The sequence below is a fragment of the Neisseria subflava genome, assembly GCF_024205705.1.
GTDB lineage: Bacteria > Pseudomonadota > Gammaproteobacteria > Burkholderiales > Neisseriaceae > Neisseria > Neisseria subflava_D.
Genome location: NZ_CP073115.1, coordinates 1,433,018 through 1,489,918, shown reverse-complemented (window position 1 = coordinate 1,489,918; position 56,901 = coordinate 1,433,018). Strand labels below are relative to the sequence as shown.

Here is a 56,901-nt window from a genome sequence, read left to right as displayed (position 1 = left end):
ATCGGGGATGCTCAGTTCGTCAAAACGGCAAAACAGGTTGAAATCGATGCGGGTGATGAGGCTGTGTTCGAGTTCGGGATCGGAGAGGCTGTGCCATTGTCCGAGCAGGACGGCTTTGAACATGGACAACAGGAGATAGGCGGGACGGCCGCGGTGGTCTCGGAGGTAACGGGTTTTTTGACGATTCAGGTATTGTTCGATCGGCTGCCAATCAATCACCTGATCCAACTTCAATAGCGGGAAATGGTCGATGTGTTTGGCAATCATGGCTTGTGCGGTTTGCTGAAAGAAAGTACTCATGAGAAATCCCCTAAATGTCTTGGAAGGAATTTAGGGGATTTGGGGGAATTTTGCAAAGGTCTCAAATTATTAGATATTTTGCTATTTATGACCACTATTCGGCGACTGACAAAAAAGCCCGCGTAGGGCGCGGGCTTAGGGTAAAAGCGGATTTTATACCTCTTTTACAGGGGTAGCGGCGGTAGTGCTTTTCACCAAATCGACTGCGTGCTGGCAGTTTTGCTTGCTGGTGTAGCCTTGGCCCTGAGCGATGATTTCATGGTTGGCTGCTTTCAAATGCCAACGGTATTCGCCTTTTGCGTCTTTATAGATTTCAAAATACATAAGGTTTCTCCTATGAATGAGTACATGTTTTCTTACCGCTTTGACGGCAAGTCCTGGTCATTGAGCATTTGGGCGGACGGCCCTGAAGAAGCCCGGGCAAAATTTCGGGCTGCACGGGAAAATGCGCAGTATGACGGCGAAGTTGTAACAAAGATTTATACATTTGTAAATATTTCGTGGGTTAAGAAGTTGTACAGACGGATAAAATATTTAATGGGTATCAAAGAATGACCTACCGTGAATTAGTTGAACGTCAGTTGGCTGTGCGCCATGCCGATTTGGAATTGGGCTTAAGCCGCTCCCGCGAACAAGAATAGATGAGAATTGGATGTTAATTACAAAAAAGGTCGTCTGAAAACGGAAATTTCGTTTTCAGACGACCTTTTGCCTTTATCCGTCAAACCGCTGCTGCTTCAGGTTTGGCTTTGTTTTTCTTGAATTTCAACACGGCTTCTTCTTTTGCCGCATCCCAGTCTATCAGCACGAAGCCACCTTCGGCGAGTTTACCGAACAGGAGTTCGTCGGCGAGCGGTTTGCGGATTTTTTCCTGAATCAGGCGGTTCATCGGGCGTGCGCCCATTTGCGGGTCGAAACCTTTTTCCGCCAGATAGTTGCGCAATGCCGGCGTGAATTCGGCTTCGACTTTTTTGTCGAGGAGCTGGTGTTCGAGCTGAAGCAGGAATTTGTTCACAACTTTTACGATGAAGGGTTCGGACAAGGGTGCAAACGGGATAATCGCGTCCAAGCGGTTGCGGAACTCGGGCGTGAAGAGCTTGTTGATTGCTTGCATTTCATCGCCACGTTCGCGTTTGGCGGTAAAGCCGAGGCTGGGTCGGCTGAGACTCTCCGCACCTGCGTTGGTGGTCATAATCAGGATGACGTTGCGGAAGTCGGCACTCTTGCCGTTGTTGTCGGTCAGTTTGCCTGCGTCCATGACTTGCAGGAGGACGTTGAAAATGTCGGGGTGGGCTTTTTCGATTTCGTCCAAGAGCAACACACAATGCGGCTGCTTGTTGACGGCTTCGGTCAAAAGGCCGCCTTGTTCAAAGCCGACGTAGCCCGGCGGCGCACCGATGAGGCGCGATACAGCATGGCGTTCCATGTATTCGGACATATCAAAGCGTTGCAGCGGTACGCCCATCGAGTAGGCAAGCTGTTTGGCGACTTCGGTTTTGCCGACGCCGGTCGGGCCGGAGAAGAGGAAACTGCCTATCGGTTTGTCGGGCAGGGCGAGGCCGGAACGCGACATTTTGACGGCGGCAACCAGCGCATCAATGGCATTTTCCTGACCGTAAACCATGTTTTTCAAATCACGGCCGAGGAATTGCAACACTTGTTTGTCGTCGTGCGACACGGTTTTTTCGGGAATCCGCGCGACTTTGGCGATGACGGTTTCGATTTGCGCTTTGCCGATGACTTTTTTCTGTTTGGATTTGGGCAGAATCCGTTGCGCCGCGCCTGCTTCATCCATCACGTCGATGGCTTTGTCGGGCAGGAAACGTTCGTTGATGTAGCGGGCGGAGAGTTCGGCGGCGGCTTCGAGTGCGCCTTGCGTATAGCGGACTTGGTGGAAATCTTCAAACATCGGTTTCAAGCCGCGCAGGATTTGCACGGTCTCGGCAACGGTGGGTTCGACCACGTCAATTTTTTGGAAACGGCGGCTTAAGGCGTGGTCTTTGTCGAAAATGGTGCGGTATTCGTCGTAAGTGGTTGCGCCGATACAGCGCAATGAACCTTTCGCCAATGCGGGTTTGAGCAGGTTGGATGCGTCCATCGTGCCACCGCTGGTGCTGCCTGCGCCGATGATGGTATGGATTTCGTCGATGAATAAAATGGCGTACGGGATTTTTTCGAGCTGTTTCAAGACGGATTTGACCCGCGCTTCAAAGTCGCCGCGGTATTTCGTGCCCGCCAAAAGCGAACCCATATCCAGCGCGTACACTTCGGCATCTTTCAGCGCGTCGGGAATGTCGCCGTTGACGATTTGGTGTGCTAAACCTTCCGCCAGCGCGGTTTTGCCTACGCCAGCTTCGCCGACCAAAAGCGGATTGTTTTTGCGGCGGCGGCACAGGATTTGCACCAGCCTTTCCATTTCGTGTTTGCGACCAATCAAAGGGTCGATACGGCCGGCTTTGACTTCGGCGTTGAGGTTGACGGTGTAGTCGGAAAGGGAGCCGGTTTTTTGTTCCGCTTCTTCGCCCTCGCGTCCCAGGCCGTCTGAATCATTGCTATCCTCGTCATCGGGCGAACCATGGGCAATGCAACGCAAGACTTCGAAGCGCGTAATGGATTGCAATTTGAGGAAATAAACGGCATGGCTTTCAGATTCGCTCATCATGGCAACCAAAATATCCAAAGGCTCTACTGCGGCTTTGCCGGCAGACTGGGTATGCACCATCGCCCGTTGGATGACGCGTTGGAAGCCCAATGTCGGCTGGGTTTCGACCGTATCCAAAAGATGATCGGGAATTTGCGGCGTGTTTTCAGCAACGCTGGCGGCAAGCTGCTCGGACAGGACTTTCAAATCCGCACCACACAGTTTCAAGACGTTCGGCACAGCCGCATCTTCTTCTATCAACACCAAAAGCAGGTGTTCCAAGCTGATAAACTCATAACGGGCATTGCGTGCTTCACGGTAGAGCAGTTGCAGGATGTGTTCCAATTCGGGTGAAAGCATGATTTAAACCTCTTCGACTATACATTTGAGCGGATGCCCTTCAGCTTTAGCACGTTCCATGACCTGATGTTGCTTGGTCTGGGCAATATCGCGCGTGTAGGTGCCACACAGGCCTTTGCCTTCGTGGTGCACCAGCAACATAACGGCCACTGCCTGTTCCTGTGCAAGCATAAAGACTTCGGTCAGGATTTCGACGACAAATTCCATGGTGGTGTAATCGTCGTTCAATAAAAATACGCCGTAACGTTTCGGCGGCTGTGTGTTGATATCGCTGAGCAGGGTATCGGATTGGTGGTCGGTATTCGGATGGTTCATAATCTTAGGTTTCAGTTTTCAGACGGCCTGTTTTAGAGTGTAAACCGTTTTCTGTTGTATTTCGGCAATTTTTTTCTATTTTCCCACTTTTTTGAAAACATAGCTTGACGTTTTGTCTTAACAAATGTAAAAAGACGGTTAAGCAGAAGTTGGCACTCGACTGCGTATCCAATACGTGGAAGAAACGCTGAACGTTTTAGTTTGCGTTTTAGTTTGCTGTATGCCTTGTTTTGCTGATTTTGTTAATTTTTAAGTATAGGAAGTTTCTAATGGCAACCGGTATCGTAAAATGGTTTAACGACGCTAAAGGTTTTGGTTTTATCACTCCTGATCAAGGTGGCGAAGATTTGTTCGCTCACTTCTCAGCGATCAACATGGATGGTTTCAAAACCCTGAAAGAAGGTCAACGCGTATCTTTCGACGTAACCACCGGCCCTAAAGGCAAACAAGCTGCTAACATTCAAGCTGCTTAATCAAATGCGCGGCATAAGCCGTAAAATCATGGCGGGGTTTCCCGCCATTTTTTATGGGCGTTCGGGTTAAAAATTATGAATCAAAATTCATCTTATCAAAATGCTTTAAACCAGCTAGACGAGCTTATCCATCATTTTCGCAGCGAAGGTGAGGTCAGCTGCGCCGTTGCCGAGCGTGAAGACCAAATCTTGATCCGCCTTGCCGATTTGAAACTGGATTTGCGCCCTGAAGATGAAAAAGCCATTGCCGATATAGACCGCTTTTACCGCCGCCATGTTTTAAGCGAATAAACGTTTCAAAATTGTTTGCCGTTTTATTTTTTAAGCATGCCTGATAAAATAGGCCGTCTGAAAAGTTTGTAAAGAATCAGCACAATGAGTATTGCCAATAATAAAAAAGCCTTTCACGATTTCTTTATCGAAGACCAAATCGAAGCCGGTATAGTATTGGAAGGATGGGAAGTCAAAGCCATCCGCGCTGCACGCGTGCAATTAAAAGAAAGCTATATCTACTGGAAAAAAGACGCATTTTATCTGGTGGGCTGTCACATTACCGCATTGCCCACTGCCTCGACACACGTCAAACCCGATCCTGTCCGTCCGCGTAAGTTGTTGTTGAAACAATCGGAAATCAACAAGTTAATCGGTAAAACCGAACGCGCCGGTTATACGATTGTGCCCTTAAACCTGCATTACACACGTGGTAGAATCAAAGTGGAAATCGGTTTGGCCAAGGGTAAGAAACAGCATGACAAACGCCAAAGCCTGAAAGAAGCGGATTGGAAGCGTGAGAAACAGCGTTTGATGAAAAACGTACGTTGATTTTTTCAGACGGCCTTTTTATAAAGGCCGTCTGAATATTTATTGTTTGAAAATTTTAAAAAGGAAAACAGATGAAAACCATGATTTTAGCGGCGGCTTCAGCCGTATTGTTGTTGGGCGCGTGTTCCACTACGGAACAAAGAGTATTGAAACCTGAAGAGCTGACCAGCATCAAACATGTCTGCATCATTCAAAATGCAAAAGTAAGACCGCATGATTTGGATCGTGCTTTGTCTAAGGCTTTGGCAAAACGCGGCATTGGCAGCACTATTGTCACAGCGGATAACCGCGGCAAACTGTATGATTCTTCTTGCCCGTATAATCTGCGTTACAAGACCAAAGGCAATAATGAAATCTTGCGTAAAGGCGTATTTGTGTTGAGAAGCACCAAGTATGCGGTTTCTACTGTCAGCTACTCTTTGAACGATGAAAACCACTTCCGAACCAATCCTGATTTGGTGAAACAGGCTGAAGGCGTTGTGGCCAAATTGTTGGAAAAAAACAGCAAATAAAAGCCAGAATAAAAAACCGGCTTGCCGTGATATGGAGAATATCGGGCAAGCCGGTTTTATTTTCAGACGGCCTTAAATGGATTTGATTTTTTCCCAAAGGGTTTTGACCGTACCTTGATAGTAGGTTTCGGAAGTGCAATAGACTGTTTCTAAAGCACATTGTCCTTGTGAACCGTATTTTTTGATACACTGGTTCAAGGCAATTTGATGCACGGTTTTGAAACGTGGGGAGGTAATGGCCACTACGTTTTGAGCAGTCAATTTGCCCATGGCTTTAGGGTAGGCAACAGCGATACAGGTGTTGTGCAGAGGGACAACAGTTTTGCAGCCTGTTGCTTGGCCTGCGCTGATACCGGCTAAGGCATCTTGGCCTTTGCAGAATGTTTCGAGTTCGGCTGTCGCATCCAGTTGGGTAGCATTTTCTTTGGTGGTTTTGATTTGCAGCGCTTCATTGCTGTCGGCAGGGTTTTGCCACATGGCCAGGTAGCCGTAAGTATCGGCAGCCAGGGCGGCAGGAGTCAGTGCGCAAAGGATAAGTGTCATTAGTGTTTTTTTCATGTTCGTTCCCTGTTTGTTGGGTATTTGTCGTTATTATAAAGCAAAAGTACTTATTTGATATAAATTTGCTTTTAAAATGAATATTTGAGTGTGGTAGATAGATTATAGGCCGTCTGAAATTTCAGACGGCCTTTTATTATGTTTTAAAGAATAGGGCGTAGCTTAGAGGCTTATACACCGTGGCGGTCGAGCCAACGTTCGGCATCAAGTGCGGCTTGGCAGCCGGAAGCTGCGCTGGTGATGGCTTGACGGTAGGTATGGTCTTTGACGTCGCCTGCTGCCCATACGCCTTCTATATTGGTTGCGCCGACATTGTCACCGGTGCCGCCTTTGGTTTTCAGGTAGCCGGTTTCATCCATATCGAGTTGGCCTTTGAAAATATCGGTGTTGGGTTTGTGGCCGATGGCGATGAAAACGCCTTTGACAGCGATTTCTTCAGTGCTGCCGTCATTGTGTTTCAGGCGTGCACCGGTAACGCCGCTTTCGTCACCCAAGATTTCATCAACCGAGCTGTTGAGCTTGAGGATGATTTTGCCTTCTTCGACGCGTTGCATCAGTTTGTCCACCATGATTTTTTCGGCGCGGAAGCTGTCGCGGCGGTGAATCAGGGTAACGGTGTTGGCGATATTTGCAAGGTAGAGGGCTTCTTCCACAGCGGTATTGCCACCGCCTACTACGGCAACATCTTGTTTTTTATAGAAGAAACCATCACAAGTTGCGCAGGCGGAAACGCCTTTTCCGGCAAAGGTTTCTTCGCTTGGCAAACCTAAATATTTGGCGGATGCACCGGTGGCAACGATGAGCGCATCACAGGTGTATTCGCCCATATCGCCTTTGAGGGTGAAAGGACGGTTTTGCAAATCAACGGTGTGGATTTGGTCGAAAATCATTTCGGTACCGAAGCGTTCGGCATGAGCTTGGAAACGGGCCATTAGTTCTGGTCCTTGTACACCTTCGGCATCGGCAGGCCAGTTGTCCACTTCGGTGGTGGTCATCAGTTGTCCACCTTGCTCAACGCCGGTAATGATCACAGGGTTAAGGTTGGCGCGGGCGGCATAGACGGCGGCAGTATAGCCGGCAGGGCCGGAGCCGAGGATGATGAGTTTGTGATGGTTGCTCATGATGGTTTCCTTGCTGATAAATGATTGAATTTTGTCGTATCTAAGCTTTCAGATGGCCTGAATTTTACTTGAATCTGCCGCCGTCTGAAATATGTTTGTTGCTTGGGTTTAGTGGCTGTCTTTCCATTGATAGTATTTTGAGCCGAGGAAAGAGCCGAGTTTGCGCAGGAAAGGCTGGGTAATGATGTTGCTGTGGCGCAGTTGCTCAAAAGGTTTCAGACGGCCGTCATCGCCCATGATGGCTTCGGCAATCGCCAAACCGGCAATGCCGGTAATCGCCATGCCGTGTCCGGAATAGCCTTGGGCGTAGAAAACGGTAGGGGCGAGGCGGCCGAAATGTGGGGCGAGGTTGCGCGTAATGTCGCATTCGCCGCCCCAAGAATGCTCGATTCTGACATCGGCAAGTTGCGGGAAAACTTTCAACATGTCTTGGCGGACGAGTTTGGTCATGCGGTCAGGATCGTCGATAAACTCGTTGTCTTTGCCACCGAATAGTAGGCGGCCGTCGGCGCTGAGGCGGTAGTAGTCGAGGACGTGGCGGTTGTCGCAGATGGCCATATTGTTGCGGATCAGGTCTTTGGCACGTTCGACCAGGGGCTCGGTGGCGATGATAAAGGTGCTGACTGCAATGGCTTTTTGTTCCAATACTTTGAATTTTGGGTGTAAACCGGCATAAGTATTGACGGCATAAACGAGGTTTTTGCACTCAACGCTGCCATTGGGCGTATGAACCAGCCAGCCGTTATCGCATGGCTCGATACGCGTCATAGGGGATTGCTCAAAAAGTTGTGCGCCTGCATCGGCTGCCGCTTTGGCAATGCCTAGTGTGTAATTGAGCGGGTGTAAGTGGCCGGATAAAGGATCAAATTGCGCGCCTTGATACATATCGCTGGCAAGTTGCTGCTTTAGCGTGGCTTTATCCCAAAGCTGGTAATGGCTTGCGCCATAATGTTTTTGAGCGTGCTCATGCCATTGTTGCAATTCTTCCCAGTGCTGAGGACGGACGGCGACGGTAGCGTAGCCGCGTTGCCAATCGCATTGGATATTGTGTTTTTGAATGCGCGAGTCAACCAGTTCAACGGCTTGCAGAGATTGCTGCCAAAACCATTGAGCCTGTTCCAAGCCGACTTGTTTTTCGATTTCTTCCATACCGCAGGCAAAGTCGCTGATGACTTGTCCGCCGCTTCGGCCTGATGCGCCGAAACCGATACGGGCGGCTTCAAGTACGATGACTTCATGGCCGTTTTCGGCAAGCGGTAGGGCTGTGCATAAGCCGGACAGGCCGCCGCCGATGACGCAGGTTTCAGTTTTCAGACGGCCTTCAAGCGTCGGATAAGACGGATGGGGATTGGCAGTGCTGACATAGTAGGAAGGAAGGTATTCTTTGAAGCTGGGATTGATCATGATTTGAGCTTTAGGTTGTGGTTTTCACTTCATTGAAATTGGTTTTCAGACGGCCTTAAATGTGGGTTTAGATTTAGGCCGTCTGAAAGGATAAGATGCAGTTAATAAAACAGGCTGTTCCGACGCTTTATCGAACAGCCTGTCTGCATATTAGGCGGCTTTCTCGGCTGCCAATTTTTCTTGGCGGTAGGCTTCGGCAGCCTCGCGTTCCCGTTTGGTTGCCTGACGCATCATCCAGTAGTTGACGACAATCACCAGCGTACCGATGATACCGATCAGGATGGTTGCCAAAACGTTCATCTGAGGGTCAAGGCCGAGTTTGATTTTGGAGAAAATCACTTGCGGCAATGTCGATGAGCCCGGGCCTGACAGGAAGGAGGTAATCACCAAGTCGTCCAAAGACAGGGTGATGCCCAAGAGGAAGCCGGAAGCAATCGCAGGGGCAATCAATGGCAGGGTAATCACGAAGAAAATCTTCAGCGGACGGGCACCCAAGTCCATTGCAGCTTCTTCCAGGGATTGATCCAATTCTACCAAGCGCGAGCGGATAACGACGGTAATGTATGCCATGCAAAGCGTAGTGTGACCGAGGAAGATCGTGAAGAAGCCGCGATCGAAGTAGAGCGATTGCAACAATTCACTGCCTTGCAGGAACATTTGCACCTGAATAATCAACAGCAGCATGGACAAACCGGTAATCACGTCAGGCATCACCATAGGCGCGGAAATCATACCGGCAAACAGGGTGCTGCCGCGGAAGCGCTTGATACGCGCCATAGCGTAACCAGCTAATGTGCCGAGTGCTACGGCGGCAAGCGACGAAACGATGGCGATACGTAATGACAGCCAGGCCGCTTCCAAGATGGTGTCGTTTTCCATCAATGCGCTGTACCATTTGGTTGAGAAACCGCCCCAAACGGTAACCAGTTTGGATTCATTGAAAGAATAGATGACCAAAACCACCAGCGGAATATAGAGGAATGCCAGCGAGAGCAGGAGCATCAGTTTCAAGAACCAGGATAATTTGGTTTTCTGCATTATTTGCCTCCTTCTTCCAATTCGCGGTTTTCATAGTGCTGGAACAGGGCAATCGGTACAACCAGCAGGGCAACCATGACGACGGCGACGGCAGAAGCCAGCGGCCAGTTGTTTTGGTCGAAGAATGCCTGCCACAATACTTTACCGATCATCAGGTTTTCAGAACCGCCCACCAATTCAGGAATCACAAATTCACCGACGGCCGGAACGAAGACCAGCATAGAGCCTGCGATGATGCCTGTTTTGGATAAAGGCAGGGTAATGGTAAAGAACGATTTGATCGGACCTGCACCCAAGTCGGAAGCGGCTTCGAGCAGACGGTTGTCCAGTTTTACCAACTGTGTGTACAGCGGCAAAATCATAAACGGCAAATAGGCGTAAACCATCACCAAATTCAGCGAGAAAGCATTGTAGAACAGGTCTAAAGGCTCGCTGATGACTCCGTATTTGATTAAGAAATTATTGATGATGCCGTTGTGACCCAATAAGCCCATCCATGCGTAAACACGCAACAGGAAAGAGGTCCAGAAAGGCAGCATGATTGCCAACAGCAGGCCGTTGCGCGCAGCCGGATTGGCGCGTGAAATGGCATAAGCGGTCGGATAACCAATCAACAGGCAGATGATGGTCGTCGTCAGCGCGGTCTTAATCGAAGACCAGTAGGTCATCAGATAGATATTGCTGTTTTCACTGTCGCCAAACGGATTGAGCGTATTCCAAAAGTTTTGGAAGATGTCGGCGTAGTTCTGATAGCTGATGGCAATGTTCAGACGGCCTAAGTCTTCATCAATCGTCGTCAACGGCGTAAATGGAGGAATGGCGATTTCTTGTTCGGCAAAGCTGATTTTCAATACGATGGCGAACGGAATCAGAAACAGCACCAAGAGCCAGATATACGGCACGGCAATCACTGCACGCTGTCCAGGACGGCGAAACAGTTTCTTTTTCAGTTTTTTAAGGTCCATTGCATTTCCCTCAAATTAACTGTACAGAGGCGTAGGTTGGTTTTCAGGCCAGCTGATATAGACGGTTTCATCCCAAGTCGGCGGCGTAATGTTGCGCACATACCAATAAGGTGCGGGAACTTGGCTTTTGACGACACGGCCGTTGGCAAGTTTGATGTGGTAAATCGCGAAGCTGCCCAAGTAGGCAATTTCTTTGACTGTACCTTGAGCCCAGTTGTGCGCGCCCAAGTGTTCCGGTTTCTCTTTGTGCAAATCAATGTCTTCAGGGCGGATGCTGATCCAGATTTCATGCTCGTTAGGAACGCCCAGGCCGTGGTCGATGCGGACGTGGTTTTCCAAGCCGTCACATTTGACGATAGAGAAATCGGCGCGGTCGTCAATAACGACACCGTCAAAAATATTGGTTTCGCCGATAAATTCAGCGGTAAAGCGGCTATTAGGGTAGTCGTACACATCGCTAGGTGTGCCGACTTGGCGCAATTGGCCGTCGGACATAATGGCGATACGGGTAGCCATGGTCATCGCTTCTTCTTGGTCGTGGGTAACCATAATGCAGGTTACGCCGACTTGTTCCAGCGTGTTGACCAATTCCAGTTGGGTTTGTTGGCGCAGTTTTTTATCGAGTGCGCCCAAAGGTTCGTCAAGCAGCAGGATTTTCGGACGTTTTGCCAGGCTGCGCGCCAAAGCGATACGTTGTTGTTGGCCGCCGGAAAGTTGGTGCGGCTTGCGTTTAGCGTATTTGGTCATTTGCACTAGGCGCAACATTTCTTCGACGCGGGCGTCGATTTCGCCTTTAGGCATTTTGTCTTGTTTCAGGCCGAAAGCGATGTTTTGTTCAACACTCATGTGCGGGAACAGGGCATAGCTTTGGAACATCATGTTGATTGGGCGCTCGTACGGGGCAAGTTTGGTAATGTCCTGGCCGTCGAGAATGATTTTGCCCTGATTTGGGCTTTCCATGCCTGCCAACATGCGCAGCAGCGTGGATTTGCCACTGCCTGAGCTGCCCAAAAGGGCAAAGATTTCATGTTGGTAAATGTCCAAGTCGATGTTATCGACAGCGTAATTGTCACCAAACTTTTTCACCAAGCCTTGGATTTGCAAATAAGGTTTGGCTGAAGACGCAGTGGTTGCGGTCATAATGGCAATACTCCAAAAAGAAAGACGAGTACCGGCAAAACGGATTTTCGAATGGGTGATAAAAAGCTGTTTGATTGCTGGCGGGAGTCGGACGGAGGCCGTCTGAAACTCTTGTAAAGCGCACGGGCAGCGTGGATAGAAAGCAGTTTAAGCCTAAGCTTTTGCTCTCGGCAAACTCAATATTATATTAGCCTAAGCCTGTTAGGGGCAATATGAAATTGCTTGTATCGGCTGATTTGAAACAAATAGGAAAGGAAAGGCAGGCAGGGAAACAAGATAGTAAAAATGGGTAACGTTGTTTTTCTGCACAAAGGGGGTAATTATTATCTATATGTCTTAAATAATTATTCAAAATAGAATAAGATACGCAAATTGCATTTATTTACTAAAATCATAATGGATTACGTTTTATATCGGGTGAGGCGGTTTTACTCGGAATTAAAACTAAATCCGCTATATAAATAAAAGGGAAAACATGAGTATCAAAGAATGGCCCGAAGGGGAGCGGCCGCGCGAGAAGCTCTTGGCGCACGGTGCGGCGGCGTTGAGTGATGCGGAGTTGCTGGCGATTTTGCTGCGTGTCGGAACGCGCGGTATGAGCGCGGTTGATTTGGCGCGTTATTTGTTGAGTGAGTTTGGCAGCTTGGGGAAGCTGATGAGTGCGGATGCCAAAACACTCGCTGCTTATAAGGGCATGGGCTTGGCGAGCTATACTCAATTTGCGGTGGTCAAAGAAATCGGGCGGCGGATTTTGGGTGAAGATTTGCAGGAGCAGATTGTTCTGTCAAACCCGAAATCGGTTGCGGATTATCTACGCCTGCATCTTGGGCATGAAAAAATCGAGGTCAGCGTTGCTTTGCTGCTCAACCGTCAAAATCAATTGATTGCGGTACGGGAGTTGTCGCGCGGTACGGTGGCGGAAAACACGGTTTATATCCGTGAAATCATCAAATTGGCATTGGATGAATATGCCGACAGTTTGATTTTGGCACACAATCATCCGGGCGGTTCGGCAAGGCCGTCTGAATCTGATGTGCAGTTTACAGAGCGTTTGAAACAGGCTTTAAGTTTGGTCGATATTACGCTATTGGACCATTTTATTGTAACGGCAAAAGAAACCTGCTCTTTGCGCGAACAGGGCTATATGTAAGGATGAATGTTCAGACGGCCTCAGTAAGATTGGTTACCTTACTGAGGCCGTCTGAAGTACTTCATCGGATGATTCTTCTTTGTGGATGATTTCTTCCGATTTTGGCTTTTCTGTGCTCTTTTCTTTTTCTTTGTCCTTGTCTTTTTTGCTGTCAGGAATGGCGGCGTCAATCACTGCCCCCGTTCCTTTGACGACCAATTTTCCGGCAGTCAGGACGGTTGTGGCAGCCAAATCGACAGCTGCGCCTACAACGCAGCCGTTAAGCGTCAGGCAAAGGGCAAGTGTCGGAAGCAGGCGTTTTGTACATCTCAATGGCTGCATCCGCAGTGTCCTTCGTGATGATGGCCGCATCCGAGTGCTTCTTGCCAAGCATCATCGTCGCCGTCAAATTCTTCGACTTCGTCAAATTCGCCGTTTTCTACCATGCTTACCAGCTCTTCCAGGCTTTCTGCGCCTTCTACCCAAAAGCAGGGAATATCGGGCGGTGTATCGGGGGCAAGCAGGGCGGCTTGTTGGTCGTGCCAAGCAATCCAATAGCCGTTTTGCGTTTGTACGAATACGGCATCGGGATGGATGGTTTCGTTTTCAGTATTGACCAGCATTCTGGCGGCGATATCGGTTTGAAAAGGTAAGGTTTGCATGATGGTTTGAGAATGTGGGAAAAAAAGTATTGTAACATGGCAAAAACAAACGCACCGTCTGAGTCAGGCGGTGCGTTTGTATCTCGGCAACTTGGGTGCGGACGGTTTAAGGTGTCGGCCGCACTGGAAATATCATTCCGTTTAGTTTATTTGTCGTCGTTGTTTGCCAAAACAAAGCGGTAAATAGCCGCGCCAACTGCTGCGCCGGCAATAGGAGCCAACCAGAACAACCACAGTTGTTCAACAGCCCAGCCGCCTTGGAACAAGGCAACGCCGGTAGAGCGTGCAGGGTTGACGGAAGTATTGGTCACAGGAATGCTGATCAAGTGAATCAGGGTCAGACCCAGGCCGATGGCGATAGGGGCGAAGCCGGCCGGAGCCAGTTTGTCGGTAGAACCCATGATGATAATCAGGAAGAATGCAGTCAGTACGAATTCGATCAGCAACGCGGCCATCATGTCGTAACCGTTAGGAGAGTGTTCGCCGAAACCGTTGCTGGCAAAGCCGGAAGCAACAGCATCAAAACCGGTTTTACCGGAAGCAATCAGATACAGAACGCCTGCAGCGGCAATCGCACCGATGACTTGGGATACGATGTAAGGCAACAAGTCTTTACCGTTGAAACGGCCGCCGATGAAGAGGCCGACGGAAACGGCAGGGTTGAAGTGGCCACCGGAAATATGGCCGACGGCGTAAGCCATGGTCAGTACGGTTAAACCGAACGCCAAGGCGACACCGGCAAAGCCAATGCCGAGTTCAGGGTAAGCTGCTGCCAATACTGCGCTGCCGCAACCGCCGAATACCAGCCAGAAAGTGCCGAAAAATTCTGCAAAATATTTTTTCATTTGTTTTTCCTCGTAAAGGGTGGGGGTGTTGCCGAAGGCTTGAATCATAATAATATTGCTTCTAATCGAAAAATGGATTTACCTGTTTTTTCCGGTCTTGACAAAAGGCCGTCTGAAAATGGTGACAAACGGGTAGAGATATGTATTTTGTAGGTTGAGTTTGGTTGATTGAACCTTATTTTTGTGAAGCAAATGCCGTTAATGCAAAAGCATTTAGATTTGTAAGAAATGTTGTTTATAGATTACTTATTTGCTTGTTTATTTGATTGGAATCTCTGAACCATATCTGATTTAAAAAGGCCGTCTGAAAAGTTTTCAGACGGCCTTGATTTATACAAGGATAAATTAATCCAGATGGTCGCTGCTTTGCGCCAAGATGGTGCGGTTGCCGTTGTTTTCCGCCGGGGAAACAATACCGTCGGCTTCCATTTGGTCAATCAGGCGGGCGGCGCGGTTGTAGCCGATGCGCAGTTGGCGTTGGATATTGGAAATGCTGGCCTTACGCGATTTTAAGACAACGGAAACGGCTTCGTCATACATGGGGTCGAGGTCGCTGTCGTTGCTGCGGCTGGTGCCGGTAAAGTCTTCGGTTGAGCCGCTGCTTAAAATATCGTCGATATAATCGGGTGCGCCGAATTGTTTCAGGTATTCTACTACGCGGTGAACTTCATTGTCGGAAGCGAACGCGCCGTGTACACGTTGCGGATAGCCGGTACCGGGTGGCAGGAACAGCATATCGCCTTGGCCGAGCAGGTTTTCCGCGCCCATTTGGTCAAGAATCGTGCGGCTGTCGATTTTGCTGGATACTTGGAAGGCAATGCGTGTCGGAATATTGGCTTTAATCAGGCCGGTGATGACATCCACGCTGGGGCGTTGGGTGGCAAGAATCAAATGAATACCGGCTGCGCGTGCTTTTTGGGCAAGGCGGGCAATCAGTTCTTCAATTTTCTTACCTGCGGTCATCATCAGGTCGGCAAATTCATCTACGACGACCACAATAAACGGCAGTTTTTCCAATGGCTCAGGATCTTCAGGCGTGAGGCTGAACGGGCTGCCGATTTTTTCACCACGCGCGGCGGCTTCGGCAATTTTTTGGTTGAAACCGGCAAGGTTGCGCACGCCCATAAAGCTCATCAGGCGGTAGCGTTTTTCCATTTCGTTGACGCACCAGTTCAGTGCGTTTGCAGCCAATTTCATATCGGTTACGACAGGGGCGAGCAGGTGAGGAATGCCTTCGTAAATGCTCAGTTCCAGCATTTTCGGGTCAATCATAATCATGCGCACGTCTTCCGGCGTTGCTTTGAAGAGCATAGACAGAATCATGGCATTCACACCCACGGATTTACCCGAACCGGTCGTACCGGCAACCAGCAGATGCGGCGCTTTGGCCAAGTCTGTGACAACAGGCTGGCCGGTGATGTCTTGGCCGAGCGCGAGGGTCAGTTTGGATTTGGACTCGGTAAACGCAGGCGAATTGAAGATTTCGCTCAGGCGGATCATTTGGCGTTTCGGATTAGGCAATTCCAAGCCCATGCAGGTTTTGCCGGGGATGGTTTCCACCACGCGGATGGAAGCCACGCCAAGCGAGCGCGCCAAGTCTTTTTCAAGGTTCAAAACGGCACTGCCGCGTACACCGACATCAGGCTCAATCTCATAACGCGTAATGACCGGGCCGGAATAGGAGTCCATCACTTTGACTTTAACTTTGAACTCGGCCAGTTTTTCTTCGATGGTAATGCTGTTTTCCAACAACTGTTCTTCAGTTTGTGAGGCGCTCGGGTCAAACTGCGGCGGTAGGAGCAGGGCAGTGGTCGGTAGAAGCGCATCGGTCAGTGTTGTTGAAGTCGGATGAACTACGCTTGGCATACTCTTTTGAACGCTGGATTCTACGGTTTGAACAGGCGTTTCAACGACTGTCTGAGTATATTCAGACGGCCTTGCGATTGTTTCAACAGGTTCAAAGGGTTCAATGGTTTCAACCGCTTGAATAGCTTCTGCTTCCGCTTGTACAGGCGCTTCCGGCTCACCATCGAATTCGGTTTCTTCGACGGCAGATTCGCTAATTAAATAATCGCGGATACTGCGTTCAGGTTGGTTGCTGACGTGCGCATTGACTTGCGAATCAAAAATCGGCACTTGGATTTTATGTTCAAAAGCAGGCGGCTCGGGGATATCAATCGGTGCAATCGAGGTTTGGAAAACGGGCGGCTCGGGAATATCGGTTTTAGCCATAGGGACAACCGGTACGGCAGGCGGCTCGACTACGGTTGCGTTTGGCGCGGCAGGTCGGGAGATATAAGGGGATTTTTTAACAGGCGCAGCCGGTTTCGGACGGGACGGCGTTGCCGGTGCGGCAGGTTGCGGTGCAACAGCTTCCGTGGCAGCTTGTTTACGCGCCCATCTTTCGGCGGCCGCTTCTGTATGGCGGACTTGACGGCGCAAGCTGGCAGGACGGCTAATTTGTCCCAAGTTGGCCAGAATTTCGTCATTTTCGATGGTGCGCGGAGAGTAGTCGCGCAAAGGGGCGACGGCCGCGGCCAGTTTGTGGCGCGCGGCGGTACGGCGGGCAAGGTTGTCGTGAATATCTTCCGCTTGGATTTCAGAAGGGAATGCCTGCATGGAAGTATAGGGGAGGACAGCTTCTTTTTCGGCAGTTCTTAAGGCCGTCTGAACGGTTTCGATATGCGGCGCATTGGCTTCTGCCACGCGGACATTATTGGCGCGTGCCAAGGCACGTTCGCGTGTGCGGCGCAAGATGGGGTCGTTGTAGTCGATGATTTCCATGCCGGTCATCGGCAGGGATGAGGCGCGCAACAATGGAGTTTCGACTTCGTCTTTGTAAATTGGCGCATTTTTTTCAGCCAAATGCTCGTTCCATTCTTCAACTGCTGCTTCGTGCAGGGAACGGGTGGCTTCTTCTAATGTGATTTCTTCAAAATTGCTGTTTTGCACCAAAGACGGGCTGTATTCGGGCGTTTCCATTTGTGCAAACGGCGTGATTTTAGGAATACGTTCCGGTTTGGCAGATTTGCGGGTTTTAGGTGCAACTTTGATTTCTTCTTCGGTCGCTGCGATGTGTTCCGGCTCTTCGGTAAACGGTTCGGCTGCGTGCTCTTCGTTTGTTTCGGCGCGTTGCATTTTATTGTGTTCGAGCGCGGAAAGCAGGCGGATGCGGGCGATTTTATGGTTGTCGGCAGTGCGCTTGTTCATGCTGAACAAACGTTTCAGGCTGTCCAGTTGGTCGGAAAAACCGACCGGGTTGTCTTCTTCGTTTATTTCTTGTTCGTCGCCACTGAGTCGGGCCAATTCTTGGCGCCACTTTTGCTCTTGTTTCTGGCGCCACCAGAACAAGCCGGCTATGACAGCCAGCAGAATTAAAGCCAATATTGTCCAAAGCATGCGTCCATCCCCTTAATTAAACGGCAAAGTCCGTTATTCTAACGCTTTTTTCGGGTAAACAAAACCAGCCGAAACAAGCTTTAACGGCAAAGGCAGACAGGATTGTCAAAGCTATGGCTTGAGACGCGTATAATAGGCCGTCTGAACATTTTGCGGATGAGATGATGATTTTTCAAAACGGATGGTTTCCCGTTGGTGTCGTGATGGCGGCATGGCCTGTGTTGCTGGTGATTTTTGCTTTGTGTGCAAAGCAGGCATGGGTGTCGGTATCGCAGCATCGTTCCGCTTTTTTGGTGGCTGCCGTGATGTTGCCGCTGGCTTGGAGTTTGAATGCCTCCCCGGAAAGCGGACAACTGGCCGGCATGAGCTATCATTTGCTCGCCTTGAACCTGACGGCTTTAATGCTGGGCACTTCTGCTGCATTCTGCCTTGGCGTATTGTTTTTTCTTCCATATTTGTGGCTTTGGGGCGATTGGCATATGTTCCCCATCAATGCCTTGTCCGTATTGCTTCCTCCTTTGTTGGTAAACTTGGGTTTCCGCCATTGGGTGTCGCGTTTGCCTGCCAATATCTTTATCTTTATTTTTCTGAATGGTTTTTGGGCTGCGGCGGTCGGTATGGTGTTTATCGGCGTAATTTTGGTCGGTTTGTTAGACTGGGCGGATGTATTTGATACGTCGGTATTATGGAAAACCGCTTTCCCTGTTTTCTTCTTAATTGCTTGGGCGGAGGCATTTTTGAGCGGTATTTCAACAGCCATTTTTATCGCGCTCAAGCCACAATGGATTTGTACTTTCGATGACGGCAGGTATTTGAAATCCGAGCCTAAAATTTGGCAATAAGATATGAAGGCATCCTTGTTTGGTTTCAGACGGCCTAATGACCGGATGGCCTGTTTTTTGAATTGAATGTTTAACTTGTTATGTTTGCTTATATTTTTCCCATTGTTTGCGGTGCCGCTGTCGGGGCTGTATTGCGTTGGCTGTGTGGCTTGGTGCTGGTGTCTTCTGCGCCTTTTTCTATCGGTACATTGGCGGCAAACTGGCTGGGCGCGCTGCTGATTGGTGTATTGGCGGAACTCTTAACCGATCCGCAATGGCGTTTGCTTTGGATTACCGGCTTTCTCGGCAGCTTGACCACATTTTCAGGTTTTTCAGTGGAAATGGTAGGTTTGATGCAGGCGCAACGTTGGGGCATGGCTTTGATGGCAACCTGTCTGCATGTTTTCGGTTCGTTTGGTTTGACGGCGCTGGGGATTAAATTGGCGCAGATTTGGAAGTAAGTTACTATTTTTTATTTGAAATATAAACCGGAGGCCGTCTGAAAATCTGTTTTCAGACGGCCTCCGGTTTAATCAGTTAGGGTTGTACATAGTTTTTTGTACGCGCTAAATCGGTAATCAACAGCGGATTGTCTTTGCGCATCATATCGATCAGCTCTTGGCAACGTTTGGTTGTTGGATCTTGCCAGAGCCAGTCAAGCTCGGGCTGGGTAAGGCCGACTATCTGCAGAAATTGAACTTCGCCGTTTGGTGTTTTGATAGCAGGCAGCTTGGGGTCTGGTGCGAAGGCTACGCCGACGATGGCGGTTTCTGTATCCATTCGGATAGGGCCGTTAGTTGAAGTAAAGTGGTAGGCTTCAAACCAGTTGCCACTTTCAAAAACGTAACGGCCAAGGTTATTCATCATATTGACTGCCCAATAAGGCTCATGTTTGGTGTTGTAGTCGGAATCCGGATCTTGATCGTAAGGGGGAGTACGGAAAGTAAATTCAAATCCCCATTTACTGTAATCTGCACCGGCAAGTTCTGGATTAAAGTAAAGTTCGCTCATGCCGTAAGAAACAATATGGCGATGGAAGGTTTGCTCTTCGCAATCAAAAATATCGCTATTGTCCAGTGGATCGGTGCCTCCCAACCAATATTTGATTATAGGGCCGTAGGAGCGTGGTTTGACATCTCCATAAAGTGCTTTAAGCGCGGCATCTATGGCTTCCCAGCCGACAGCCTGATCTTCTTTAAAAGTTTGGCGGTATTCTTGTTCGTTCATTGTCTGTTTCCGTGTCGTTGATGATTGGCTTGTAAATTAATTGGCGTGTTTCTTTTAGAATGAGCAGTTTCTAAAAATAGAGCGATTTAAATATGACATATTATTTGCTTTTTTAATCAATGCCAATAGGTAAACAGACAGTTTCTTGACAATAGGTTTGGCCGGACTCGCTTAAGTGTGCCGGTTTGTAGGCGGCAAAGGTGTAGGTCAGGTCTGCGCGGAATGTGTCGGGAGCGGCTTCGGCGGTGTCGCAGTTGAGGCCGGTGGGAATATCGAGGGCGACTTTCAGGCCGTCTGAATGATTGAGTTGGCGGCAGAGGACGGCGATTTCGGTTGGAAGCGCGCCGCTGAAGCCTGTACCGAATATGCCTTCGATAATGATGTCGTAACCTTTTTTCAGACGGCCTTCCAGTTCTTGTGCGGATATCAATTCAATGTGGGGCAAACCGTTGAGGCGTTCGCGATTGGTTTGAGCCAAGGGGGAGAGGTTTTCTCCGAGTGAAAACAGAATATCGATGTGCCATCCTTGCGCCTGCATATATCTTGCCATGACTAAACCGTCGCCGCCGTTGTTGCCTTTGCCGCAAACGATCAGGGCGCGTCCGGCTTGAGGATGACGCTGCATGAGGTCTTGGGCGGCTGAGCTGCCGGCATTTTCCATCAGTTGGTCGAAGCTTGTGCCTTTATCGACGGCTGCTTGTTCGCGTTCGCGCATTTGAGCGGCGGTATAGACTTTCATGATTGGCTTTCTTTGCAGGAAGTTATTTGTCGGCGGTATTCATCAGACGCAAGGCTTTCAGACGGCCTATTTCTTTTTGATATTCCACCAGTCCGATAAATGTGCCGTCTCGGCTGTACACACGGATGGGCTGTTCGGCGGAAATGTCTTCGGTAAACTGGGGGCGCTGGCCGTGTTTAAGCATGGTAACGGCGTAGTCGTTTAACTCAAGTTTGGGGAAATGTTGCACCAAGACATCGCAAGGCAGCAACAAGGCATCGCGTTCGGCTTCGTCCAATTCTGCCAAGGCTTCGAGCGTGTGGCTTTGGGCAATGGTAAAACCGGCGGTTTCAGTACGGCGCAGGGCGGTCAGGTGGGCGAATGTGCCGATATGTTTAGCGATGTCTTCGCTGAGGGTGCGGATGTAAGTACCCTTGCTGCAACGTACGTCTATCACGGCTTTTGGTGCATCAAATTCAGTGATATCAATGGAGTAAATGGTGATGTCGCGCGCTTTGCGTTCAATAACGATACCTTTGCGCGCGTATTCGTACAGCGGTTTGCCTTCGTGCTTGAGGGCTGAAAACATCGGCGGCACTTGGCGGATATCGCCCGTTAAGGCTTGGCAGGCCGTCTGAAATTCGGACAATGAAATATCGGCGCGTGCGGTGGCAACGATTTCACCTTCGGCGTCACCCGTACTGCTGGCTTCGCCCAGTTTCAGCGTGGCCGTATAGGCTTTGTCGGCATCAATCAGATATTGGGCGAACTTGGTCGCTTCGCCGAAACAAACAGGCAAAAGCCCTGTGGCCAAAGGATCGAGTACGCCAGTATGCCCGGCTTTTTCGGCACGGAACAAGCGCCGTGCTTTTTGCAGGGCAGTGTTGCTGGAAAGGCCTTCAGGCTTGTCGAGGAGAAGGACGCCGTTGACCGAGCGTTTGGTAGGTTTATTGGTCATATTAATTAGGGAATATTAATGTTCAGGCCGTCTGAAGGCATTCAGACGGCCTGTATGTTTTAATCAATCAGTCTTCAACCGGTTTTTCCGCCGCTACTTGGTCGATCAGGCTGGAAATGCTCATGCCGCGTTCGAGTGATTCGTCGTATTTGAAGTGCAGCTCGGGCGTTTTGAAGAGTTTGATGCGTTTGGCCAATTCGCTGCGCAAATGGCCTTTGGCGTGTTCCAAAGCTTCTTCGGTAATGTCGCGTGTGCTGTCGTCGAGGACGGTGTAGAACACGGTGGCGTGGCTGTAATCGCGGGTGACTTCGACTTCGTTGATGGTGATGAAACCGGCGCGCGGGTCTTTCAGGCCGGTGCGGACGAGTTCGGCAAGCTCGCGCATGATTTGTTCTTTGACACGGTCTTGGCGGGCGTAGCCGCGTTGGGGTTTTCTCATGGTTTTCCTTGATGTATGGCAGGCTGTCATTTTCAGACGGCCTGCGGTTTGGATTTTGAAAAGCTGCCTATTATAACGGAGCGCGGTTTATTGTGCTTGAACCGAGAAAGGCATATCGATTTTTTGCCATTGCGCGCTTTCGTAGTCCAGCGCATCGGCGATGAGGGGGTGTTGCTCCAGCCATTGGGCATTGATGCGCAAGATGAAACTGTGGCTGTTTTCATCGACGCGAAGCTGGGTTTGCGGCGGCAAATCGAGCGGCAGGCGCGAGCGGCAGAAGAGGGCGGCCAGACGCAGGGACAATACGGCACACCACATGATTTCGTTGTCGCCGATAATGTCCGCCATTTTCTTGAGGTCGCCGCGATGGCCGATAACCAGTTGCGCCAAAATGGTTTGCTCTTTGCGTGAGAAGCCCGGCATATCGGCGTTTTCGAGAATGTAGGCGGAGTGTTTGTGATAACCGGTATGGGCGATATCCAAGCCGATTTCATGCAGACGGCCTGCGCGGCTGAGGTATTGGTTCCACAGGGCGAGTTCTTGAACGGTTACGTTTTTGGCGTGGCACAGGCTGTTCATGAAGGCTTGCGCGGTATCGGCAACACGTTTGGCTTGGTTGAGGCTGACGTGGTAGCGTTTTTGGAACTCTGCCGTTGTCTGCTCGCGCATATCGACATTGAGGCTGCGGCCGATTAAGTCGTAGAACACGCCGTCGCGGAGGGCGGCTTCGGTAACGGTCATTTTGGTCAGCGAGAGTTCGTCGAAAGCGGCCATCATCACGGCCAACCCGCCCGCAAAAACTTCGACGCGTTCGGGTTTGAGGTTTTCAAATTTGGCTTTTTTAACCGAACCGGCTTCGATAATCCTATCGGCAAGATAACGCATGCCTTGGGCGGTAATGTCGGCTTCCTGCGGCAATTCGGCCGCCAAAACGTCGCGTATGGATTTGGCCGAACCGGACGTGCCGATGGCGAAATCCCAACCGGTGCGCTTCATCAGTTTGCTGATGCGCTGGATTTCGATACGCGCGGCGGAAACGGCGGCTTGGAAATCTTTGGCGGTCACTTTGTTTTGGAAGAAGCGCATGCTGTATGTTACGCAGCCCAAAGGCAGGCTTTCTGTGGTCAGCGGTTGCAAATCCGAGCCGATGACAAATTCGGTCGAGCCGCCGCCAATGTCGATAACCAGCATTTTGTCGCCTTTGGGCGGCAGGGTATGCACTACGCCGGTGTAAATCAGACGCGCTTCTTCGCGGCCGGCAATGACTTCGATGGGAAAACCCAGCGCCGCTTCGGCACGGGGCAGGAATTGGGCGATGTTTTTGGCGACGCGGAAAGTGTTGGTGGCCACCACGCGCACGTTTTCAGGTTGGAATCCGCGCAGGCGTTCGCCGAATTTTGCCAAACATTCCAAGGCTTGTTCTTGAGAGGCTTCGCTCAGGTTTTTTTGTTCGTCCAAGCCGGCGGCAAAGCGTACCATTTGTTTGAAGGAGTCGATGACTTTCAGCTGGCCGTTGTTGTTTTCACAAATTTGCAGGCGGAAACTATTGGAACCCAAATCGACGGAGGCTAAAACGTTGGCGGGAGTGGTGGTCATAAAAAATACCGCTTGATTAGAAAAACCTAAATGTTACTTGAGGCGGTATCACTTGACAATAAAAGGAATACAGCTCTTTGATTCTGCTCATAGATGTATTTTATAATGCCGATTTTAAGCAAATATATCAAAGGCCGTCTGAACTTTTCTGACGGCCTAAAAAGAGAAAACACATGAAATCGGAAAACCAAGATTCCTTATTTTTATCGCGCCGCCGCCTGTTGCAAGTCGGCGGAGCCATGCTTCTGACGCCTACGGCCGCATGGGCGGGGGCGCAACGTGAAGAAACGCTGGCCGATGATGTGGCGTCCGTGATGCGCAGTTCGATCAATAGCGCCAGTCCTGCGCGGCTGGTGTTTACCGATGCAAGGGAAGGGGAGCGTTGGTTGGCGGCGATGTCTTCCCGATTGGCACGCTTTATTCCCGATGAAGGCGAGCGCCGCCGTCTGCTGATCAATATCCAATACGAAAGCAGCCGGGCCGGACTCAATACTCAAGTGATTTTGGGTTTGATTGAAGTGGAAAGCGCGTTTCGCCAATATGCCATCAGTGGCGTGGGTGCGCGCGGTTTGATGCAGGTGATGCCGTTTTGGAAAAACTATATCGGCAATCCGTCGCACAACCTTTTCGACATCCGCACCAATCTGCGCTACGGCTGCACTATTCTGCGCCATTACAACAATATCGAAAAAGGCAATATTGTCCGCGCGTTGGCAAGGTTTAACGGCAGCTTGGGCAGCAACAAATATCCGAATGCCGTATTGGGCGCGTGGCGGAATAGATGGCAGTGGGGTTGATTCGGGATAAATGGGATAGGGCATGCTGGTTTTCAGTTGAAACCGTTTTATACCGATGAAGCAGGTTTGCGATAAACGGCTTGCGATTTGACCCCATGCAATTCTTTTGAATCCTGTATAATCAGGAAATCTGTTAATTCACACTTTCAGACGGCCTTTCGCAAACTTAAGGCCGTCTGAAACATTATTTATGGCAAGAGATAACCGCATTCAAATGTTTCCGCACGAGTGGCGTGCCAGTACCACACTTTCCGGCGTTTACGCACTGCGTATGTTGGGGATGTTTTTGGTGTTGCCTGTTTTGGCGATGTATGCCGCTTCGTTGCCCGGAGCAGAAAACAATAAAGCGCTGGTCGGTATGGCGATGGGTATTTACGGGCTGACACAGGCTTTGCTACAGCTGCCTTTGGGCATGGCTTCCGACAAGTTCGGCCGCAAAAAAGTGATTTATGCCGGCCTGATTGTATTTGCGGCGGGTAGTTTTTTGGCCGCAGTTGCCGACAGTCTGCAGATGTTGGTTGCCGCGCGTGCCATTCAAGGAGCGGGTGCCGTCAGTGCGGCGGTAACGGCTTTGCTGGCAGATTTGACCCGTAACGAAGTGCGGACGCGTGCGATGGCGATGATCGGCCTAAGTATCGGCTTGACCTTCTCCGTCAGCCTAGTGCTGGCGCCGATGATTGCCAGCTTTATCGGCGTATCCGGCCTGTTTGCGCTGACCGGTATTCTGACGGTAATCAGTATCGGCGTGGTTGCCTGGATGACACCTGATCCGGAAGTGTCAAAAATGCACGAAGACACGCAGGCGCAGCCTTCGCGTATGGGTGAGGTATTGAAAAACCGCCAACTGCTCAATCTCGACTTCGGTATTTTTGCCTTGCATGCGGCGCAAATGGCTTTATTTACCGCATTGCCGTTTGCCATGACGCAGCTGGGTTTGGAAAAAATCCATCACTGGCAAGTCTATCTGCCGTCAACCATTACCGGCTTGATTATTATGGTGCCGCTGATTATCGTCGGCGAAACGCGCAACAAACTCAAACAAGTGTTTATCCTTGGTATCATCTGCATTGCCGCGGCGCAAATCGGTCTGCTGTTCGGAATGCACTCGGTATGGTTGATTACCGCTTATCTGATTGTTTATTTTATTGGTTTCAATGTATTGGAAGCCAGCCTGCCGTCTATGGTATCGAAAATCGCTCCGTCCGATTTGAAAGGCACGGCGATGGGCGTATATAACACCATGCAGTCGGTCGGCTTGTTTGTCGGCGGCGCAACCGGTGGTTTATTGTTCCAAAAATACGGTTTTGTAGGCGTATTTGCCTTTTGTAGCGTATTGATGTTGCTGTGGCTGGTATTGGCAGTCATTTCGCCGGCACCTAAACCTGTCAAAAACCTCAGCTATCCGCTTAACGCCGAATGGCAACAAAATCCGGATTTGCTCTACCAAAAATTGACCGAAATTGAAGGCGTTGAAAGCATCAGCTTTAGCGCAGACAAACAAACCATTTATATCAAGGCCTTGCAAAAAGGATTCGACCAAGAGGCCGCCGAAAAAATTATCACAGGAGTGTAAAATGTCATTGAATAAAGTTATCCTCATCGGCCGTCTCGGCCGCGACCCGGAAGTCCGCTATATGCCCAACGGCGAGGCCGTCTGTAACTTCAGCGTTGCCACCAGCGAAACGTGGAATGACCGTAACGGCCAACGCGTAGAACGTACCGAATGGCACAACATCACCATGTACCGCAAACTCGCCGAAATCGCCGGTCAATACCTGCGTAAAGGCAGCCAAGTGTACCTGGAAGGCCGTATCCAAAGTCGTAAATACCAAGGCAAAGACGGCATCGAGCGCACCGCTTACGACATTATCGCCAACGAAATGAAAATGCTCGGCGGTCGCAACGACAACAGCGGCGGCGCACCATACGATGACGGCTACAACCAAGGAGGTCATTCAAGCCAAAGCAGCTACCAACAAGTGCCACAACAGCAATACCAATCTGCTCCGGCTCAAGAACCCCCAGCCGCCCCAGCCCGTCGTCCTGCTCCGGCACAACCGACCGCTCCGGTTGATGATATCGACGACGATATTCCATTCTAATCATTGAGCAATACAAAAGGCCGTCTGAAAAATATACTTTCAGACGGCCTTTTATTTGAATGTATCTACGCTTTTAAGATTTTCCGGCTTTATCCCCGATTTTGCTTTCTTTGCCTTGAATCAGGTTTTGAATATTGCTTTTATGGCGGTACAACACCAATGCTGCAATGAATACGGTTGCCCATGCCCAAGAGGCGTGTGGCATCATGAAGAAGGCGAAGATTGGGGCACAGACGGTGGCGACCAGTGCAGCGAGAGAGGATACTTTGAAACCGAACGCCATAACCAGCCAGATCAAGGCGCAGAGCAGGGCGGTTGCGGGGGAGAGGGCGAGTAAGACGCCTAATGCGGTGGCTACGCCTTTGCCACCTTTAAAATTGAAAAATATTGGCCACATATGACCGACCAATGCGGCGATGGCAACCAGGGCTATCGTTGCATCAGATAAATTTAAAGCATCTTGCAGACAGCGTGCCAAGATGACGGCAACCAAGCCTTTTACTGCATCGCCGAGCAGGGTCAGTGCGGCTGCTTTTTTCTTACCGCTGCGCAAGACGTTGGTGGCACCAGGGTTGCCGGAGCCGTAAGTGCGCGGATCGTCCATGCCGTAATATTTTGATACGATGACGGCAAAAGACAGGGAGCCGATAAGATAGGCGGCAATAATGGCGAGTACATTGAACATTTTGGGTGCTTTACTTAAAATGGGAACGGTTATTCTATCAAAAAAACGGACAGGCAAATGGATAAAATCTTTTTGTACGGCATGAAGGCCGATACTTTAATCGGCGTATATGATTGGGAACGCGAGCGTAAACAGACTTTGATTTTGGATTTGGAAATCAGTGTTCCCGAGCGTACCGGCACGAGCGACGATATCGGCGACACCATTCATTATGGCGAAGTATGCGAAGTCGTACGCCGCAGCCTTGCCGAACAGGATTTTTTACTGCTGGAAACTTTGGCGGAACATATCGCCCAATTGATTTTAAATGATTTTGGTGCGGCCAAAGTGCGTGTCCGTATTGTGAAACCGGGTATCTTGCCAGATGTGGCCCAGGTCGGTATTGAGATTGAACGCACTCGGGAATAACCATAAATATATAAATTTTTAGTTTTAAATAAAAAAGAAAACGTCATGATTGAACAAATATTGGGAAGTATGTCAGGTATATTTTGGATTTTTCTGATCATTATTCCTTTGCTTTTATTAAAAGCACTGTTGAAAAATCCTAAAATAAAGGGAAGTATGGGAGAAATAGCAGTTCGTTCTGTAATTGGAAAAAATTTAGATGAGAAAACTTATTTTGAGTTTCACGATTTAATTATTCCATCTCGAGATGGTACGACACAAATTGATCATATTTATGTCTCAATTTTTGGGATATTTGTGATAGAAACTAAAAATTACACAGGCTGGATTTTTGGTAGTGAAAAACAATCTAAATGGACGCAAATCATCTATAAACAGAAACATTATTTCCAAAATCCGTTGCGTCAGAATTATGCTCATATCAAAGCATTGTCAGAACTATTGCAATTTCCTGAGGAGAAGTTTCATTCAATGGTAGTTTTCTTAGGTGATTGTGAGTTGAAATCGAAAATGCCACCAAATGTTTGCCGTATTAGGCAGGCGGCGGCTTATATTAAGAATTTTCAGACGGCCTTATTGCTTCCTCATGAGGTAGAGGCAATAGTTGCTGTATTGTCTTCAAGTGACTACCAAGCAAATAGTGAAAAGCTGCGAACACATACGGAGCGTTTGCAACAACGACATCAGCGGTAACTATTAGAAAAGGCATCCTCTGAGTTTATTTCTGTAAAATTTCAGACGGCCTTTAATATTTAATAATTTGGAAATGAGGTAAAAAATGGATTTGAAAGAAACTAAATTAAGCAGTGAGCCAATCTACGAAGGTTCTTTTGTTACCATCAGCCGCGATCGGGTGCGCCTGCCCAACGGCAATGAAAGCCAACGGGTTGTGATCCGTCATCCGGGTGCTGCGTGTGTATTGGCAGAAACGGAAGACGGCAAAGTTGTTTTGGTGCGCCAATGGCGTTATGCCGCCGATCAGGCGACGTTGGAATTGCCTGCGGGTAAATTGGATGTGGCGGACGAAGATCCTGCCGAATGCGCTTTGCGTGAGTTGGCGGAAGAAACGCCATATGTCGCCGATAGCGTCAAACTGCTGTACTCCTTTTATACTGCAGTCGGTTTTTGTGATGAAAAAATGTATCTCTACCAAGCGCAAGGCGTGCGTTTGGGCAGCGAGTTGAGCAATGATGAGGATGAAATTACAGAAACTGTCCTGATGAGCAAGGAAGAGGTACGCACTGCATTGGCAAACGATGAAATCAAAGATGGTAAGACTTTGATTGGTTTGCAGTATTGGTTGACTCAGAATTGAGATGTTAAGTAGAAAATCCTTGATGGATTTCTGAATACTTGAGCCTGATATTTGATAATAAGGTTTTCATATAAACAGGGCCGTCTGAAAAAGCTTTCAGACGGCCTTGTTTTATTTTGTAGCCGGATTTTAACCTAATAAAGCCGGTGCAAACCGTGTGATCGTATCGCGCAAAACGATGAGTTTGCCGTGGAAGAAGTGGGACGAACCGGCAATGGTCACAACAGGCAGGCCTTGCGGTTCTGCCCATGTCAGGGCTTTGTTGATTTCGACGACTTCGTCTTCCGCGCCATGAATCATCAATGTTTTGGCGACATCGGGAACGTTGGATGGTTCCGGGCGGTCGGTGTAGTGATGGACGGCTGCACCCATCAGCAACAGTAAATCAGGCGTGCGCGCTTGTGCGGCAAAGGTGGAAACGTAGCCACCGAATGAGAAACCTGCCAGGGCGAATTGCGGCGCGTCAGGATGTTGCGCACGGGCGTAGTCGATAACGGCAATGCAGTCTTGCGTTTCGCCACGGCCGTAGTCGTGTTCGCCTTGGCTATTGCCTACGCCGCGCAAATTGGGCAGGTAGCAATGGAAGCCGAGCTGGCTGAGGGCTTTGGCGGCGGTTTGGATGACTTTGTTGGTGTTGGTGCCGCCTTGCAGGGATTGGGGTGGTTGATGACGGCAACGCCGCGGGCGGATTCTTGTGTGCTTGGCAGGTAGATGGTTTCCAGCAAACCGGCCGGGCCGGGGATTTGAATGATATCGGGTTTGAGCATGAGTGTGTCCTTGTTTGTTTTTTCAGACGGCCTGAAGCGGTTTACAGATAAAAAGTCTTGCCGTTGTTTTGATTGTTGGCTTTCAAATCAGCAAGCATCCGTTTGAAGTCCAAGCCGTATTTTTCGCTTAATTTTTCGGCGCGTTTTTTCAGGTTGTCAAGATTTTGCTCTTTGGGGCTGCTTTGGAACGCCATGACCGCTACGTTACCGTGGCTTTCTGCAGGCAGCTCGAGTACGCGGCCGTCAAAGACGTTGAGCAGGCGTTCGACAAAGCGTTGATAACGCTGATCACCGCTCCACCAGTTGGTAACAAATACGCCGTCGGGGGAGAGGGCATTGCGGCAGTCTTGGAAGAAGGGTTCTTCCACCAAAGCATCGATAATCTGTTCGCCGTCAAAACCGTCGACCAAAATCACATCGGTATTGTGGCGAAACACTTTAATATATTCCGCACCATCCGCCTCGATAATTTCAAAATTTTCGCCTTCGTGCGGCAATTCAAACAGGCTGCGCGCCACGGCGATGACTTGCGGATTGATGTCAATGGCGGTTTGCTTAGTGTGGGGCAGATAGCTGTCTATCCAACGGGCAAACGAGCCTCCGCCCAAGCCGATTTGGGTGATATGTTTGGGCGGGGTTTCTGCAAACAGCAGCCAACCCATCATGGCGCGGCTGTACGACAACACCAGCTCGGACGGATGATCGACATTCATGGAGCTTTGAATGGTGTCGCTGCCCAAGTGCAGGGAACGGATATTGCCTTCTTCGGAAATGCCGACTTCGGGCAGATGGGATTTGGCTGGGCGCAGGCGGCGGTAAGGATGGCGGGGTGGCATGGGTGCAGACGAAAGATATAAAAGGCGTTATTTTAACAGAAACCATGATGTTTTGCGCTGGGGCGGTTTTCAGACGGCCTTTGAGTGTGTTGGATGGAAAGATAAGGTGTGTATTTAATTTTCTTTAAAATCATTGGTTTTTATAATTTCGTGAGTAACTTTGTTTTAAAATGCTTGCCAAGATGGGAACTTATCGGCATAATGCCGACTTCCTTGCCGGTATAGCTCAGTTGGTAGAGCACCTGACTTGTAATCAGGGGGTCCCGAGTTCGACTCTTGGTGCCGGCACCAGTTAAAGACTGATGGTGCCGTAAGGCATTTCAGTAAGCCGGTATAGCTCAGTTGGTAGAGCACCTGACTTGTAATCAGGGGGTCCCGAGTTCGACTCTTGGTGCCGGCACCAATTAAAAGCCCGATTGTGAAAGCAGTCGGGCTTTTTGCTTATGCTTTGATATTTTAAAAGCAGACCTTATAATACCGCGTTTCCATTACAACAAAGGGCTGCCCGTCGGGCGGAACACACAAAACACCATGATTACCGTAAACACTTTGCAAAAAATGAAAGCAGAGGGCGAAAAAATCGCCATGCTGACCGCTTATGAATCCAGCTTTGCCGCGCTAATGGACAATGCCGGCGTGGATGTATTGCTGGTCGGCGATTCTTTGGGTATGGCGGTGCAAGGTCGTCAGTCCACGTTGCCGGTGAGCTTGCAGGATATGTGCTACCACACCGAATGCGTGGCTCGCGGTACTAAAAATGCCATGATTGTCAGTGACTTGCCGTTTGGTGCGTATCAGCAGAGCAAAGAGCAGGCATTTGCGGCAGCGGCTGAGTTGATGGCGGCCGGCGCGCATATGGTCAAGCTCGAAGGCGGCGTCTGGATGGCGGAGACCACTGAATTTCTGCAAATGCGCGGTATCCCTGTTTGCGCCCACATCGGCCTGACCCCGCAATCCGTGTTTGCATTCGGCGGCTATAAAGTTCAAGGTCGCGGCGACAAGGCGGAAGCGTTGCTCAACGACGCCAAAGCGCATGATGCGGCAGGTGCGGCAATCGTATTGATGGAATGCGTTCCTGCAGAGTTGGCGAAAAAAGTGACCGAAACCGTTTCTTGCCCGACCATCGGTATTGGCGCAGGCGTGTATTGCGACGGTCAGGTTTTGGTGATGCACGATATGCTCGGCATTTTCCCCGGTAAAACCGCCAAATTCGTGAAGAACTTTATGCAGGGCAAAGACAGCGTTCAAGCTGCGGTCAAAGCCTATGTGGACGAAGTCAAAGCAAAAACGTTCCCATCTGTCGAACATACGTTTGTCGGATAAAATAAAAACCAGGCCGTCTGAAACTTATTTCAGACGGCCTTTTTGATGAATAAAAGCGTATAATCGGCGCGTGATTTCCGTTGATGAAACGGCGGAAAAGATAAAGGATTTTTCAAACCATGCAAATCATTCATACGATTAAAGAATTGCGCGAGTGGCGCAAAACTGCCGGAAAGGTGGCATTTGTACCGACTATGGGCAATCTGCACGAGGGCCATCTTGCGCTGGTGCGCGAAGCAAAAAAACGTGCCGATAACGTTGTGGTCAGTATTTTTGTCAACCGCCTGCAATTCGGACAAGGCGAGGATTTCGACAAATATCCGCGCACTTTGCAACAAGATGCCGACAAATTGACAGGCGAGGGCGTTGCCGTCGTGTTCGCGCCTGATGAAAAAGAGCTGTATCCGAATGTAGAACAGCGTTTCAATGTCGAGCCTCCGCACCTGCAAAATGAATTGTGCGGCAAATTCCGTCCGGGCCATTTCCGCGGCGTTGCGACCGTTGTGACTAAGTTGTTCAACATTGTTCAACCCGATACCGCCTGTTTCGGCAAAAAAGACTATCAGCAGCTGGCGATTATCAAAGGCTTTGTCGAAGACTTGAATTTCAATATCGAAATCGTTCCTGTCGATACCGGTCGCGCTTCAGACGGCCTGGCACTTTCCAGTCGCAACCAATATTTGAGCGAAGCAGAACGCGCAGAAGCGCCCCGTCTCTATCAAGAATTACAAAACATTGCCGCCGCCTTGAAAAACGGCAATCTGGATTACGCCCAGCTTGAAGCCGAATGTATCCGCCGTTTGACCGATGCCGGCTGGGTGGTTGATTACGTTGAAATCCGCCATGCACACAGCTTGGCAGTGGCTCATGTTGGCGATAAAGAATTGGTGGTGCTTGCCGCCGCCCGGTTGGGTACCACGCGCCTGATTGATAATTTGGAAGTGGCTTTGGCTTAAAACCAAGCTACTGTTAAAGGCCGTCTGAAACCTGTTTTTCAGACGGCCTGTTTCAAAGAGGTTAAATCATGAAACAAAAAGCTTTAATCTTGCTTCTTCTGCTGGCCGGGGCCGCTCATGCCAACGACAGTATGGGTACAGTCAGCACAAGCGGCATCAAATATCTGAAAAATCCGCATATCGATATGCAGAGCGAAGATTTGTACATCAGCGAAAACCAGATTCGCGTGCATTACCGGTTTAAAAACACCTCCTCGCAAGACCTTACCGAAACCGTCCTTTTCCCTTTGCCGATTGTTCCTGCTTTCATCGATTACGACTTTGCCGACACCAAGGGCTTGGTTGACAGCTTCCGAATTTACGCCGACGGCAAACCTGTCCGCCCGCAAACCCACGTCCGTGCCTATTTTGAACGGCGTAACGGCTCGCTGGTGGACGTGACCGCCGATTTGAAAAAATGCGGTTTGAGCGATCAGGAACTGATGCACCCTTGGACGAAAAAGCAAGACGGTGAAAAAATCGGCAGCAAAATCGGAGCCTGCCGCTCCGCCAAAGTCCAATCCATGCTGCCCAAACAGACGGATGAACTGCCCGATTGGTCGGCGCAGATTGTTTACAGCTGGAAGCAAACCTTCAAAGCCGGCAGCGTCACCGAAATCAAACACCAATACACCCCGCTGGTTGGCGGCAGCTTCCTGCCTTCGCTCAAAGCCAAAGACAGCAAAGCATTCATAGATGAGTACTGTATGGATGAAAACTTCCTTAAAAACTTTAAGACTGTGGAAGAAGGTTCAAAGCTTTATCACTATTTGGGTTATGTCTTGACTACAGGTGCTAACTGGGCAAAACCGATAGGAAAATTCACGTTGACCATAGATCGCGAGCCCAATACTGTTATTTCACTCTGCTGGGACAAATCCTTGCGCAAAGTAGGGCCGAACCGTTTCCAAGCAGTCAAAGAAAATTTCCTGCCGAAGAAAGACTTAGACATTATTTTCGTTTATAACTAATCTTATTTTGGCATACATAAAAGGCCGTCTGAAAGCTTATTTAGGTTTTCAGACGGCCTTTTGTTACAATAACGCTTTTGCGTTTCTAAGGCTTTTCTATGTCCAAACCCACCGTTTCCCCGATGATGCAGCAGTATCTCGCCATCAAATCGCAACACGCCGACAAGCTGGTGTTTTACCGCATGGGCGATTTTTACGAGCTGTTTTTGGATGATGCGGTGGAAGCGGCGAAGCTGTTGGACATCACCCTGACCACGCGCGGACAGATGGATGGCGTACCGATTAAGATGGCGGGCGTGCCGTTTCACGCGGCGGAACAGTATCTGGCGCGGCTGGTAAAGATGGGCAAAAGCGTGGCAGTGTGTGAGCAAGTGGGCGAAGTCGGCGCGGGTAAAGGGCCGGTGGAGCGCAAAGTCGTGCGCATCGTAACGCCCGGCACGCTGACCGACGCGGCGTTTTTGGAAGACAAGGAAACCAACCGCATCGCGGCGGTGAACGCGGATAAAAAACACATCGCCATCGCGTGGGCATCTTTGCAAAGCGGCGAATTCAAAACCAAGCTGACGACGGCGGACAAACTCGCCGACGAGCTGGTGCGTTTGCAGGCGGCGGAAATCCTGTTGCCCGAAGGCAAAAGCCTGCCTGATGGTTTTCAGACGACCTCTGCCAACATCACGCGCCTGAACTCGTGGCAGTTTGCCGCCGATGCGGGCGCGAAATTGTTGACTGAATACTTCGGCTGCCAAGACCTGCACGGCTTCGGTTTGGACGGCAAGGAACACGAAGCCGCTGTCGGCGCGGCGGGCGCGCTGTTGAACTACATCCGCCTGACGCAAAACCTGATGCCGCAACACCTTGACGGCATTTCGCTCGAAACCGACAGCCAATATATCGGCATGGACGCTGCCACGCGCCGCAATCTCGAAATCACGCAAACCCTCTCCGGCAAAAAATCGCCGACCCTGTTTTCCATACTCGACGGCTGCGCCACCCACATGGGCAGCCGCCTCTTGGCACTCTGGCTGCACCACCCCTTACGCAGCCGCGCCCACATCCGCGCCCGACAAGAAGCCATTGCCGCACTGGGTTCGCAATACGAAACCCTGCAAGGCCGTCTGAAAAACATTGCGGACATCGAACGCATCGCCGCCCGCATCGCCGTCGGCAACGCCCGTCCGCGCGACCTAGCCGCCCTGCGAGACAGCCTGTTTGCTCTGTCCGAAATCGAACTGTCCGCCGAGGGCAGCAGCCTGTTGGAAACCCTCAAAGCCGTTTTCCCCGAAACCCTGCCCGTCGCCGAAATCCTCAAAGCCGCCGTGATGCCCGAACCCGCCGTCTGGCTCAAAGACGGCGGCGTCATCAACCAAGGCTATTGCGCAGAACTCGACGAGTTGCGCCACATCCAAAACCACGGCGACGAATTCCTGCTCGACCTCGAAGCGCGCGAACGCGAACGCACCGGCCTCTCCACCCTCAAAGTCGAGTTCAACCGCGTCCACGGCTTCTACATCGAGCTATCCAAAGTCCAAGCTGAACAAGCGCCCACCGACTACCAACGCCGCCAGACCCTGAAAAACGCCGAACGCTTCATCACCCCCGAACTCAAAACCTTCGAAGACAAAGTCCTGACCGCGCAAGAGCAGGCATTGGCATTGGAAAAACGCCTGTTTGAAGCCCTGCTGAAAGAAGTTCAGACGGCCTTGCCACAGCTTCAAAAAGCCGCCAAAGCCGCCGCCGCCCTCGACGTACTCTCCACCTTCGCCGCCACCGCCGCCGAACGCGGCTTCGTCTGCCCCGAGTTCGCCGACTACCCCGTCATCCATATCGAAAACGGCCGTCATCCCGTCGTCGAGCAGCAAGTGCGCCACTTCACCGCCAACCACACCCGCCTCGACCACAAACACCGCCTCATGCTCCTGACCGGCCCCAACATGGGCGGCAAATCCACCTACATGCGCCAAGTCGCCCACATCGTCCTCATGGCGCACACCGGCAGCTTCGTCCCCGCCGATGCCGCCCAAATCGGGCCCATCGACCAAATCTTCACCCGCATCGGCGCCTCCGACGACCTCGCCTCCAACCGCTCCACCTTCATGGTCGAAATGAGCGAAACCGCCTACATCCTCCACCACGCCACTGACCAATCCCTCGTCCTCATGGACGAAGTCGGTCGCGGCACTTCGACTTTTGACGGCCTCGCCCTTGCCCAAGCCATTGCCGAACACCTGCTGCAAAAAAACAAATCCTTCAGCCTCTTCGCCACCCACTATTTCGAGCTGACCAAACTGCCCGAAGCCCACGCAACAGCAGTCAACATGCACCTCTCCGCACTCGAGCAAGGACAAGACATCGTCTTCCTCCACCACATCGAGCCAGGTCCTGCCAGCAAAAGCTACGGTATCGCCGTCGCCAAACTCGCCGGTCTGCCCAACCGCGCTTTGAAATCGGCTCAAAAGCATTTAAACGATTTGGAAAACCAAGCTGCCGCCAACCGTCCGCAGTTGGATATTTTCAGCACCATGCCGTCTGAAAATGGGGCGGATGAGGAAGGGAAAGAACAAGAAGTTGAGCCTGTTGATAATTTGCAGACCAATGAATTGACTGAAGCGTTGGCTCAAATTCAGCCCGACAACCTCACGCCGCGCGAAGCCTTGGATGCCTTGTATCGCTTGAAAGATATCTGCAATAAGGCGTCGTAAATAACGTAAAGGCCGTCTGAAACTGGAGAAACATATAATGAGTTTTGCTGACATTACCGTGGTGGGTATTACCGGCGCAGATTCTTATACCGAGGGCACGATGTATGCCATTATCCGCAGCTGTGCCGAATTGCCCGGTAGCCGTGGATTGCTGATCAGCCCGAGCTGTCCGCAAGGTTTGCCGGAAAATATCCTGCATCAGCCTTGCCGGCCATTCGGTTATTTGGAATACAATCTGTTTGTTTTGTACCAACTGATGTATTACATCGATACTGATTATTGTCTGATTGTTCAAAATGATGGCTGGGTGTTGAATGGTCAAAACTGGCAGGATGCCTATCGGGAATATGATTATATCGGCGCACCTTTGCCAATTTTGTTGGAAACCGAAGCTGACGGGCAGTTTTTCCTGAAGGGAACCGACCAATATTTGGCCAAACAACATCTGATTCAGACTTCTCCGAATTTGGACGAGCCACAGAACGGCGGTTTCAGCCTACGCAGCAAGCGGCTTTTAACCATGCCGCGACAACTGGGCTTAAATGTAGAAATCCGACCGCCTTTGCCGCCGGAAGACGGAAAAATTGCCGGTATGGAATGGCTGGTGCGTCTGCACCACGAGGATATGTTTTTGACGGCGCAACACCGTTATACATTGCAGGATTTAGGTTTGAAATTCGCGCCTCCGAATATTGCGACGCAATTTTCTTCAGAAGTACCGTTTATCAATCGAATGAGGAATGTCCCTTTAGAGCGCGTCTTCGGGGCGCACTGGATGGGAAGTGTGGTCTTGACCGGCTGCAACCGTATCCGGTTTGCCCAATTGAATGAGGATAAATTGGAAACATACTCCCGTTTTTTTAGAAATTTAGGTTATGAATGGGAATAAATTAAGGCCATCTGAAAGTTCAGACGGCCTTTTTTAATGGCTGTTAATGCTGATGGGCATGGCGTGCAGCCGCGCGTTTGGTACCGACAGGTACGATCAGCGTTGCGTAAGTATTGTCTTTCTGACATACGCTTTTATCGCCGTAATCGATCTCGTTCACGACTTTGATTTTCCACAAGCCGTCAATCAGCGTAATCACATTGACCACGCCGTTTTTATCGGTTTTGCCGGAGAAGCCCTGAGGCTCGCGGTGGTCATGGGTTGATTCCAAGTCCATTTCGGCCAAAGTGTCCGAGCTGGCGGTAACGGTGGCTTTAACCAAAGGCTCGCCTTTGTACAGGACTTTGACCGGTAAAATGCCGCCGGCTTTGACTTTGTTCGGATTTTGCAGCGGAACCAGTTCCAGCTCTTGGCCGATAGGGCGGGTCAATACCGCTTCATCAACTGCGCCGTTGCCCACTTGGACAAAGCTCTTGCCGAACATTTGCGATTGTTCGCAATAGGTGGCACCGGCCAGCTGTTTCAAGGTTTGCTGTTTCCAGCCATCTTTGTTTTTCGACCAGAAAGTCGGTTGGTAGGTTGCGCTGACCCAGTAGGAACCTTCAGGCAAAGCGGCTTTGGAAACGTATTGATAGTTTTCGCCTTTATTTACCAAATCAACGGTTTTCTTTGAGCTGCCGGTCAATTGCAGCGGTTTGAAAATATGTACGCGGTCGTCGGCGATTTTTTCGACATTTGGGAAGTCATGGCTGTAACCCAAATCCGCATGCAGGATTTGGCCGGCAGGCTGATGTGTCGGTGCGGCCACCCAAACATCGTGAGCCTGTGCCACTGCGCCCAATCCCAGCAATCCTAAAAGCATCCATTGTTTCATCGTTTCTACACTCCATTTTTCGATTATTGAACAAAACGCCTAATGATTCGGCGAATACGAACGGTACTCTTTTTTATTAACTTTGTAAATAATATGGTTTAGATTTTATAGTTATAAATAATTATTTTTTGATTTCAGACGGCCTCGGTTTATATAACCAAAACTGATAAACCCAAAAGCAAACATTATTTCCCGTTTGCCTCCGATCCCGATAAAGTATCGCCATACTTTTAATAGGAGCCGACCATGAATATCCGTACCCTTTCTTTTGCCGCATTGACCGCCGCGCTGGCGTTGAGTGCCTGCTCTCCCAAAAACGAACAATCTGCCGACAATGCAGCTTCCGCAGGCAAGGGCGGTAATGTGAAGCTGTTGAACGTCTCTTATGATGTCGCACGAGATTTTTATAAAGAATACAATCCTTTGTTTGTTAAAGAATATGCTGCGAAAAACGGCGGTGCAACGGTTGAAGTCCAACAGTCACACGGCGGCTCCAGCAAGCAGGCTTTGGCTGTCGCCAATGGTTTGGCTGCCGATGTGGTAACCATGAACCAGACTTCTGATATCGAGCTTTTGGTGAAAAAAGGTTTGGTCAAAGCCGATTGGAACACCCGCCTGCCGGATAATGCCGTGCCTTATACCAGCAACGTCGTTTTCTTGGTACGCAAAGGTAATCCGAAACACATCCAAGACTGGGGCGATTTGGCCAAAGACGGCGTACAAATCGTTTTGGCCAACCCGAAAACCACCGGCAACGGCCGCTACGCCTTTTTGGGTGCGTACGGTTATGGTTTGAAAGTCAATAACGGCGATGAAGGCAAAACCAAAGATTTTGTAGCCGCATTGCTGAAAAACACGCCTGTATTTGAAAACGGCGGCCGTGCGGCAACGACGACTTTCAGCCAACGCAATATTGGCGATGTTTTGGTTACCTTTGAAAATGAGGCCAACTACGTCAGCAAAAAATTGACTCAAGACCAATTTGAAATCGTCTATCCGAGCTACACCATTCTTTCCGAAGCGCCGGTTGCCGTCGTGGACAGCGTAGTCGACAAAAAAGGCACTCGTGCCGCTGCTGAAGCCTATCTGCAAAACCTCTGGAGCGAACCGGCTCAAGAGTTGGCCGCCAATCTTTACCTGCGTCCGCGCAATGCCGAAGTGTTGGCGAAACACAAAGCCGACTTCCCCGATATTGAAACTTTCAATCCGAATGAGAAATTTGGCCCGTGGGAAGAAATCATGAAAAAATTCTTTGCCGACGGCGGATTGTTTGACCAGCTTTCCAGTAAAAAATAAGGCTTGAATATAGAGGCCGTCTGAAACTTCAGACGGCCTTTTGCTACAATAAGCCTTTTTCTTATCCATCTTTTCCCATGTCCCAACGCAAAATCATCCATATCGATATGGACGCATTCTACGCTTCGGTAGAACTGCGCGAGCAGCCGCACCTGAAAGGGCTGCCCGTCGTTGTGGCGTGGGATGGCACGCGGTCGGTTATTTGTGCCGCTTCTTATGAGGCGCGCAAATTCGGTTTGCACTCGGCCATGTCGGTGGCAACGGCGAAAAGGCTGTGTCCGCAGGCGGTGTTTGTGCCGCCGCATTTCGATTTGTACCGCCAAGTGTCGGCGCAGATTCATGCCGTGTTTCGGCGTTATACCGATTTGATCGAGCCTTTGTCTTTGGACGAAGCCTATTTGGATGTTACCCGAAATTTTGAAAATATCCCGTACGCCAGCGAAGTGGCCAAACGGATTCGTGCTGAAATTTTTGAAGAAACCGGTTTGACGGCCTCCGCGGGCATCGCGCCCAATAAGTTTTTGGCCAAAATCGCTTCCGACTGGCGCAAGCCGAACGGGCAGTTTGTGCTGCCGCCACAAAAAATCATGGCGTTTTTGGAGAGCCTGCCGTTGGGTAAGATTCCCGGTGTCGGCAAAGTTACACTGAAAAAGATGAATGCCTTCGGTATGCAGACCGCCGGCGATTTGCGCCGTTTTGAGCGCGGCGAACTTTTAAACCATTTCGGCCGCTACGGCTACCGCCTTTACGATTTGGCACGCGGTATCGACGAGCGGCCGGTCAAAGCCGAACGCGAACGCCTGCAAATCTCAACCGAAATTACCTTACCTGAAGATTTATCTCTGGCGCAGGCTTCAAGCCATTTGCCGCACCTCGCCGAAGACCTCTGGCGGCAAATCGAACGCAAAAACGTCGAAGCCAAAGGCGTTACCCTCAAGCTCAAAACCCACGATTTCCGCATTATCACGCGTTCGCTGACGTATTCTTCCGTCCTGCCCGACAGCGCCTCGCTGCTTCAGGCGGCGCATACTTTGTTGCAACGCATACCGCCGCAACGCGAAGACGCCTTCCGCCTGATCGGTATCGGCGTGAGTCATTTGCTGCCGAAAAACCAGCAGCAGACGCTTTGGTTATAAAGAAATAGAAAAGCATTCTTTCCGTTTGAAGATAGGGCGCAGGACAATATTGTTCCATAACCATATCGGCAGCCGTTTAAACAGGCCGTCTGAAAATTATTAGGAACAACCAGCCATGTCTTTATTCCGCCCACAATTCTGGAAAATCCCCGAAATCAGCGATGCCGAATGCCGCCGCCTGCCTGAATTGGCGGCCGCTTTGGAGCGTCGTTTGCAAGACATTGCCGCACGCTATCCGCAAGCCGTGTTCGCATCCAGCCTTGCGGTTGAGGATATGGTCATTACCGATGTCGTGTGCCGTCTGAAACTGCCCATCCGCATCATCACGCTCAATACGGGCAAACTCAATCCTGAAACCGCCGCGCTGATTGCCGAAACCAATGCGCGTTATCAAACCAAATTGGAAGTGTTTTATCCCAACCGACAAACCGCTGCCGAATTTGAAGCGGAGTTTGGCACGGCCGCGATGTACGACAGCGTCGAGTTACGCCGCCGTTGTTGCCATATCCGCAAAATTGAACCGCTCAACCGCGCTTTGCACAACGCGCCTGCGTGGCTGACCGGACAACGCCGCAGCCAGTCCGAAACGCGCAGCGAATTGAATTTTGAAGAGCTGGATACGGGTCGCAACATTGCCAAATTCAATCCTATTTTCGATTGGGAAGAGCAGGATGTTTGGGCATATGCGCACGAGCACCGAGTACCGCTCAATGCGCTGTATCATCAGGGCTATCCCAGTATTGGGTGCGAACCCTGCACGCGTCCGGTCAAGCTGGGCGAAAATATCCGCGCCGGGCGATGGTGGTGGGAAAGTAAAGACAGTAAGGAATGCGGTTTGCACAAATAATCAAAGGCCGTCTGAAAACGTTTCAGACGGCCTTTTTGACGGTTTAACAAAATGATTTATCAAGAATTTGTTTTTCGTTCAACGAAAGTGGAAAGCAGGGCGGTATCGATGTCCCATTTCCAAATGCCTTGATCCGAGCCGTCCATGCCGCGCAGGAATAGGTAGCGGATGGCGATTTTGGGCAACGGCTTGCCGCGCAGGGCATAGTAGCGCGCAATGGCAACGGCGTAGATCAGGGCTTGCAGGTAGTAGTGATGATGCGCTACGGCTTCGTTCATCGCCTGTTGCGTGTACGCGCTTGCATCGTTGCCCAAATGGTTGGATTTGTAGTCGATTAAAATGACATTGCCGTCTGAATCTTGGCAAACCATATCGATAAAGCCGTTCAAATAGCCTTGCAAATCATGGAAATCAAGCAGTTGCGCGGCTTGGACGCATTCGGGCGGCAGGTTTGCTTCGCTTGAAGCAAACCAACGGCGCAAGTCGTCCAGTTTGAAATCGTCCATGTACAGGGTGAACCCCATTTCGGGCAGGCGTCGGGTCGGCGGAATCTGCGACAGGCTCTCGCCGATTAAAGGAGTCAGGCGGCAGGTGTCGAGCATGGTGCTTACCGTCGGCAGCCATTTGCCTTCAAAGCTGTGGCGTTGCAAAACTTCGGCAATCATTTCGGATTGGCTCTCGGCAGAGGCGGCGAAGTCGAGTTTTTCCAACATTTCATGCAAACATACGCCGGCATTGGTGCCGCGGGGAAAATGGTGGATATCGAGGCCGTCTGAAAGTGGGGACGGCAGGTTTTCAGACGGCGTGGCACGATCTGCGCTTTCTGCCGGATCGATAGCAGGTTGCAAAGGCTCGTGTTGTTCGTCGCTTGACTTGGTGTGCCGGCTCAAACCGGTAAAGCTGGTGTGGCGGATAAAGTCAAAATCGCGGCGTTTAATGCTATGAGCGCTAAAAGCTTGGTCTTGCTGACGGCTGTATTGGTAGACGGTTTCCGGTGGGGCTTCTTCCGTGAAGGCAAACTCCGTATTTTCGGGCGCGTTTGTGATAAAGCGCTGCCAGTTGGTTTTGAGCATTTCCACAACATCTGTCGCGCTTTTATAGCTTTGGCTGACGCTTTCGCGGTCGGCATCTGGCAAACCTTCGAGCAGATAGGCAAAAGGATTGTTGGGCGTACAGCTTTTGTTGGCGGCGGCGTAGATGTTGAGCTGTTCTTCGGCGCGGGTAAGGGCGACATAGAGCAGACGCAAATCTTCTGCCGTCTTTTCGTCGGCAAGATGGCTTAGTTCTGCTTCCGAGGTTTGCGATTTGGCCAGCAGCTCGGTTTCGTGGTTTTCAGTATGCAGGATTTTCCAGTTTTCTTTGGAATTGTCTTTGGTATCCCATGCGAAGGGGCAGTACACCAAAGGATATTGCAAACCTTTCGACGCATGCATGGTAACGATTTTGACCAGTTTTTCGTCACTTTCAAGACGGATGGTTTGTGCGTCTGACGGGAAATGGCCGCTGCGCGCACGGCTGATTTGCTCGTTTAACCATTTATGCAGGGCGGCAGGGTTGCGGCTTTGGCTGTCTTCTTCGGCCAAAAGCTCCAGAATTTGGTAGTAGTTGGTCAGGCTGCGTTCGTTGCCGCCTTTGAGCAGGCGTGTTTCAATGTCATGTAGGGTGGCAAACTGCTGCATGGCGGCAAAAATGCCGCCTTTCCGCCATTTTTCCATGGCCTCGGCAGATGACTCCAGCCATTTCAGCAGCTGGTGTTCGTTGTGGTTGAGTTCGTAAATTTCTTTAGCGGTATAGCCGAACAAAACGCCGGTCAAGACAAAGCGCAGCCAGTCGGTTTGCCTTGGGTTGAGCCAAAAGCCGATCAGCGCGGACAGTGAGTCGGCCTCGGCGGAATCGAAAACGGACTGGCGCGACAGTAACACGCTTTGGATACGGCGCTGTTTCAGTTTACTGGCAATCATTGCCGCTTCGTTATTGGTGCGCACCAAGACGGCAATATCGCCGGATTCTAAAGCGCGGCCTTTGAAGTTCAGACGGCCTTCGGCTGCTTCATTGAGCGCAAAGGCAATTTCATCGGCACAATATTCGGCGGCACGGCCGCGCAAAATCTCTTTGCCGGTTTGATCGTCCGTATTGAGCCAGCGCACTTGGATGGCGGGGCGGTGTGGCGACAGCCGGCTTTCGGCACGGCTGGCGGAGACATCGCTGTAATCGATGTTTTCCAACACGAAGGGATGTTTTTTTTGTTTGAACAAGGCGCTGATGCCGTTAATCAGCTTGGCATGGCTGCGGTAGTTGACGGCAAGGGTGTAATGTCTGTCCGCATCTTGCGCGGCTTGCAGATAGGCGTAAATGTCCGCACCGCGAAAGCTGTAAATCGCCTGTTTGGGGTCGCCAACGAGAAACAGCGGGCAGCCTTGTTCGATAAAAATTTGGCGGAAAATTTCGTATTGCAACGGGTCGGTATCTTGGAATTCGTCAATCAGCGCGATTTCCCAGTTTGCCGCCGCCGCTTTTGCCAATGCGTTGCCGTGTTCATTGGTGGTCAATGCCTGATGGACATCCAGCAGCAAATCGTCAAACACGCGCTCGCGGCGTGATTTTTTTTGTTCGGCAATGGATTGGTTGATGTAGGAAAGGAGGTCGAGTTGCAGGCAGATGAAGACCGCTTCTTCCGCGCTTTCCATTGCTTGTAAATCACGACCGAGATTGGACAAGGCTTGCAGCTGAATAATTTCCGGCGCATCGGCATCTGCTTTATATTCTTTTTTCAGTTTGCTGGTGAGCGTGTCGATACTGAAGAGGCTTAATTTCCCTAGCGTTTGTTTGCTCAGGCGGGGAAAACGGTTGGATTCGGCGTTTGTTTTTAAATCGGTAAAAACATTTTCAAAGGTATTTCTTTTGTAGGTTTGGCCGTTAAGTTTGGGAAAGATTGCCCAAAATGCTTTTTTCAAGTCTTCCAACTGGCCGCAAACTTTTTGCCATGTTTCTTGAAGGTTGGCTTGGGCTTCTTCCAAATTGCCTTCAGGCCGTCTGAATTTCAGATAGGGGCGGCCGGTATAGCTTTTGATTTCGGCAAGCATTTCTTCAGGCGTGCATTTCCGGTCAAAAACCAATTGTGCCAATGTGGCATCGGTTGCCACTTTCTGCCGCCAAAAGTCCTGCGCAGGAATCAGCAGCCTCTCGCGAGAGTCGTCCGACAGCTCGACATCCAAAGGCGCGCCGCACAAAAACGCGTAATCGCGCAAGACACGCTGACAGAAGCCGTGGATGGTGTAAATCGATGCGTTATCAAACTGACTCAGCGCGGCTTTGAGGCGCAGAATCAGGCGATGGCAGCTTTCTTGTCCGTCTTGCTCACCTAAAGCCAAAGGAATCAAACGATTGAGAAAGTCATCGGGAGATTTTTTCTCTTTTTCGTAATATTTGTTCAGGCCGTCTGAAATATGTTCCGGCTCACCGCCCAAGGTTTGGATTTCGTTCAAAACCTGCAACACTTCGTCCAAACGCGCGCGCAAACGGGTTTTCAGTTCTGCCGTCGCCGCTTTGGTAAAGGTAACGACCAGAATTTTCTCGATGTCTTTTTTTCTAAAACAATCAGTCGGGTAAAGAGCGCGGCAATGCCGTAGGTTTTACCCGTACCGGCGGAGGCTTCGATGAGGTTGGTGCCGTCGATGGAAAGGGTGAGCGCGTCAAAAGGAAGGGCGGAAGACATGGTTGGAACGGAATAGTATTAGCGAGGCATTATCATAACAGAGATAGTGTGTGGTTTTGCATCGATGATAAAAATGCCGTCTGAAAACTTACTGTTTTCAGACGGCATGTCTTAATGGCTATTCAAATGACTTCAATAGCGCATCTTAGTAACGCAAACGGCGTTTGGCGTAGCTTGGTTGGCGGGGACGATAGGTATAACGGTTCGCCGCAGAAGCTTTAGTGTTGTCATAGTAGTGCACAACATTATTACCGTTGATGGCCGTATTGTTGACGCTCAAACCGGTTGGAGAGCCGGTAGTAATAACGACATTGTCGCTTTGGATGACGTTTGCCGTATTGGTCACGTTGGCGTCGTTTTTACCTTTGGCGTTGATGCCGCCGTTTGGTTTGCCTGAAGCGTAGCTGCCGTTGACATTGACGGTCAGATTTTTTTCGTTAACGCTGCTGATCGCGCCGGAAGTATTGACTTTGTTGCCTTCTAATTCAACGGAGTTGTTGGATACCAAGTTGGTACCGTGCAGGTTGACGTCGCCGTTGTTGGCATTGATTTTAATATCGTTGCCGGCCGCTACATTTGCGCCTGCGGCGGTAGAAGAAGCGTTATCGGTTTTGTTGACGCCGACAGAGCCATTGACGTGAGGAACGGCAACACCGGTTTCAACATTGATTGTCGCACCAGCGCCGATACCGACATTAACGGCTGTACCTTGGTTGGAGGCAGTATTGGCTGACTCGGTGAAGGTTACGCCGTTGCCTGCGGTAATGTTGACGTTGTTGTTGGCAGTAATGTTGGATGCGATTTCAGCAGAGTCTTTGGCGTTGATGACAACATTGGTCGCATTCATATTGCCTTTGACGGCGGTAGATTCTTTTTTGTTTTCATCAGCGTAGTTGACGTTCAGGTTGGCATTCACATCTACGTTTGAACCGTCTTTGGTGTATGCGCCGATAGTCAAAGAAGCGCCGCCTTGTTTGCTGCTGCTGTTGCTGGTGTTGTGGGCGGCAGTGTTGTGGTATGAACCTGCATCAATGTTGATCGCACCGGTAACATCGTATTTTGTACCTTCATCAGACACTTTGTCATTTGCCAAAACGATGGCATTGCCTGCGTTGATGGTGGTTACGGTTGCAGTGGATTCATTGTGGGTCGAAGAGTTGCCTTGACCTTGTGCAGTGATTTCACCGCCGATGCCTTTGTTGGTGCTGATGCCAACAGAAACGACCAAACCGCCGCCGTTTTGTTTCACATCGGATTTTGCACCGCTGTGTGCCGCTGCATGGGTAACGTTTTTGGCAGACTCAACCACATTGCCGGTCGCATTAATCACGGTACCTTCTTGATTAATATTGCCGTTTGCAGTGATGGTAGTGTTGCCACCGGTGTTGATGTTGGATACATGGGATGTATTCGTTACGGTGGTTGCATCTGTTTTGGTGCTGGTAATGCCGACAGACAAGCCGATGCCTGCAACGTTATTTTTTTCGTATGCAGTAGCAGATACGCCCAAATCGGTTACGCGGCCGGATTCGGTCACAGTGTTGCTGCCTTTGGATGCAACAATATTGACGTCATTGGCTGCGGAAATGTTGACGGATTCTTCGCCGTTGATTTGGCTGCCGCTGACGGTAACGTTTGAGTTGGAAGACAACTGGGTGTTTTTACCGGTCAAAATGCTGCCGTTCAGGCCGACAGAGTGGGTGTCGGTGTGGGTATCGGTGAATTTGATACCGGCTTTGGCAGTCACGCTGCCGTTTTCTTTATTGGTTTCGATACCAGAGTAGCCTTTAATGGAATACTCGTTGACCTGTTTGTTTTCTACTGCTTTGGCAGCATCAATGGTCAAATCGCCTGCGGAAGACAGTTGCAGTTTTTGTGCCGCAAACAATGCAGAACCGATCACATTGATGTCTTTGTTGGAAACAACGGTCAGGTCGGCATTGGAAACCAAGGTAGAACCGGTTACTTTTTCAATGCTGCTGTTGCTGCTGGTTTTAGAGGTCGTGATATTGAAAATCGTACCTTTACGCGCGCTTTGTGCGGAGGTGTCGGTGCTGGTGGCGTTTTTAATATCAACGTTGCCTGCTTTGGAGCTGACGAATGTACCGGCTTGGCCTTCAACGGTACTGCCGTAAACGTTGACGCCGTTTTTTGCACCCAAGACTACGTTTGAGTTGGCAGTAATGCTGCTGCCGTGCAGGTTTTCTGTACGGTTATTTTGAACTTGGCTTTCACCGCCGAACAGGCCGCCCCAGTATTTTTTCTGGTCATCGAGGCTTTTGGTATTGATGGTGGTTTGAGTACCCAAGTTGATGTTGTTGACATCGGTAACGACATTGCCGTTTGCCGCAATGCTTGCGCCGTAAGTGCTCAAATCGCCTTCGGAAATCAAACCGATATCACCGGCTGCGGAGATTTTGGTTTGATGGGCGGTAGAGTTTTTGGAAGATTTTGTAGCGATACCGGTTTTCAGGGCGGCAGTTTCATTTTTGAAGCTGACATAAGTCGAGCTGCTGTCGGTTTCGCTGTTGCTGCTCAATACGATGCCTTGTTGGGCGGCAATGCGAGCATCAGCAGCCGAGTTCAGTTCGGTCGCGTCCAATTGGACTTTGCCGGTGGTGGCAATATTGACAGAACCGGCATTGATTTTGGTTTGATGCAGGCTTTCGTCAGTAGAGGAGCTCAGGTTGTTGTTGTACCAAAGGCCTTTGCTTTGAGTGTGGTCGGATTCTGTACGGTTGGTTGTTTTTACCGCGTTAGAATTGATATTGCCTGTAGCAGAAGCAGTCAGCGCGCCGGCATTGATGTTGGCAGCGATCAGGTTGAGGCTGCCGCTGTTGTTCAAAGTCAATGACTCGGATGCATTGATATTGCTGGCGGTAAAGGTTTCCGTTTTGTTGCGGTCCGAACGGAAGTGCTGAACATTTTTTGCCTCTTTGCCGCTGGAAGATTTGTTGGCAGAATGGCTGGTAACCGTGCCTTTGATATCGGTATCGCGGGCAAACAATTCCATTTGTGCGCCGGTCAGATTGGCAGACTGGATGCTCAGGTTGCCTTTGCTGTCGATATTCAGGTAGCGGGTGCCGGTAATGGCGGCATTTTGAATGTTTTGTTTGGCGCGTTTGTCGGTCGCGTGGATGCGGATGGTACCGGCGCGCATACTGCCGAAGATATGACCGTCAAGCACCGGCGCATTTGAAGCAGCGTCCAATGCTTCGATTTGTGCGGTTTTGTAGTCGAAGTTGCTTTTGCCTGAAGAAACGTTGATGGCATCGGCGGCATTAACGTTGGCTGATTTGCCGACTACAACTTGCGGCGCGAGCAGGTCAACTACGCGGTTGCCGCTCAAATTGCCGTTTACTTGCAATTGTTTGCCATTGTCGCTGATATTGAAAGATTTCAACGCGCCGTCTGAAACGGTTGGCGTACCGACAACCAAGGATGCGCGGTTGGCATTCAGGATGCTGCCGCCGTTGTGGGTAATGCCGTTAGGGTTTGCCAAAACATAGTCTGCGGCAATACCGAAGATCTCTTGCTGACCTAAGATCAGAGAAGGGTTTTTGCTGACCACTTCGTTCAAGATCACAGATGCGGCCTGACCTTGGAAGTTTTTGTTGGCAGACAGGTTTCCGGCCAGTTGGGATTTACCGGCAGACAGGGCGTTATTCAAAACGGCGCCGTGTTGGGAAACGTTGTACTTGTTATATTGGTTGTGAGAAAGACCTTGGGCCGTCGGTGCGGCAATGTTGACGATGTCAACATTGTGCTGCTGCTGTACCGAAGTTTGGCCGATGGCTTCGATGTTGGCCGCTACCGCTGCATTTCCCAGGAATGCAAAGCACACGGCGACAGTTACTTTGCCGGAAGCTGAGAGCTTAGGCTGATATAAAGTGTCGATTTTCATGGATTTTAATCCTTATTTATCGTGATGGAGATTGAATCAGAAATCCCATATCGGGTATGGGATTTCTGCTGAGGAAATTTTGAATGTATTAACATTGTTATAAAATTTTTTACAATCATACCACCAGTAAGGCCTTGTGTGCACTATTTCAAATGCAAATATAAACTACCCATCTTATTGATATTAATGAAAAATTAATAATGTTAAGATGGGCGGTTTATATATTGGATAAAAGGATATATATTTACATAACTTTAAAATGGAATGCGCAAAGAAACAGTCACATGATCCTGTATTTCGCTGTTTGATTGGTTGGGTATGCGCGCAAAACCTTTGCCATAGTCGGCAGAAAATTGCCATTTGTCCGCCTTGCCCAAATTCAAACCTGCAACCACACCCATGGTGCGTTGCGAACCTTCGTTATTGTTTTTGGCAACGCCGATGTCTGCACCCAGATAAGGCTCGATATAGATACCGTGGGGCGTATTGCGGCGGAAATAAACGGTATTGCTCAACAGGACTGCGCTGTTTGCGCTCACAGAAGTCGAACGGAAACCGCGTACATTTTGATAACCGACGATGTCCATTTCTTTGGTGGCAAACAAATCATGCGGGCTATATTGGGCATCGATTTGGTGATGGTTGCGCACGATCCATTTACCCAATGGACGGTTTTGAATCAAATTGCTTTGCAAGGATACAGAGGTATAGCGCTTGTCGAACGGCGTATGTTCGGTATTTTTCGCAAACCCTTGTTCTACGCCGATATTGTTGAGCCAAATGCCGTTTGGCAGGATGGCTGTATGCGACAGGCCGACTTGTGCCGAATAGATTTCAGGGCTTTGCAATTCCAGTTTGCTGTCGGCAAATTTTGCAGTCTGTTTCACATAATCGATGCCGGCATAGGCGGAGGCAATGTGTTTTTGACTGCGTGAGAATACACGGTCTGCTTTGATTCCTGCCGCTTTGGATTGGGAGCGGTAGGCGTAGCGCGTTACGCTGGGCGTTAGGATGCTTTGCGATTGCGACGCGGCAGCGTAAGTGCTGAATGTCCATGCGCCATAAGGAACTTGGTAGAACAGGCTGCCGCCTCGACTGTAATGGCTGTCGTGGTTGTTTAGATTGGTGTAGCCGTTTAGATAAAGGGAGTCGCTCAATCCCAACGGGCTGCCGATATTCAGGCTGCCGCGCAGTGTCGTGGTATTGGGTTTGCTGCCTTTATTATCGATGGTAATGCTGCCGCCCCAATGTTTTTCGGCATCGTTGTTGAGTTGGATGGAGGCGGTGCCGTCATCATGCGGATAAACATCGATGCTGACGTTGTTGCCGACAACATGGTTTGCCTGTTCGATACCTTGGTCGAGGTATTGGATGTTCAGCGGTTTGCCTTGATGATTGGGGAAGAGGGTGTCGACGTTAACTGTACGGGAGCCGCCGGTAATCTCACGGATTTTGCCTTCGATGACGGCCAATTTCAAAACACGCTCGGGCGTGGTTTCAAATTTGATTTGCGTATGCGGATAGCCTTGAGCGATATACTCGGCAACGATGTCCCGGTTCAGTTGGTTGATGCTGTTTTGATTGACGCATTTGGGGAGCTTGGCTTCAATCTTTTTGGAATCGATGAGTGTAATGCCGGAAAGCTCAATACCCGTGTAATCCAAGCATTCGGTATTGTTTTCAGACGGCCTCTCTTGTTTAACCGCGTCGTTATCTTGTTTTTTCTGTAAATCCCATGCCGACTGCTCGCGTTTTTGGATTTCAACCGAATGGATCTGATCAAGGTTGTCGCGGAAGTCTTTGTCGAATTGGTTGGGTACGTTTTTATCGATTTGATCGAGCGGATTCGGCGTATTGGCCGCATAGGCGTTCAGCGCGGAGAGAATCAATACGGGCAGGGGAAGAAGGCGGGATTTATACATGGTGTCGTAATTTTATAGGGATAATAATTGGGTTTATTTTATCGAAAATAGCTGCTTGGGCGTATTGGTTTTTATCGTTGTCTGTAATCTGGGTTTATTAAGCAATGATAGGATAAATTTCTATGATAATACCATAAAAATATTAATGGGATTTGAATAACAAAAACCTGCCTTTGAAAAGGCAGGTTTTTTCAGACGGCCTGTGAGCCGTTAAAGATTTTGCAAACGCTCGACAGAAGGCGCGTAGTAGTAAGCACCTGATACGGCTTTAGACAAATATTTCAGCAGTAAGTCGGTTTTGCCGTCTGCATCGCCGAACATATTGAGCAGTTGAACTTCAATATTGTGCAGCGTGTTGCAATAGGAAGTGAACATCAAACCATGTTCGCCGCTGAGTTTGCCGAAGGGTAGGCTACGGCGGACAATTTTCAAGCCAACGCCGTTTTCTTTGACATTGACGCGGCCGAGATGGGAGTCGGGCAGGCGTACATCTTCGCTGAATTCATCATTGGTTTCTTTGCTGCGGCCCACGCTGGCTTCTTGTTCGGCAGTAGGAACGGCATCCCATTTTTTCAAATCGTGCAGGTATTTTTGCAGCAAAACATAGCTGCCGCCAGCATCGGGCTTGCCTTCGGGAATAATGGCGACATTGCGCACATTGTCATCGCCCTGCGGATTTTCCGTACCATCGACAAAACCATCCAAGCCGCGGTCTTCATACAGGCGCAGACCGTGTTCTTCAGTGGCTACGCGGATGCTGTCGCCGAATGCGCTTAATACGGATTGTGCCAAGGCATAGGCGGCTTTTTGCTCGGTGGCTTGAATGTGGATATAGAGATCGTGTTGGGTGGAAGGGGCGAGGCCGTTGCCCAATTCTGGGAAAGGTTTGATTTCGCTGCCTTCGTCAGTATGGCCGAACGATTGCCATGCGCGGCTGCCGAAGGCAATGGTCAAACCCAAAATATCATTCGGAAAACGGGTTTTCAGTTTGGCCAAGGATTCCAAAGAAAGGCGGCAGGCAGATTTGATGTCTTCGTTGCGGCCGTCTGAAATGTCTGCTTCGATAAAAATACCGGCTTGTGCGTGATCAGGAATAATAGCTGATTGAGGTTGGCTCATGATGATTCCTTTCAAAATATTATGGGTTTTTACGCGAGGGATTATACACTGAAAGTTTCAGACGGCCTAAAATCTGCCTTTTGATTTTTTAGGGCGGAAAGGCATGTTTGGCAAGATGTTTTTTGTGAGCGTCATTCTGTTGCAAGTGTTTACATTCGGGCTTGGGCGTTCGCTGCAATGGCTGTTTGCGCCTTGGATTGGCAAAGTCGGCAGGCGTTGGCTGATGGGTATTTCCTATTTCATTACAAACGGCTTGTTGGTCGGCTTGCTGCTGGAGTTGGGGCATATGATGTTCCGCGTGGTGGCGTTTTGGATGGTAATCTTGCTGTTTGTGATGTATGCCGCGTTGGTGACATTTATCCTGTATCTTTTGCTGCGCCGTTTTGTGGCACGCCAACCGCTTTCTCGAAGCCTGCGGCTGTTTGCGCCTTTGTTTGTGGCCGGTTTGCTCGGTTTGGGGATGTATAACGCCTATACGCCCGTGGTCCGCCATCAAACCGTATTCATCAATAAGAAAATGGATAAGCTGCTGCGTATCGGCGTGGCCAGTGATTTGCATTTGGGGATTTTGTTCGGCGCACGTCAATTGGACAAGCTGACGGACATTATGAAGCAGGAACAAGTCGATATGGTGTTGCTGCCGGGCGATTTGATGGACGATACCGTCGATGCGTACTTGAAAGAAAACATGAAACCGCATTTGCAGAAGCTGGCTGCGCCGATGGGCGTTTATGCCACTTTGGGCAATCATGACTGGTTCCGCGATCAGAAGCGTATCAAGTATGAATTGGAAGCGGCAGGTTTGACGGTTTTGGCCAATCAGGTTTTGGAAGTGAATGGTGTGTTGCTGGTAGGGCGGAGCGATGATTTGGATCGCAAGCGTCCTAGTGTGGAGCAGCTTTTGGAAGGTCAAAATACCCAATTACCGGTTTTATTGATGGATCACCGTCCTACTTCAATCGAAACCCATGCCCGGCTGCCGATAGATGTGCAGGTTTCCGGCCATGTCCACAACGGCCAAGTTGCCCCTGCCAACCTTATTGTCCGTACGCTTTATCGTCTTGCTTACGGTTATGAGGCGATCGGCAACGGCCATTTCTTCACCACTTCGGGCTACGGCTTCTGGGGCATTCCCCTTCGTTTGGGTTCGCAATCAGAAGTGTGGGTTATCGACATCAAGTCAAAGCATTGAAATAAAAATATAAATTTCAGGCCGTCTGAATTTCAGACGGCCTTTTTATGAAAATTGGGAAAAATATTGAAATTGGATTATAATCGATGTTAATAAAATCAGCCACCGATATGAGTGGCATCATAATTAGGGAACTCACTATGGGCATTATTAGTCTTGGACTTATCTTCGTATCAATCGCCGCCATCTTATTGTATTTCAAACAACAGTTGAAAGACCGTAAAAAAGACTGTCGCGAATCTTTTGTCTCTTTGCGCATCGCGCTTGACTGCCGCCATCAGGCTGTCCGTCATGTATTGGATGCATACAGCAAACACCTGCAAAAACAGGGCATTGCATCGGATCAAAACGTTCAGCAGATGTGTGCCGAAGTTGAAACCGCATTGGCGCAAACTGCCAAAACATTTTCCGAATCCAAAATCAAACATCTGTGCGAAGCTGAAACAGCATTGAATCATGCGCTGAAAAAATTACAAACCGCCGTCAACAGCCTTTTGAAACAACATCCTGATGAGAAATTGGCCGGTTTGATGGAAATGCTGGATGCTGCAGAAGCAGAAGTCGCATCGGCACGCCGCGCTTACAACCGTAGAGCCGGAAGCTACAATCATCATTTAAACAAATTGCCCAACCGTCTTGTCGCCAAGCCATTAGGCTTTGACAAGCAGGCAAGGTTGGTTCGTTTTACGGAAAACCAAACTCAACGAATGAGCAGCAATATGTTGGCTTAAAAATTAAGCAGTTTGCTGAATAAGCGATAAATAAAAGGCCGTCTGAAATATTAATTTCAGACGGCCTTTTGTGTACTGTTAATGAAAAGCACTTAGGCTTTTGCCAATTTATTGGGCAAAGCGGATCAGGCTGTCGGCAAGCTTATCGGCTGCAGTTTCATAACCTTGTGCAGAGAAGTGAACGCCGTCTTTGGCTGCCAAGCCTTGAGCCATCCAGTTTTTCATGCTGCATGCGCCGCCCATCGCATCCTGCCAAGACCAGAACATGATTTTTTCGTCACGGGCAACACGTTGCTGCATTTGTTGTACTTCGCTGAGCAAGACAGGGCGGTTGCCGCAGCTGCCGTAGGCGGTTTTCAAAGATTCCGGAGCGCCAAGGATCAGGATACCTGCGTTAGGCAGGGTGTTTTTGATTTGACGGATGTAATTGCGCCATGTCCGCTCGGTAGAGGAAATATCGAGGTTGCCGGAAAAGGCTTCATTGGTACCGTAGGCAAGGATGATTAAATCGGCTTTGGTTTGTGCCAAATCTTCCCACATGCCCGGCCGCCATTTTGACCATTGGGATAACTGTGCGCCGTTGATGCCCATGGCGGAAACAGTTACGCCGCGTCCGGGGCGTTCGATATTAATGAAACCGATTTGCCAAGGCATGCTGCTGCTGAGGGTCATCGGTAGGGAAGCATTGGTATGCATCAGTTGCCAACCGTTTTGTGTGGCAGGGATTTCGCGGCCGTTGACGGTCAGGGTTTGCTCGGACCAAACCGGTTTGCCGAAAATGGAGATTTGTTGCATATCCATGTTGCCGTCGGCTGCGCTTAAGGTAACGCTGCCGCCATCGGCGCGTGCTTCAATACCGCCGAAAGAAAAATCGCTGTGTGATTTGCGGCTGCTTATGGTGTTCCAACCGCTGCCGTTGTAACGGACGGTAGCCATACGCTGGCCCTTGACGGTGTTGGGATAAACCCAACCGATGCCGCCGTTACCCCATTGTTGTTGCAAACGGCGACGCAGGCGGTCGGTGAAATAGTCGCCGGCGGTGTGGGAGTCGCCGACTTGGATAATACGAAACTTGCCGTCTGAAGCATTGTTGAGCTGTTGGAGTTTGTTCAGCCAGGCAGGGCGGTTGGAGTCGTAGTTGCTTAACAGGCCGTCATTGGAGGCGCAGGCGGTAATAGGGAGTGCGAGAAGCGTAAGGAGTAAGGTTTTATTAAATTTCATGGTTGTGTATCGTGTGTAAAATTAATTTTTTCCATAATTTTTCCGGCCAATAGCTTTTGGCCTTCTGCGGAAAAGTGAATGCCGTCCTTACTGCGGTAACGGATGATTTTTCCATCTACTTTGACAGAGTCGGCATATTCTTCTGCGCCATTGCTCAACAGTTTGTCGGTCGGCAGCCAAATGGCTTGAGGCGACACCGTACCCGACAGGATTTTGTCGAGGTAGCGCATCTGTTCGTTGAGCTTGGCTTTTTTCATGTAAGGAATGCCCAGCCAAATGACTTGGACATCATGTGTGGAGGCTGCATCAAGAATACGGCGGACGCGGTTGAGGTATTCTGCCTCCCATTCGGGGGAGGCGAACTTCAGGTATTTTTTACCCATCGGGAAATCCCAAGGGTCGTTAGGGCCTAAGAATACAACCAAAACGCGGATGTCGGGTTCTTTTTGCAAAGTTTGTTCGATGGTTTTCGGCCAGTCGAAGAAGTTGGGGTAGGACAAACCGGTGCTTTGTTTGCTGAGGTTGACCGATTGTACGCCATATTCTTGCTTGAGGTGCTTTTGTACGAAAGGTGCAACGCCCTGCATCAGCGAGTCGCCGGCAAAGAAAACTTTATTGCCTTTTTTCAACACGACCTGCGTTGCCGACTGATCAGCCTGATTGCTTGGCTCGCTGGCGGCGGTATCCGTATTGTTAGCCGCATCGGAAGCAGCAGAGTCTTTTTGATTGTCCGATACTTCAATGTTTTCCGTATTTTCAGACAGCCTTGTTGTTTCAATGCCAGAGTCTTCCGAAGCTAAAGCGTCTTCTGTTTCCAGCGAGGCTTTCAGGCCGTCTGAAAATTCGTAGGCTTTTTGTTGCCAATCCGCACCGATACGCCACCAAGCATATTCGGATAAAGGCTCAAGCGGACTGTTTTCATGATAGGTCTGCTGCCAATAGGCATTGATGGAGTTTTGGGCAAACCACGTCAGCGCAACCGCACTGAGCAGAATCGAAACAAACAGGGAGATAAAGCGTTTCATGTTTTGCTCCTTAGAAGTTGGCATAAATAAAGCCGGGAATGCCGGACGGGGCGAAGACGATAATCAGTGCGAGGATAAGCGTGATGGGGATAAACCACAGCCATGCAGGCAGTTTGTCCAAGCCTTTTATCGATGCTTCAAATAAGCGGAGTAAATACGGGTATAGCAAAAGCATCATCGCAAATGCACCCAGCAACATGAGGTCGGTCGGCAGAGGCGCGTTCCAACCTTTATCATTGGCAAATAAGGCGCTGAACAGCATTTCCGTATCGGCAAGCGTTGCGCTGTTGAAGACGACAAAAGCGAAACAAACGAAATGGAAGGTAAACAGCCAGGCAAGCGGTTTGCCGATTTTCAGACGGCCTAAGGCATTGCGGCCGACGATTTTATCGCCGCAGTTAAGGAACACCAACGCCGCACCGTGCAGCGCACCCCAAATCAAAAAGCTCCAGCCGTAGCCATGCCAAATGCCGGAAAGCAACATGGCAATCATCAGATTGAGCTGGGTGCGACCGAAGCCTTTTTTGCTGCCGCCCAAAGGAATATAGATATAGTCGCGAATCCAAGTGGACAGGCTGATGTGCCATCTGTCCCAGAAGTCGCGGATGTTGATGGCGCGAAGCGGCGCGGCAAAGTTTTTCGGCAGTTGGAAGCCGAGCAGCATGGCCAAGCCGATGACCAAATCCGAG

Annotated in this window: 52 protein-coding genes, 2 tRNA genes and 2 pseudogenes (2 of these 56 only partly in view); 26 read left to right on the top strand and 30 right to left on the bottom strand. The window is 50.0% G+C overall.

Features of this window, described 5'->3' with window-relative positions:
• Both KCG54_RS07245 and KCG54_RS07240 read right to left on the bottom strand, forming a co-directional pair.
• On the bottom strand, window positions 1-300 hold the beginning of the coding sequence (locus KCG54_RS07245) for an IS5 family transposase (protein ID WP_107723456.1). 708 nt of this gene lie to the left of the window's left edge; 300 of the gene's 1,008 nt are visible here — the first part of the coding sequence; the start codon lies at window positions 298-300; the stop codon falls past the left edge of the window.
• A 153-nt stretch (window positions 301-453) separates the two neighbouring features.
• The gene (locus KCG54_RS07240; RefSeq protein WP_107723455.1) at window positions 454-624 is read right to left on the bottom strand and encodes a YegP family protein; all 171 of its coding nucleotides are present in this window, start codon (window positions 622-624) and stop codon (window positions 454-456) included.
• Between the two features lie 12 nt (window positions 625-636).
• Here KCG54_RS07240 and KCG54_RS07235 point away from each other — a divergent pair, with 12 nt between their 5' ends.
• A complete protein-coding gene (locus KCG54_RS07235; RefSeq protein ID WP_107723454.1) occupies window positions 637-855 on the top strand; it encodes a hypothetical protein in 219 nt (72 codons plus the stop codon).
• A gap of 166 nt (window positions 856-1,021) precedes the next feature.
• On the opposite strand, the gene clpA is transcribed toward KCG54_RS07235, so the two are convergent.
• Both clpA and clpS read right to left on the bottom strand, forming a co-directional pair.
• Window positions 1,022-3,301 (bottom strand): ATP-dependent Clp protease ATP-binding subunit ClpA, encoded by a 2,280-nt coding sequence (clpA, locus tag KCG54_RS07230; protein WP_254323814.1) that lies wholly within the window; start codon window positions 3,299-3,301, stop codon window positions 1,022-1,024.
• 3 nt (window positions 3,302-3,304) lie between these two features.
• Window positions 3,305-3,616: an ATP-dependent Clp protease adapter ClpS gene (gene clpS, locus KCG54_RS07225; RefSeq protein ID WP_003679561.1), complete on the bottom strand. Its 312-nt coding sequence runs from the start codon at window positions 3,614-3,616 to the stop codon at window positions 3,305-3,307.
• Between the two features lie 269 nt (window positions 3,617-3,885).
• Here clpS and KCG54_RS07220 point away from each other — a divergent pair, with 269 nt between their 5' ends.
• From KCG54_RS07220 to KCG54_RS07205, 4 genes are all read left to right on the top strand, one after another.
• Entirely contained in the window at window positions 3,886-4,089 is a 204-nt protein-coding gene (locus KCG54_RS07220; protein ID WP_070460950.1) for a cold-shock protein, read from the top strand.
• 75 nt (window positions 4,090-4,164) lie between these two features.
• Window positions 4,165-4,380, top strand: a complete 216-nt coding sequence (locus KCG54_RS07215; RefSeq protein WP_254323813.1) for a branched-chain amino acid ABC transporter — start codon at window positions 4,165-4,167, stop codon at window positions 4,378-4,380.
• A gap of 84 nt (window positions 4,381-4,464) precedes the next feature.
• A complete protein-coding gene (gene smpB, locus KCG54_RS07210) occupies window positions 4,465-4,911 on the top strand; it encodes an SsrA-binding protein SmpB (RefSeq protein ID WP_003679566.1) in 447 nt (148 codons plus the stop codon).
• A 71-nt stretch (window positions 4,912-4,982) separates the two neighbouring features.
• Complete coding sequence (locus KCG54_RS07205) at window positions 4,983-5,423, top strand: hypothetical protein (protein ID WP_003682952.1); 441 nt, start codon at window positions 4,983-4,985, stop codon at window positions 5,421-5,423.
• A gap of 72 nt (window positions 5,424-5,495) precedes the next feature.
• On the opposite strand, the gene KCG54_RS07200 is transcribed toward KCG54_RS07205, so the two are convergent.
• From KCG54_RS07200 to KCG54_RS07175, 6 genes are all read right to left on the bottom strand, one after another.
• On the bottom strand, window positions 5,496-5,981 hold the full coding sequence (locus KCG54_RS07200) for a DUF4189 domain-containing protein (protein ID WP_063067886.1): 486 nt from the start codon (window positions 5,979-5,981) through the stop codon (window positions 5,496-5,498).
• Window positions 5,982-6,151: 170 nt separating this feature from the next.
• On the bottom strand, window positions 6,152-7,102 hold the full coding sequence (gene trxB / locus KCG54_RS07195) for a thioredoxin-disulfide reductase (protein WP_049329772.1): 951 nt from the start codon (window positions 7,100-7,102) through the stop codon (window positions 6,152-6,154).
• A 108-nt stretch (window positions 7,103-7,210) separates the two neighbouring features.
• Window positions 7,211-8,506 (bottom strand): NAD(P)/FAD-dependent oxidoreductase, encoded by a 1,296-nt coding sequence (locus KCG54_RS07190; RefSeq protein WP_254323812.1) that lies wholly within the window; start codon window positions 8,504-8,506, stop codon window positions 7,211-7,213.
• 150 nt (window positions 8,507-8,656) lie between these two features.
• A complete protein-coding gene (locus tag KCG54_RS07185) occupies window positions 8,657-9,544 on the bottom strand; it encodes an ABC transporter permease subunit (protein WP_049329770.1) in 888 nt (295 codons plus the stop codon).
• Window positions 9,544-10,509, bottom strand: coding sequence for an ABC transporter permease subunit (locus KCG54_RS07180; RefSeq protein ID WP_254323811.1), 966 nt, complete (start codon window positions 10,507-10,509; stop codon window positions 9,544-9,546). Before KCG54_RS07180 ends, KCG54_RS07185 begins: the two co-directional genes overlap by 1 nt.
• Before the next feature lie 15 nt (window positions 10,510-10,524).
• Window positions 10,525-11,649: an ABC transporter ATP-binding protein gene (locus KCG54_RS07175; protein WP_049335895.1), complete on the bottom strand. Its 1,125-nt coding sequence runs from the start codon at window positions 11,647-11,649 to the stop codon at window positions 10,525-10,527.
• A gap of 475 nt (window positions 11,650-12,124) precedes the next feature.
• On the opposite strand from KCG54_RS07175, the gene radC reads away from it, so the two are divergent.
• The gene (radC, locus tag KCG54_RS07170) at window positions 12,125-12,799 is read left to right on the top strand and encodes a RadC family protein (RefSeq protein WP_254323810.1); all 675 of its coding nucleotides are present in this window, start codon (window positions 12,125-12,127) and stop codon (window positions 12,797-12,799) included.
• A 33-nt stretch (window positions 12,800-12,832) separates the two neighbouring features.
• Here the strand turns inward: radC and KCG54_RS07165 are convergent, their stop codons facing one another.
• The 4 genes from KCG54_RS07165 to KCG54_RS07150 all read right to left on the bottom strand — a co-directional run bounded on the left by KCG54_RS07165 (window position 12,833) and on the right by KCG54_RS07150 (window position 17,684).
• The gene (locus tag KCG54_RS07165; protein ID WP_254323809.1) at window positions 12,833-13,120 is read right to left on the bottom strand and encodes an NF038104 family lipoprotein; all 288 of its coding nucleotides are present in this window, start codon (window positions 13,118-13,120) and stop codon (window positions 12,833-12,835) included.
• A complete protein-coding gene (locus KCG54_RS07160; protein WP_004520787.1) occupies window positions 13,108-13,440 on the bottom strand; it encodes a hypothetical protein in 333 nt (110 codons plus the stop codon). The genes KCG54_RS07165 and KCG54_RS07160 overlap by 13 nt, the downstream gene beginning before the upstream one ends.
• A 146-nt stretch (window positions 13,441-13,586) precedes the next feature.
• Window positions 13,587-14,333 carry an aquaporin Z gene (gene aqpZ, locus KCG54_RS07155; RefSeq protein ID WP_283254566.1) on the bottom strand — a complete coding sequence of 249 codons (747 nt, stop codon included), beginning with the start codon at window positions 14,331-14,333 and terminating at the stop codon, window positions 13,587-13,589.
• Window positions 14,334-14,630: 297 nt separating this feature from the next.
• Complete coding sequence (locus tag KCG54_RS07150; protein ID WP_254323808.1) at window positions 14,631-17,684, bottom strand: DNA translocase FtsK; 3,054 nt, start codon at window positions 17,682-17,684, stop codon at window positions 14,631-14,633.
• 164 nt (window positions 17,685-17,848) lie between these two features.
• On the opposite strand from KCG54_RS07150, the gene KCG54_RS07145 reads away from it, so the two are divergent.
• Both KCG54_RS07145 and KCG54_RS07140 read left to right on the top strand, forming a co-directional pair.
• A complete protein-coding gene (locus KCG54_RS07145) occupies window positions 17,849-18,526 on the top strand; it encodes an energy-coupling factor ABC transporter permease (protein WP_254324996.1) in 678 nt (225 codons plus the stop codon).
• A gap of 80 nt (window positions 18,527-18,606) precedes the next feature.
• Window positions 18,607-18,966, top strand: a complete 360-nt coding sequence (locus tag KCG54_RS07140; protein ID WP_107867620.1) for a CrcB family protein — start codon at window positions 18,607-18,609, stop codon at window positions 18,964-18,966.
• 76 nt (window positions 18,967-19,042) lie between these two features.
• Here the strand turns inward: KCG54_RS07140 and KCG54_RS07135 are convergent, their stop codons facing one another.
• The 5 genes from KCG54_RS07135 to ppx form a co-directional block, all read right to left on the bottom strand.
• On the bottom strand, window positions 19,043-19,732 hold the full coding sequence (locus tag KCG54_RS07135; protein WP_254323807.1) for a suppressor of fused domain protein: 690 nt from the start codon (window positions 19,730-19,732) through the stop codon (window positions 19,043-19,045).
• A 112-nt stretch (window positions 19,733-19,844) separates the two neighbouring features.
• On the bottom strand, window positions 19,845-20,471 hold the full coding sequence (locus KCG54_RS07130) for an NAD(P)H-hydrate epimerase (protein ID WP_254323806.1): 627 nt from the start codon (window positions 20,469-20,471) through the stop codon (window positions 19,845-19,847).
• A gap of 22 nt (window positions 20,472-20,493) precedes the next feature.
• Entirely contained in the window at window positions 20,494-21,408 is a 915-nt protein-coding gene (gene truB, locus KCG54_RS07125; RefSeq protein ID WP_254323805.1) for a tRNA pseudouridine(55) synthase TruB, read from the bottom strand.
• 67 nt (window positions 21,409-21,475) lie between these two features.
• Entirely contained in the window at window positions 21,476-21,847 is a 372-nt protein-coding gene (gene rbfA, locus KCG54_RS07120) for a 30S ribosome-binding factor RbfA (protein WP_003685554.1), read from the bottom strand.
• 87 nt (window positions 21,848-21,934) lie between these two features.
• Window positions 21,935-23,443, bottom strand: coding sequence for an exopolyphosphatase (ppx, locus tag KCG54_RS07115; protein ID WP_254323804.1), 1,509 nt, complete (start codon window positions 23,441-23,443; stop codon window positions 21,935-21,937).
• Window positions 23,444-23,616: 173 nt separating this feature from the next.
• On the opposite strand from ppx, the gene KCG54_RS07110 reads away from it, so the two are divergent.
• The 3 genes from KCG54_RS07110 to KCG54_RS07100 all read left to right on the top strand — a co-directional run bounded on the left by KCG54_RS07110 (window position 23,617) and on the right by KCG54_RS07100 (window position 26,342).
• Complete coding sequence (locus KCG54_RS07110) at window positions 23,617-24,240, top strand: lytic transglycosylase domain-containing protein (RefSeq protein WP_101755603.1); 624 nt, start codon at window positions 23,617-23,619, stop codon at window positions 24,238-24,240.
• Window positions 24,241-24,430: 190 nt separating this feature from the next.
• Window positions 24,431-25,813, top strand: coding sequence for an MFS transporter (locus tag KCG54_RS07105; protein ID WP_070461587.1), 1,383 nt, complete (start codon window positions 24,431-24,433; stop codon window positions 25,811-25,813).
• A 1-nt stretch (window position 25,814) separates the two neighbouring features.
• Window positions 25,815-26,342, top strand: a complete 528-nt coding sequence (locus KCG54_RS07100; protein WP_254323803.1) for a single-stranded DNA-binding protein — start codon at window positions 25,815-25,817, stop codon at window positions 26,340-26,342.
• A 73-nt stretch (window positions 26,343-26,415) separates the two neighbouring features.
• Here KCG54_RS07100 and plsY read toward each other — a convergent pair whose 3' ends face one another.
• Window positions 26,416-27,027, bottom strand: coding sequence for a glycerol-3-phosphate 1-O-acyltransferase PlsY (gene plsY, locus KCG54_RS07095; RefSeq protein WP_063075428.1), 612 nt, complete (start codon window positions 27,025-27,027; stop codon window positions 26,416-26,418).
• Between the two features lie 57 nt (window positions 27,028-27,084).
• Between plsY and folB the strand changes: the two genes are divergently transcribed.
• The 3 genes from folB (at window position 27,085) to KCG54_RS07080 (ending at window position 28,750) form a co-directional block, all read left to right on the top strand.
• Window positions 27,085-27,435 (top strand): dihydroneopterin aldolase, encoded by a 351-nt coding sequence (gene folB, locus KCG54_RS07090; RefSeq protein WP_063075429.1) that lies wholly within the window; start codon window positions 27,085-27,087, stop codon window positions 27,433-27,435.
• 45 nt (window positions 27,436-27,480) lie between these two features.
• Complete coding sequence (locus KCG54_RS07085) at window positions 27,481-28,128, top strand: nuclease-related domain-containing protein (RefSeq protein WP_250579449.1); 648 nt, start codon at window positions 27,481-27,483, stop codon at window positions 28,126-28,128.
• 85 nt (window positions 28,129-28,213) lie between these two features.
• Complete coding sequence (locus KCG54_RS07080) at window positions 28,214-28,750, top strand: NUDIX hydrolase (RefSeq protein WP_049331539.1); 537 nt, start codon at window positions 28,214-28,216, stop codon at window positions 28,748-28,750.
• A 129-nt stretch (window positions 28,751-28,879) separates the two neighbouring features.
• Here KCG54_RS07080 and KCG54_RS07075 read toward each other — a convergent pair.
• A pseudogene (locus tag KCG54_RS07075) lies at window positions 28,880-29,517 on the bottom strand (alpha/beta hydrolase).
• Between the two features lie 41 nt (window positions 29,518-29,558).
• On the bottom strand, window positions 29,559-30,353 hold the full coding sequence (locus KCG54_RS07070) for a polyamine aminopropyltransferase (protein WP_254323802.1): 795 nt from the start codon (window positions 30,351-30,353) through the stop codon (window positions 29,559-29,561).
• 215 nt (window positions 30,354-30,568) lie between these two features.
• Here KCG54_RS07070 and KCG54_RS07065 point away from each other — a divergent pair.
• From KCG54_RS07065 to KCG54_RS07035, 7 genes are all read left to right on the top strand, one after another.
• Window positions 30,569-30,644: transfer RNA gene (locus KCG54_RS07065), tRNA-Thr, on the top strand.
• A 36-nt stretch (window positions 30,645-30,680) separates the two neighbouring features.
• A tRNA-Thr gene (locus KCG54_RS07060) sits at window positions 30,681-30,756 on the top strand.
• Window positions 30,757-30,884: 128 nt separating this feature from the next.
• Entirely contained in the window at window positions 30,885-31,676 is a 792-nt protein-coding gene (panB, locus tag KCG54_RS07055) for a 3-methyl-2-oxobutanoate hydroxymethyltransferase (RefSeq protein ID WP_254323801.1), read from the top strand.
• Between the two features lie 119 nt (window positions 31,677-31,795).
• The gene (gene panC / locus KCG54_RS07050) at window positions 31,796-32,632 is read left to right on the top strand and encodes a pantoate--beta-alanine ligase (RefSeq protein ID WP_254323800.1); all 837 of its coding nucleotides are present in this window, start codon (window positions 31,796-31,798) and stop codon (window positions 32,630-32,632) included.
• 68 nt (window positions 32,633-32,700) lie between these two features.
• Window positions 32,701-33,642, top strand: a complete 942-nt coding sequence (locus tag KCG54_RS07045) for a DUF4424 family protein (protein WP_254323799.1) — start codon at window positions 32,701-32,703, stop codon at window positions 33,640-33,642.
• A gap of 98 nt (window positions 33,643-33,740) precedes the next feature.
• The gene (gene mutS, locus KCG54_RS07040) at window positions 33,741-36,341 is read left to right on the top strand and encodes a DNA mismatch repair protein MutS (protein ID WP_254323798.1); all 2,601 of its coding nucleotides are present in this window, start codon (window positions 33,741-33,743) and stop codon (window positions 36,339-36,341) included.
• A gap of 37 nt (window positions 36,342-36,378) precedes the next feature.
• Complete coding sequence (locus KCG54_RS07035; protein ID WP_254323797.1) at window positions 36,379-37,230, top strand: DUF5672 family protein; 852 nt, start codon at window positions 36,379-36,381, stop codon at window positions 37,228-37,230.
• Between the two features lie 43 nt (window positions 37,231-37,273).
• Here the strand turns inward: KCG54_RS07035 and KCG54_RS07030 are convergent, their stop codons facing one another.
• Complete coding sequence (locus tag KCG54_RS07030) at window positions 37,274-38,104, bottom strand: DUF4198 domain-containing protein (RefSeq protein WP_254323796.1); 831 nt, start codon at window positions 38,102-38,104, stop codon at window positions 37,274-37,276.
• 252 nt (window positions 38,105-38,356) lie between these two features.
• Here KCG54_RS07030 and KCG54_RS07025 point away from each other — a divergent pair, with 252 nt between their 5' ends.
• The 3 genes from KCG54_RS07025 (at window position 38,357) to KCG54_RS07015 (ending at window position 41,383) form a co-directional block, all read left to right on the top strand.
• Window positions 38,357-39,400, top strand: a complete 1,044-nt coding sequence (locus tag KCG54_RS07025) for a sulfate ABC transporter substrate-binding protein (RefSeq protein ID WP_191620527.1) — start codon at window positions 38,357-38,359, stop codon at window positions 39,398-39,400.
• A gap of 77 nt (window positions 39,401-39,477) precedes the next feature.
• Complete coding sequence (gene dinB / locus KCG54_RS07020; protein WP_254323795.1) at window positions 39,478-40,536, top strand: DNA polymerase IV; 1,059 nt, start codon at window positions 39,478-39,480, stop codon at window positions 40,534-40,536.
• Between the two features lie 115 nt (window positions 40,537-40,651).
• Entirely contained in the window at window positions 40,652-41,383 is a 732-nt protein-coding gene (locus KCG54_RS07015; protein ID WP_107791918.1) for a phosphoadenylyl-sulfate reductase, read from the top strand.
• 59 nt (window positions 41,384-41,442) lie between these two features.
• On the opposite strand, the pseudogene recB reads toward KCG54_RS07015, so the two are convergent.
• The 4 genes and pseudogenes from recB to KCG54_RS06995 form a co-directional block, all read right to left on the bottom strand.
• Window positions 41,443-45,098 (bottom strand): annotated as a pseudogene (recB, locus tag KCG54_RS07010) (exodeoxyribonuclease V subunit beta).
• A gap of 145 nt (window positions 45,099-45,243) precedes the next feature.
• On the bottom strand, window positions 45,244-49,002 hold the full coding sequence (locus KCG54_RS07005) for a hemagglutinin repeat-containing protein (protein WP_254323794.1): 3,759 nt from the start codon (window positions 49,000-49,002) through the stop codon (window positions 45,244-45,246).
• Window positions 49,003-49,256: 254 nt separating this feature from the next.
• Window positions 49,257-50,924: a ShlB/FhaC/HecB family hemolysin secretion/activation protein gene (locus tag KCG54_RS07000; RefSeq protein ID WP_254323793.1), complete on the bottom strand. Its 1,668-nt coding sequence runs from the start codon at window positions 50,922-50,924 to the stop codon at window positions 49,257-49,259.
• A gap of 210 nt (window positions 50,925-51,134) precedes the next feature.
• Window positions 51,135-52,043 carry a Dyp-type peroxidase gene (locus KCG54_RS06995; RefSeq protein ID WP_254323792.1) on the bottom strand — a complete coding sequence of 303 codons (909 nt, stop codon included), beginning with the start codon at window positions 52,041-52,043 and terminating at the stop codon, window positions 51,135-51,137.
• 103 nt (window positions 52,044-52,146) lie between these two features.
• Between KCG54_RS06995 and KCG54_RS06990 the strand changes: the two genes are divergently transcribed.
• Window positions 52,147-53,235, top strand: a complete 1,089-nt coding sequence (locus tag KCG54_RS06990; RefSeq protein ID WP_254323791.1) for a metallophosphoesterase — start codon at window positions 52,147-52,149, stop codon at window positions 53,233-53,235.
• Window positions 53,236-53,375: 140 nt separating this feature from the next.
• Window positions 53,376-53,966: a LemA family protein gene (locus KCG54_RS06985; RefSeq protein ID WP_254323790.1), complete on the top strand. Its 591-nt coding sequence runs from the start codon at window positions 53,376-53,378 to the stop codon at window positions 53,964-53,966.
• A gap of 108 nt (window positions 53,967-54,074) precedes the next feature.
• On the opposite strand, the gene KCG54_RS06980 is transcribed toward KCG54_RS06985, so the two are convergent.
• The 3 genes in view from KCG54_RS06980 to KCG54_RS06970 are tightly spaced (at most 10 nt apart) and all read right to left on the bottom strand, a layout consistent with a single transcriptional unit that may run on beyond the window.
• The gene (locus tag KCG54_RS06980; RefSeq protein WP_254323789.1) at window positions 54,075-55,187 is read right to left on the bottom strand and encodes an SGNH/GDSL hydrolase family protein; all 1,113 of its coding nucleotides are present in this window, start codon (window positions 55,185-55,187) and stop codon (window positions 54,075-54,077) included.
• Window positions 55,184-56,212: a peptidoglycan O-acetyltransferase PatB gene (gene patB, locus KCG54_RS06975; RefSeq protein WP_254323788.1), complete on the bottom strand. Its 1,029-nt coding sequence runs from the start codon at window positions 56,210-56,212 to the stop codon at window positions 55,184-55,186. Before patB ends, KCG54_RS06980 begins: the two co-directional genes overlap by 4 nt.
• 10 nt (window positions 56,213-56,222) lie before the next feature.
• Window positions 56,223-56,901 carry the 3' portion of an MBOAT family O-acyltransferase gene (locus KCG54_RS06970; RefSeq protein ID WP_254323787.1) on the bottom strand. The gene runs 758 nt beyond the window's last position, so 679 of the gene's 1,437 nt are visible here — the last part of the coding sequence; the start codon falls outside the window, past its right edge; it ends in the stop codon at window positions 56,223-56,225.

Bases quoted from the DNA above. Each gene is read 5' to 3' on its own strand.
- KCG54_RS06990 (WP_254323791.1), top strand. From the start codon at position 52,147: ATGTTTGGCAAGATGTTTTTTGTGAGCGTCATTCTGTTGCAAGTGTTT.
- KCG54_RS07005 (WP_254323794.1), bottom strand. From the start codon at position 49,002: ATGAAAATCGACACTTTATATCAGCCTAAGCTCTCAGCTTCCGGCAAA.
- KCG54_RS07145 (WP_254324996.1), top strand. From the start codon at position 17,849: ATGATTTTTCAAAACGGATGGTTTCCCGTTGGTGTCGTGATGGCGGCA.
- KCG54_RS07135 (WP_254323807.1), bottom strand. From the start codon at position 19,732: ATGAACGAACAAGAATACCGCCAAACTTTTAAAGAAGATCAGGCTGTC.
- KCG54_RS07085 (WP_250579449.1), top strand. From the start codon at position 27,481: ATGATTGAACAAATATTGGGAAGTATGTCAGGTATATTTTGGATTTTT.
- KCG54_RS07200 (WP_063067886.1), bottom strand. From the start codon at position 5,981: ATGAAAAAAACACTAATGACACTTATCCTTTGCGCACTGACTCCTGCC.
- KCG54_RS07235 (WP_107723454.1), top strand. From the start codon at position 637: ATGAATGAGTACATGTTTTCTTACCGCTTTGACGGCAAGTCCTGGTCA.
- KCG54_RS07190 (WP_254323812.1), bottom strand. From the start codon at position 8,506: ATGATCAATCCCAGCTTCAAAGAATACCTTCCTTCCTACTATGTCAGC.
- KCG54_RS07015 (WP_107791918.1), top strand. From the start codon at position 40,652: ATGTCTTTATTCCGCCCACAATTCTGGAAAATCCCCGAAATCAGCGAT.
- KCG54_RS06985 (WP_254323790.1), top strand. From the start codon at position 53,376: ATGGGCATTATTAGTCTTGGACTTATCTTCGTATCAATCGCCGCCATC.
- smpB (WP_003679566.1), top strand. From the start codon at position 4,465: ATGAGTATTGCCAATAATAAAAAAGCCTTTCACGATTTCTTTATCGAA.
- aqpZ (WP_283254566.1), bottom strand. From the start codon at position 14,333: ATGATTCAAGCCTTCGGCAACACCCCCACCCTTTACGAGGAAAAACAA.
- patB (WP_254323788.1), bottom strand. From the start codon at position 56,212: ATGAAACGCTTTATCTCCCTGTTTGTTTCGATTCTGCTCAGTGCGGTT.
- KCG54_RS07070 (WP_254323802.1), bottom strand. From the start codon at position 30,353: ATGCCACCCCGCCATCCTTACCGCCGCCTGCGCCCAGCCAAATCCCAT.
- KCG54_RS07215 (WP_254323813.1), top strand. From the start codon at position 4,165: ATGAATCAAAATTCATCTTATCAAAATGCTTTAAACCAGCTAGACGAG.
- KCG54_RS07030 (WP_254323796.1), bottom strand. From the start codon at position 38,104: ATGAAACAATGGATGCTTTTAGGATTGCTGGGATTGGGCGCAGTGGCA.
- KCG54_RS07240 (WP_107723455.1), bottom strand. From the start codon at position 624: ATGTATTTTGAAATCTATAAAGACGCAAAAGGCGAATACCGTTGGCAT.
- KCG54_RS07130 (WP_254323806.1), bottom strand. From the start codon at position 20,471: ATGAAAGTCTATACCGCCGCTCAAATGCGCGAACGCGAACAAGCAGCC.
- KCG54_RS07110 (WP_101755603.1), top strand. From the start codon at position 23,617: ATGAAATCGGAAAACCAAGATTCCTTATTTTTATCGCGCCGCCGCCTG.
- clpA (WP_254323814.1), bottom strand. From the start codon at position 3,301: ATGCTTTCACCCGAATTGGAACACATCCTGCAACTGCTCTACCGTGAA.
- KCG54_RS07000 (WP_254323793.1), bottom strand. From the start codon at position 50,924: ATGTATAAATCCCGCCTTCTTCCCCTGCCCGTATTGATTCTCTCCGCG.
- ppx (WP_254323804.1), bottom strand. From the start codon at position 23,443: ATGACCACCACTCCCGCCAACGTTTTAGCCTCCGTCGATTTGGGTTCC.
- KCG54_RS07185 (WP_049329770.1), bottom strand. From the start codon at position 9,544: ATGCAGAAAACCAAATTATCCTGGTTCTTGAAACTGATGCTCCTGCTC.
- KCG54_RS07205 (WP_003682952.1), top strand. From the start codon at position 4,983: ATGAAAACCATGATTTTAGCGGCGGCTTCAGCCGTATTGTTGTTGGGC.
- KCG54_RS07100 (WP_254323803.1), top strand. From the start codon at position 25,815: ATGTCATTGAATAAAGTTATCCTCATCGGCCGTCTCGGCCGCGACCCG.
- KCG54_RS07175 (WP_049335895.1), bottom strand. From the start codon at position 11,649: ATGACCGCAACCACTGCGTCTTCAGCCAAACCTTATTTGCAAATCCAA.
- trxB (WP_049329772.1), bottom strand. From the start codon at position 7,102: ATGAGCAACCATCACAAACTCATCATCCTCGGCTCCGGCCCTGCCGGC.
- KCG54_RS07080 (WP_049331539.1), top strand. From the start codon at position 28,214: ATGGATTTGAAAGAAACTAAATTAAGCAGTGAGCCAATCTACGAAGGT.
- KCG54_RS06980 (WP_254323789.1), bottom strand. From the start codon at position 55,187: ATGAAATTTAATAAAACCTTACTCCTTACGCTTCTCGCACTCCCTATT.
- KCG54_RS06995 (WP_254323792.1), bottom strand. From the start codon at position 52,043: ATGAGCCAACCTCAATCAGCTATTATTCCTGATCACGCACAAGCCGGT.
- truB (WP_254323805.1), bottom strand. From the start codon at position 21,408: ATGACCAATAAACCTACCAAACGCTCGGTCAACGGCGTCCTTCTCCTC.
- dinB (WP_254323795.1), top strand. From the start codon at position 39,478: ATGTCCCAACGCAAAATCATCCATATCGATATGGACGCATTCTACGCT.
- KCG54_RS07140 (WP_107867620.1), top strand. From the start codon at position 18,607: ATGTTTGCTTATATTTTTCCCATTGTTTGCGGTGCCGCTGTCGGGGCT.
- rbfA (WP_003685554.1), bottom strand. From the start codon at position 21,847: ATGAGAAAACCCCAACGCGGCTACGCCCGCCAAGACCGTGTCAAAGAA.
- folB (WP_063075429.1), top strand. From the start codon at position 27,085: ATGGATAAAATCTTTTTGTACGGCATGAAGGCCGATACTTTAATCGGC.
- KCG54_RS07035 (WP_254323797.1), top strand. From the start codon at position 36,379: ATGAGTTTTGCTGACATTACCGTGGTGGGTATTACCGGCGCAGATTCT.
- KCG54_RS07165 (WP_254323809.1), bottom strand. From the start codon at position 13,120: ATGCAGCCATTGAGATGTACAAAACGCCTGCTTCCGACACTTGCCCTT.
- KCG54_RS07150 (WP_254323808.1), bottom strand. From the start codon at position 17,684: ATGCTTTGGACAATATTGGCTTTAATTCTGCTGGCTGTCATAGCCGGC.
- KCG54_RS07220 (WP_070460950.1), top strand. From the start codon at position 3,886: ATGGCAACCGGTATCGTAAAATGGTTTAACGACGCTAAAGGTTTTGGT.
- panC (WP_254323800.1), top strand. From the start codon at position 31,796: ATGCAAATCATTCATACGATTAAAGAATTGCGCGAGTGGCGCAAAACT.
- plsY (WP_063075428.1), bottom strand. From the start codon at position 27,027: ATGTTCAATGTACTCGCCATTATTGCCGCCTATCTTATCGGCTCCCTG.
- radC (WP_254323810.1), top strand. From the start codon at position 12,125: ATGAGTATCAAAGAATGGCCCGAAGGGGAGCGGCCGCGCGAGAAGCTC.
- KCG54_RS07105 (WP_070461587.1), top strand. From the start codon at position 24,431: ATGGCAAGAGATAACCGCATTCAAATGTTTCCGCACGAGTGGCGTGCC.
- KCG54_RS07045 (WP_254323799.1), top strand. From the start codon at position 32,701: ATGAAACAAAAAGCTTTAATCTTGCTTCTTCTGCTGGCCGGGGCCGCT.
- mutS (WP_254323798.1), top strand. From the start codon at position 33,741: ATGTCCAAACCCACCGTTTCCCCGATGATGCAGCAGTATCTCGCCATC.
- panB (WP_254323801.1), top strand. From the start codon at position 30,885: ATGATTACCGTAAACACTTTGCAAAAAATGAAAGCAGAGGGCGAAAAA.
- KCG54_RS07180 (WP_254323811.1), bottom strand. From the start codon at position 10,509: ATGGACCTTAAAAAACTGAAAAAGAAACTGTTTCGCCGTCCTGGACAG.
- KCG54_RS07160 (WP_004520787.1), bottom strand. From the start codon at position 13,440: ATGCAAACCTTACCTTTTCAAACCGATATCGCCGCCAGAATGCTGGTC.
- clpS (WP_003679561.1), bottom strand. From the start codon at position 3,616: ATGAACCATCCGAATACCGACCACCAATCCGATACCCTGCTCAGCGAT.